Below are 57,671 nucleotides of genomic sequence, written 5' to 3' on the forward strand. Positions count from 1 at the left end.
ACTCGCCACCAAAGGCCACCGGATAATCGCCCCAGGGCTGCGGCGGCATATCGCGATTTGATGTGCCCTCCAGCGTGCCCAGGCGCCACTCGCGCAAATCATCGACCGGCTCTATGGGAAGATCCTCGCCAACGATCAGCTCGGCCGTGTGGCGCGCCCGACCCAACGGAGACGTATACGCGTGGTCAAAGGAGATGCCGCGCGCCTCAAACGCCGCGCGCGTCGCCAGTGCCTGCTCGCGCCCGCGCTCCGTGAGCGGCGAGTCTTGCCAGCCCTGCAAAATGTTCTGCACGTTAAGCTCGGTCTGCCCATGCCGAACCAAATACAGATCGGACACACGCCCTCCCCTCGCACCACCACAAAGGGGACAGGCACCTTTGTGGTAGTTTGCCGCCGGATCGCGCCGCAACGACGCAACTACACCAGCACGTCGGCAAGCGGACGCTTGGGCACGTGATGCACCTGCGCCTCGTCGCGCCAGTAATTAATAGAACCGTCGGGGTTGGAATCGATCGCGTCGATAACCTGGGTCTCGGCCGGCACGCCAAAAGCCATGATCAGCTTGAGCTCGTACTTGTCGCCGTCGAGCCCCATCGCATCGATCGCGCGGGGCGTAAAGGCCTTGAACATGCAAGCCGCCACCTCGGGCGTTGCGCTGCGCGCGGCGAGCATCATCGTCTGAGCCGCGATGCCCGTGTCGACCTCGGTGATAGGCGCGGCGGGCTTGCCGGGAACGGTGCGCTCGGCAAGAATTGCAATGTAGCCGGTCGGACGCTCGCCCTCGACAGGACCCGGCCAGTCCTTGAGCGCCCCGGCCCATGCAAGCTCGTCAAACACGCGAGCGCAGTCCTCGGCACCGCTCACCACATGAAAACGCAAGCGCTGAGCATTGGCGCCACAGGGGACCAGGTGCGCCAGCTCTGCCAGCTCGAGCAAAAACTCGCGCGGCACGCGCATGGACTCGTCAAAACGGCGGCATGTGCGGGCGCGGCGGACCAGCGCATCAAACGCATCCAGGCCAAGCTTTTCGCAACCCTGCTTTGCCATCGACTCGGCGCTCGACGGCACCGCGGGAACTGCTTCGTTCATAGGGACCCCCAAAAAGCCAATTGTTCTTAGGAAAATCTAACCTAAAACGCAGGCAATAACGAACAGAGCTGCAATGTTCTACACCTGTTGAATAGAAAATCGCAACGTGGGGAACAACGGAAACAAATCGGGGCCTTTGAGTTGCGTTTCGCCCTCCCCGGCCCATACGCCAGCGCCTTTAGGCGATACTGGTTGTAACGATCGCGGCTTACGCCGCACGGAAAGGAGGCCTCATGGGCATCTTTAAGAATGACGACCGGCAATCGAGTCTGTTTGGATTTGACGAGAAAAGCATGGCAGGCAAGGCGATTAAAGCCGTGCGCTGGATCTACGGCGCCACGGGCGTCATCGCGCTCATCGCCGGCATCGCGCTGCTGTTTGCACCCGCTAAGACCCTCGTCTTTTTGACGACCGTACTGGGCTTCTACTTTGTGATCACGGCTGGCGTCAGACTGTTCACCGCCATTTTTGAGCCGCTGCTGCCCGCCGGCTGGCGCGTCACGAGCATCCTCGCCAACCTGCTCATCATCTTGGGCGGCGTGGTGATCCTGCGCAACCAGGCGCTTTCGACCGCGACGCTCAGCACGCTTGTGGTGGTCGTGGCCGGCTTTGGCTGGATTGTCGAGGGCATCATGTCGATTCTGGAGTCCGAGCTTTCTTCCAACCGCGCCCTCGCCATCCTGAGCGGCGCGCTCTCCATCATCGCCGGCGTGTTCGTGTTCATCTATCCGCTGTGGTCGGCAAAGATGCTCGTCATCTTTACCGGCGCTGCGCTCCTGGTGTTTGGCGTGACGCTGGTTATTCGCGCTATCCGCTTTGGCAAGCTGGTGCACTAGATGCCGCGAACGCTGTTTATTGATGCCGACGCCTGCCCGGTCACGCGTGAGTCGATCGACTGCGCGCGACGGGCGGGTGTTGCCGTGGTTGTCGCCGGCAACAGCACGCAAAACCTGGAGCGGCACATTCGCCGTGACGACCCGCGCGATGCCGAGCACGCGCGACGTGGCTTTTGGGTCACAACGCTCGACGTGAGCGTGGGCGCCGATAGCGCCGACTTTGCCATTATCGAGCGTCTGCAGGCAGGCGATGTGGTCGTGACACAGGACATTGGCCTGGCCAGCATGGTGCTCGGTCGCGATGCCGCCGCCATCGGCGTGCGCGGGCGCGTGTACGACAAAGCCACCATCGATATGCAGCTGTTTATTCGTCACGAAGAAAAGAAGGTGCGCCGCGCCGGCGGTCGCACCCGTGGACCGGCAGCCTTCACCAGCGAGGACCGCGCCCGCTTTAAGCGCAACCTCACCGACCTGCTGCGCTAACCAAGGTAGATTTTTGGGACATGCCTAAAAATCTACCTTTTTGTTTTGGCGATTGGTGCGCATCCAACGCCGGTCATGGCGGTAGATGTTTGAGGCATGCCCCAGTTTTTAGGGGATACCTCAAACATCTACTTAGAGGCCAAAGGCGGAAAGGATAAGACCCCAGCCCGCGCCGATGACGTACATCATGACCAGGAACACGGCGTTTTCGCGGGCGCTGCGGTTGGTGCGGAACAGCACCAGGTAACCCACGCCGGCAGAAATGAGCGTGCCGGCGAGCATCGGTGCCAGCTGCAGCGCGCCTTCCAGATACAGCTGCGTAATGACCACGCTCGCCGAGCAGTTGGGAATGAGGCCGACAAGCGCCGAACCCAGGACAGCAAGCGTCTCGTTGCCGCGCAGGAACTGCTCGATCGCGGACTCGCCAAAGGTCTCGAGCACGGCGACTAGGACCAGCGTCACCAGGAAAATGAATACCGAAACCTGCACGGTGTGCGAAATCGCGCTGCGGATAATCGACAGGACAGGCGCGCCTTTGTGTGAGTGGGAGTGACCGTGGTGGTGTTCGTGCTCGCCCTCGTGTCCGTGGTCGTGGCCATGTCCGTGGTCACGCTCGTCCTCGTCTTCATCACAACCGCAATGGTCGCGCTCGCACAGCTCATGGATGTGGTCGGCGCTCACGCCCGCCTCGGCCACCTCGTCGATGATGTCACCGCCGCTGTGATCGTCATGCGCGCAGTTAACGTGCGCCGGATTGGCAGCGGTTCCCAACACGGTACGGCGGATCGCCGCATGAGCACGGGCGTTGCGACGCAGGCCGCGAATGGCGGCATCCACGATAAAGCCCGTGACCAGCGCGATCAGCGCCTTCGAAGCCAAAAGCATCGCCATAGTCTGCACGGGAACCTGCTCGGCAAGCAGCAGTGGCAGCATCTCGTCGGAGGTCGAGAGAAACACCGCCACCAGGGTGCCCAACGTCACGACGCGACCGGCGTACAGCGTTGCCGCCATCGCCGAAAAGCCACACTGCGGCACCATGCCCAGCAACGAGCCAACCACGGGGCCAGCGGCGCCGGCACGCTTGATGGCGCCGTTGACGCGATCGCCCGCCACATGCTCCAGCGTCTCGAGGGCCAGATATGTCACCAACAAGAACGGCACCAGCGAGAGCGTGTCCTTGCCGGCGTCGAGCAAAATATCAATCAGCAAATCCATGACGGATGGAACCTTTCGTGTCTTTCGGCAGCATTGTAAAAGTCCTAGCGGTCAACTAGGGTATTGTAGTTGTCCTAGGCGTGATGCCAATAGTTGCCTGTGGTAAACTATCATCTCGCCACATCTCAATGACCCCGAGCCGCACGACGCGGCCCGTCCAAGGAGCAGTATATGAACGTTTCGCAAGCACTCGAATACGAGCGCCAGCCGTTTATCCCCATGTTCATCTATGGCGATCACGGTGCCATGGAGTCCGAGCGTCAAAAAGGCGAAGAGGCCCTCAAGGTGCTCGAGACCGAGTACTTTACCGCCGAGGGCGACCCTGGCTTCGACTTTGCCACCGTGCGCGACCTGGCCGACCGCAACCGCGACCTATGCGACCAGATTGGCGAGGCGCGCCTGCGCAACGTGACGCCCGCGACGCTTTCGCGCGGCCTGTCCGACGCCGATACCTGCGCCGGCATCGGCAAGATGCAAAAGCGCACCGCCGCGTCCGTCATGCGCGAGATCCGCGGCGACCGCGATGCGCTCGGCGTGGCGTACGCCCGCAAGCCCATCCAGGGCACGGTGCTCGGCATCGACATCGAGACCACCGGCCGTGCACCCGAGCGCGGCTACATCATCAACGTGGGCTGGGAGATCATGGAGCTCACCAGCGACGCCGTCCCGCACGACGCCGAGGCACACTATTGCGGCCTGCCCGATATCTACCGCGGCGAAGATGTGCCGCTGTCGAATATCCATCACATCACCTGGGACGACATCGACGGCAAAACGCCCTTCCGCGAGAACAAGGAGCTGCAAAAGCAGCTGCTCAAGCTCATGAAGAAATACCCGTACATGGCGCACAACGCCGCCTTTGAGGACAGCTGGTTCAAGATCCATCTGGACGGCTATGCCGAGGCGCGCCGAGCCGGCAAGATTATCGTCATCGACTCGCGCCAGATCTGCCGCAGCCTGGACGCCGACGTTCGCTCGCTCCCCCGCGAGTCCGCACCCGCCGCACTCGAGAACTGGGCACGCCGTCGCGGCACCCTCGCGCCCGACGCCAACGAGCAGCACCTGGGCCTCGACGACACCGACCTCATGCTCCGCACGGTGCAGGCCGAGTTCAACCTCAAGAACCTGTTTGCCAAGTAGATTGCCAAGCAGAGGCGCCATTCGCGAGCAATACTTGCCGGACCATAGCGCCCCGCGCAAAAGCGACACGCCGAGGCGCTCCTCTCAAGCGGCGCAAAAACAGGCCGATGTCCAAGCGGATATCGGCCCGTTTTTCGCGCCGTACAACGCGGCCCTCCAGCCCCCGATGTCTAGCCTCCGCATAACCAAGAACTTCATTTGCGCATGTTCAAGCCAAATTGCACATTTTTGTTGACGCCGTCTTTGCATCAAAACGATGCTGACCAGCATCAGTTGTGGAGGTCTGCGTAGCCAGCGAGCTGCGACAATGCTCCAAATAGCATCTTTCTCCATCATTGACGTCAAGCGCTTGGACAGCTTTTGTTATGCCGCGATATTTTGCCTTGGCGTTCATTGCGAACCCCGCTGCCTGGTCTGCCATGCTATCTGTATGAGTATCGTACTTTCACATAACACGGCAAAAGCGGTCTACCAAGCCGCATACTCGGTATCCGCAATTGGCACCGAGCCATGCAGCCCTGCCAAGATCTACGGGGCGCGCCCCAGCAAGGAGCTGCTCGACTCTGCCGCCGACTGGCTCGCCAGGCACAACGTCGCTCTGGATAACGATGCCCCGCTCGATACAACGGTGTTCGAGCGCGCAAACGTGCGCAGCATGACGGGCTGCAAGTGCCACGTATCATCCAAGCGATTCGCGAGCTCGCGCTTTATCAAGCTTGCCGACGACATCTATATTGTCGGCGTCGAACTCTGTGCGCTTCAGGCCGCAACCTATCTTCCCTTTCGAGAACTTGTGGAGTACTACTTCGAACTGTGTGGCGCCTATTCCCTTGGGCACGATGCCTCGACATCCTATACCGAGCGCTTCGCGCTCACCTCGACTTCGAGCCTCAAACACTTCTTTAACTCCCTCATCGACTGCAAGGGCCTCGAACTTGCCCGAAAAGCCATCCAATGCGTGCGGGACGGATGCCGATCGCCGATGGAAACGGCGTTTGTCATGATGCTCACGCTACCCAGGCGCGAGGGCGGTCTTGGCATTAGCGAGATCGAGACCGACTACGAAGTAAAGGTCACAGCTGCTGCAAAAAATCTCACGCGGCGCGAAAAGTTCTATATGGATGCATATCTCAAGCGGTCCCGAACCGACATCGAATACAACGGATTTCAGCACGATGCCGAAGAAGACCGCGCCATTGACGAAGAGCGCAAGAACGCGCTGGCGTCCATGGGCTACGGAATCATTACCGTCAGTCGCTATTCCTTTATGCACGCCAGCGCCTTCGCCAGGGTTATGGAGGCAATCCAGCGAAAGGAGGGCATTCGCCCATCGCGCCTGCCCAAAGATTTCGCAATCAAGCAAGAAGAGCTGCGACAATTTGTGCTCAGGAGATTTATCGAGGAAAAGAAGCGTATTGAGGAGCTCCTCCGTCAAGACGCAGCGCAGGGTAATGCACTTGAGCTCGAGCGCGCAGTGCTCGAGGGCATCTCGCTGGACGACCCGACGATCAACAATGTCCCGGCCATCGACGACATGCAAGTCATCGAGCTGGATTGCCCGGAGTTCGCCCAAACAAGCACCTCCACACCCGAAGGCAGGGTGTACGGGGCCAGAACAGAGGCGGACTGACAGGGTGGGTACCCCGGCGACGTGCAAAAACGGGAGTTTTCAGCAGAGCCGAGTATCCGAGGGCGGCCGAATTGCCCCATTTTGCACCGAAGCCGCTGTTTTCGATGTAAGTTAGGCAACAGCTGGGGAATATCTATTGCCATTTGCACTCCAGTAAAGCCCTGTGCCGGCAAACGACGCCGTATCATGCAATAAATAACCCCTCGTCGATGCTGAAAACTCCCGTTTTTGCACGTCGCCGGGATACCCACGTTGGCATCGGCGGCCTTATCAGCACCAACCAATGCCCTTAGCCGCCTCTGGGGCCAATCGACAGCAATAAATTTCGCAAATTATATTGACATATGAACATGCGCTCATATACTCGGAAGTAAGTTATATGAGCACATGTTCATATGAAAGGATATTGCAATGAGCGAACACGCCGATGAAATAAGGACCGACATCGACACCATCATCGTGCCCGACATCCCCACCACTTGCTCGCCCGAGGACCTTCCCGACGAGGAGCTGCTGTACGACCTTGCCGACTTGTTCAAGGTTTTCAGCGACACCACGCGTATCAAGATCCTCTACGCTCTCATGGGCCGCGAACTCTGCGTGGCCGACATTGCCGAAGCGACTGCGACCTCGCAGTCCGCGGTGTCGCACCAGCTGCGCACGCTCAAACAGTCGCACCTGGTTAAATTCCGGCGCGACGGGCGCAATATCCTCTACTCGCTCGCCGACGATCATGTCTACACCATGCTCAACCAAGGCATGAGCCACATCTGCGAATAGCGACCAACCACGGTACCAGCGCGGTCTGCACCCAAGCCGCAAATACAGGGAAAGGAACCCATCATGAAAAAGCAGTTCAAGCTCGACGAGATCGACTGCGCCAACTGCGCGCGTGAGCTTCAGGACGAGTTGGCTAAGCTCGAGGGCGTCAAGTCCGTTTCGGTCAACTTTATGACTCAGAAGCTGACGCTCGAGGCCGACGACGCTGAGTTCGACGAGGTCCTCGATCGCGTCGTGGAGTTCACCGCCGACGCTGAGCCGGACTGCGAGATCATTCTCTAGCCTGCGCATACGCCGATACGCAAGGCCGCGCTTGTCGCGGCCTTTGTCGCGATGTTATATGAGCGAGTGTTCATACATTCAAATGGGAGGATACGAGTCATGGCAACCGCCGACCCCAAGAAGAAAAAGAAGAAGCGCAAGAAAAAAGAGTCACTCGAGCATAAACGCAACCGCATCCTGGTAGCACTGGGTATTTTTGTCGTGGTGTACGCCCTCGATGAGCTCGGCGCCCTCACTATCGCATTTGGAGAGCCCGGCAACATCTACGCCAGCTTTGTGCTGTTCCTCGTGCCGTTTTTGATTGCCGGATACGACGTGCTCCAAAAGGCATTCAGCAACATCCGCCGCGGCAAGGCGTTCGACGAGAGCTTTCTCATGGCCGTCGCGACCATCGGCGCGTTTGCCACGGTGCTCTTCCCCGACGCCGACCCGCACATGGCCGAAGGCGCCGCCGTTATGTTGTTCTACCAGGTCGGCGAGCTGTTCCAGGCCTACGCCGTGGGCAAGAGCCGCAAATCGATCAGCGCCATGATGGACATCGCGCCCGATTACGCCAACGTTGAGCAAGCTGACGGCACGCTCGAGCAGGTCTTTCCCGATGACATCGCCGTCGGCACCGTCATTGTCATCAAGCCCGGCGAGCGTGTGCCCATCGACGGCGTTATCGTCGATGGCGAGACCCAGCTCGACACCGCCGCCCTCACCGGCGAGTCGGTCCCCCGTACCGCCAAGACCGGCGACGATATCATCAGCGGCTGCATCAACATGACGGGTCTTATCCGCGTACGCACCACCAAACCCTTTGGCGAGTCCACCGTCGCGCGCGTCCTGGAGCTTGTGGAAAACGCCAGCGAAAAGAAGGCACGCACCGAAAACTTCATCACACGGTTCGCCCGCGTCTACACGCCCGCCGTCACCGGCGCGGCAGCGGTGCTCGCGCTCGGCGGCGGCCTGGTGACCGGTGCTTGGTCCGATTGGATCCTGCGCGGCCTGACCTTCCTCGTCGTCAGCTGCCCGTGCGCACTCGTAATTAGCGTGCCGCTGAGCTTCTTTGGCGGCATCGGCGGCGCGTCCAAGCTGGGAGTTCTCATCAAGGGCTCCAACTACCTCGAGGCGCTCGCCGATGTGGATACCGTCGTCTTCGACAAAACCGGCACGCTCACCAACGGCACGTTCTCGGTCGTCGCGGTGCACCCCGAGGGCGGCTATACCGAGCAATCGCTGCTTGAAGTCGCAGCCCTCGCCGAGTCATTCTCCGACCATCCCATCGCGCAGTCGGTGCGCGCCGCCTTCCAGGGCCAACTCGACCCCAAGCGTGTATGCGACTCCGCCAACGACGCGGGCCATGGCGTGACGGCGACCATCGACGGCAAACACGTCGTCGTCGGCAATGCCAAGATGCTCGCCGCGATCGGCATCAAAGCACCCGATTGCGAGGTCGTCGGCACTATCCTCCATGTGTTGGTCGATGACGTCTATGCCGGTCACATCGTAATTGCCGACACCGTCAAAGCCGATGCCGAGCAAACGATTCGCGAGCTGCACGCTGCCGGCGTCAAGCGCACCGTCATGCTCACGGGAGACCGCGAGGAAGTGGCCGCCGCCGTGGCAAAGCAGCTGGGACTCGATGAGTTCCACGCGCAGCTTCTGCCAGGAGACAAGGTCGAGCGCGTCGAGGCATTGCTGGCGACCGAATCGGGCAAGGGCAAACTCGCCTTTGTGGGCGACGGTATCAACGATGCGCCCGTGCTCACCCGTGCAGACGTTGGCGTCGCCATGGGCGCCATGGGCTCCGACGCCGCAATCGAGGCAGCGGACGTTGTACTGATGGACGACAAGCCGTCCAACATTTCCCGCGCGATCCGCGTGGCTCGCAAGACCATGACGATTGTTTGGCAGAACATCATCTTTGCGCTGGGCATTAAGTTGCTGATTCTGGTACTCGCGGCGCTCGGCATCGCCAACATGTGGCTCGCCGTGTTCGGCGACGTGGGCGTGGCGATCATCGCCATCCTGAACGCCATGCGCGCGATGAATGTCAAGAACCTGTAGCATACGTGGCTGTCCGGCCGGGCGACGCGGCACACAACGCGCAAGGGGCGTCCCCAACTGCCGGCAGAAAAGGAACGTCCCCAAGTGCCGAGCCGCAGCTATAGCAGCCCAAAGTGCTTTGCGGCGTTGTAAATTCCGTCGTCGTCCACGGCGGTCGTCACGTAGGTCGCCGCGGCCTTCACGGTATCCTGCGCGTTGCCCATGGCCACGCTCGTACCCACGGAGGCAAACATCGACAGGTCGTTCTCGCCATCGCCAAAGGCGATCGCCTCGCTCGCGTCGATGCCCAGGCGCTCCAGCGTCGCCGCCACACCCAGGTCCTTGCCGCCGTTGGCCGGAATAATGTCGCAGAACAGGTCACACCAGCGCGTGGTGAGCGAATGCGACACGGCATCGGTCACGACATGCTCGTCGGCCGGATCCACAAAGGCGCAGAACTGGTAAACCGGCGCATCGAAGGCGTGCTCAAACGGCTCCTCGTGGTAGACGATTCCCGCGTTGTTACCGGCCGTCACCACGCGCTCGGACAGGCGGTTCACAAACGAGTTCTCGCCCTGCATGCACAGTGAGTCATAGCGCCCCTCGGCCACCTGGTCCACAATCACCGCAACGTCGTCCGGATCAATCGGGCAGCTGCGGTAGACGCCCTCGGCATCAAAACAGTGCTGGCCCGAAAGCGTAATATACGCATCCCAGCCAAGATCGAACAGCCAATCGGGCATCTGGTAGGTCGGACGGCCCGTGGCGATCACGCACGCAATCCCCTGCTCGTGAAAGCTGTCGAGCACTTGCTGCGCCGACGCCGGAATCCGGTGCGTCTTAAAGCTCAGTAGCGTACCGTCGATATCGAAAAACGCGGCTTTGATCATCCTCGTCTACTCCTCGCCCTCGAGCTTCTCGCTCGCCTCGAGCCACGCCATCTCCAGCTCGTCCATAGCGGCGTGAGCCTCGTCGATCTTTGCCTGTTGCTCGCCCAGCGCCGTGTAGTTGGTGGGGTCGACCTGAGCCATCGCGGCCTCGGCCTCCTCCACGCGAGCGCGCTGCGTCTCCATCTTGCGCTCGAGCGAGCTCACCTCGCGGCGGAGCTTCTGGCGCTCGGCGTTGGAAAGGCCATTGGGCTGACCGCTCGCCTTGGGCTTTTCGGCCGCAGCTGCCGCGGCACCGGTGTCGAACGTGCCGGTCTTGGCGCTCGGCGCACCCACGGGCTCGCCCTCGGCGGTGGCATTGCACAGGCGCAGGTACTGGTCGACGCCGCCGGGCATGTGCGTCAGGTGGCCGTCGAGCAGCGCCCACTGCTGGTCGGTCACGCGCTCCATCAAAAAGCGGTCATGCGTTACCAGAATCAACGTGCCGGGCCAACCATCGAGCAGGTCCTCGACAATCGCCAGCATGTCGGTATCCAGGTCGTTGCCGGGCTCGTCCAGGATGAGCACATTGGGCTCGTCCAGGATCGTCAGCAGCAGCGATAGGCGACGGCGCTGTCCGCCCGAAAGATCGCCGATACGGCTCCAGAGCTGCTGCGTCGTAAAGCCCAGACGCTCGCAGAGCTTCTCGGGCGAGGTCTCCTTGCCATCGATGACGTAATACTTCTTGTAGTTGCTGAGCACCTCGCGGATCGTGTCGCCCATGTAGGGCTCGAGCTCCTCGAGCTGCTGCGACAGCACGCCAAAGCGCACCGTCTGGCCAATCTTCACGCGGCCGCGCAGGGGCGCGAGCTTGCCCTGAATCACATCGAGCAGTGTGGACTTGCCGGCGCCGTTCTCGCCCAAAAGACCATAGCGGTCGCCCGCGCCAATGAGCCAGGTCACATCGGTGAGCACCTGCTTGGGCGCGCCGTCGGTATCGGCATAGCCGGCGTCCACGTCGACCACGTCGATAACCTGCTTGCCCAGGCGACTCACCGCCAGGCGCTTGAGCTCCAGCTCGTCGCGCACGGGCGGCACGTCGGCGATGAGCTCGCGAGCGGCCTCCACACGAAACTTGGGCTTGGTGGAGCGCGCCTGTGCGCCGCGGCTCAGCCACGCGAGCTCCTTGCGCGCCATGTTGCGACGGCGCTCCTCGGTAACGGCGGCCATGCGGTCGCGCTCTACGCGCTGCAGGATATATGCGGAGTAGCCGCCCTCGAAGGGGTCGACCTGGCCGTCGTGGACCTCCCACATGCTGGTGCAGACCTCGTCCAAGAACCAACGGTCGTGCGTGACCACGAGCATGGCGCCCTGGCCGCGCTGCCAGCGGGCCTTTAAGTGGCGTGCGAGCCAGTTGATGGTGCGCATGTCCAGGTGGTTGGTGGGCTCGTCGAGCATGAGTACATCGTAGTCGCCGATCAGCAGGCGCGCGAGGTCCACGCGACGGCGCTGACCGCCCGAAAGCTCGCCCACCGTGCCCTCCCAGGGCACATCGCTAATAAGGCCGGCCAGGATCTGGCGCGTACGCGGGCTCGAAGCCCATTCGTACTCGGGCGTGTCGCCGACGACGGCATGATGCACGGTGTCGGTATCGACCAGATTGTCCTTTTGGCCGAGCAAACCAATCGTCGTGTCGCGGCGATGCGTCACGCGGCCGTCGTCGGGCTCCAGCGTACCGGCGAGCACGCTCAGCAGCGTCGACTTGCCGTCGCCGTTTTTACCGACGATGCCAATGCGGTCGCCCTCGTCCACGCCGAGCGTCACGCTATCGAAAATATGCTTGGTGGGAAACTCTAGGCTGACGGAATCGCATCCCAAAAGAATCGCCATATGCCCTGCTCCTTCGTAGAAATTCAACGTTGTCCATGATAGCAGCGAGCCCCACCCCAAACCACCACGAAGGTGCCTGTCCCCTTTGTGGTGGTCGTTTCGGTCGCAGAGCAAAAAGGCGGGCCATCTCCCGCAAGAGATGACCCGCCTCTCCAATCAGTCCCGCGGCAACCATGGCCGCCGCGGGCCTCAAGCATGTCCCGGACTAGGAGAACATGCCGGTGAGGTAATCATTCAGCCGCTTATCCTTGGGCCGTTGGAAAATCTCGTCGGTCTCGTCGTACTCGACCATATCGCCCATGTAGAAAAACGCCGTGCGGTTGGACACGCGCGACGCCTGCTCCATGTTGTGCGTCACGATGACGATGGCGCGGTCGGCAACAATCGATGACATCAGGTCCTCGATTGCCAGCGTCGAGATGGGGTCGAGCGCCGAGCAGGGCTCGTCAAACAGAATCACATCGGGATTGAGCGCCAGCGTGCGCGCAATACACAGGCGTTGCTGCTGGCCGCCCGAAAGCGCGTAGGCGCTCTTGTCGAGCTTGTCCTTGACCTCGTCCCACAGCGCCGCGCCGCGCAGGCTTTCCTCGACCATGCGATCGAGCTCGTCGCGGTCAGTAATGCCGTGGCGTTTGGGCGCAAACGTGATGTTGTCGCGAATGGACTTGCGGAAAGGGTTGGGCTGCTGGAACACCATGCCAATGGAGCGACGCAGCTCGTAGGTGTTCTCGGTCTTGGTGTTCACGTTGCGCCCGCGATAGTTGATCTCGCCCTCCACGCGGCAGCCGCGAATCTCGCGATTCATAAGGTTGAGGCTGCGCAAAAAGGTCGACTTACCGCAGCCCGAAGGCCCGATGAGCGCCGTGATCTCGCCCTTGTGAAAGTCGAGCGACGTATCGTGCAGCGCATGGTGGTCGCCATAGTAAACGTTGACGTCCTTGGTGGAAAGCACGACCTCGTCGCTCACGGCTTTGCCGCTTACGCGCACGCGCTTCTCGCTCTCCCCCACGCTCGACAAAAAGTCCTGGGTCTCGGACGCGGCCGCCTCGGTTGCGGGCGTTTCATTTATCTCGCTCATTCGGCCGTCATCCTCCTTGCCAGTTGCTTACCCACGATACGGGCGACTACGTTAAACAGCAGCACGCAGATCATCAGCAGTGCCGCGGTGCCCCAAACAATCTGCTGTGCCTCGGGGCTGCCCTCGCCATAGATCTTATAGATGTGCACGGCGAGCGACTCACCGGGGCGGAACACGTTCCAGGCGCAAGTGGGACTCGACAGGTTAAAGCTCAAGAAGTTCAGACGCACCGGCGAGCTCATGCCCGAGGTAAAGAGCAGCGCCGCGGCCTCGCCAAACACGCGGCCGGCCGAAAGCACGATGCCGGTCACGATGGCGGGCATGGCCTCGGGGATCAGGATGTGCAGCGTGGCTTCCCAGCGGGTGAGGCCCATAGCCAGGCACGCATCGCGCTGGGCCTGCGGCACGTCCTCGAGCGCCTGCTGAATCACGCGCACCAGGATGGGGATGTTGAACATGGTGAGCGCGACGGCGCCGGAGATGATGGAGTACTTCCAGCCCAGCTGCACCGAGAACACCAGAAAGCCGAACATGCCGACGACGATGGAAGGCAGCGAGGACAGCGTCTCGATGGCGGTGGAGGCAATGTCGCGGATGGGGCCGTCCGGCGCGTACTCAACCAGGAAGACCGCGCCGCCCAGACTGATGGGCACCGAGATACTTAAGGTGATCAGCAGCAGATAGAACGAGTCGAACAGCTGGTAGAGCACGCCGCCCTGGGTTCCGTTGGCGCGCGCGGGCTGCGTGAGAAATCCCGGCTGGAACAGCGTCGAGATGCCCTCGAACAGAATATAGGCCACCATGGAGACGACGATGAGCATGACGATGGCGACGATTGCCGCCAGCACGCCCGTGGCGATGCGGTCCTGTTTTTTGACACGCCTGAGTCTCGCCTCGTCGATATGAATGCGCGTGCTAGCCACGAGCCTTCGCCCCCTTGCGGCCGATAAGGTGGATGATCAGGATAAAGATGAGGCTCATGCCCATCAGTAGCAGACCGAGCGCCCACAGGACGTCGTCCTGGGCCGAGCCCTCGGCATAGACCGCCATAGACGTGGTGAGCGTGGTGGTGATGGTGGAGGCCGGCGACAGCAGCGACGTCGGCATGGCCTCGATGCCGCCGATAACCATGCGCACGGCGAGCGTCTCGCCAAAGGCACGGGTCATGCCGAGGATGACCGCGGTCATGAGCGACGGCATGGCGGATTTGAGTACCACGTGCCAGATGGTCTGCCAGCGGGTGTAGCCCAGCGCGAGCGAACCCAGACGGTAGCTATCGGGCACGGCACGCAGGCCATCGACCGAAAGGGTGGTCATCGTCGGCAAGATCATGACGGCCAGCACGATGGCGCCGGGCAAGATGCCCAGGCCCGTGCTCACATGGAAAACGCTCTTCATAAGGCCGACGACCACGTGAAAGCCGACCAGGCCAAAGACGACCGAGGGAATGCCGGTCAAAAGCTCAATAAGCGGCTGAAACACCTTGGAGCCAAACTTAGGGCTAATCTCGACCGCAAAGATAGCAGAGCCGATGGCGATGGGCAGCGCGATAAGCGTGGAGAGCACCATGACCGCAAACGAGGTGACGATCAGGGGCAGGGCGCCGGTATAGGGCAGGCCGTTTTCGGCCGTGTTGGCCAGGTCCCACTTGGTGCCGGTAAAGAACTCGACGACCGAAACGCCGTCCTTGAGAAAAGCCGAGAGGCCCTTTTGGGCGACCATAAAGATGAGCGCGGCAACGACAAGCGTCACGAGCGCTACGCACGCGCCCGTGACGCCCAGGCCCACGTTCTCAAGGTCGCGCTTTGGCAGCTGTTTTGCCATTGCAAACCTTTCCGGGGCGATTACTTATTTAGCGGAGACCTTGCCGCTGGCGTCCTTGACGACCTTCATGGCAGAGACAGGGATAAAGCCCTGCTCCTCGACAAGTTTGCCCTGGACGTCGTCGGAAAGCATGAACTCCAGGAAGGCCTTGGTGGCATCGTCGGCGTCCTTTGCGCAGTACATGTGCTCGGTCGCCCAGATCTTAAAGGAGTCGTCGGTGACGTTTGCGCTCTTGGGCTCCACGCCCTCAACCTTGATGGCGTTGAACTTAGAGTCGTCGAAGTGCGAGAAGTCGAGGTAGGAGATGGCGTTGTCGGTGCTGGCCATCTGAGTCTGAACGTCGCCGGACTTGTCGAGCTCGGCGTCGCCCTTAAAGTCGACGGCCTCGTCACCAAAGACGGCGGCCTCGAAGGTGGCGCGGGTGCCGGAGCCGGCCTTGCGGTTGAGAACGACGATGGTGGCGTCGTCGCCGCCGACCTCCTTCCAGTTGGTGATCTGGCCGGAGAAGATGCCCTTGAGCTGCTCGAGGGACAAGTCGTCGACCTTCACGTTCTTGGAGACGACGGGGCCCATGCCCACGACGGCGACCTCGTGGTCGACGAGGTTCTTGACCTGGTCGGCCTCGAGCTTGGTCTCGGCGAAGACGTCGGAGTTACCGATGGTAACGGTACCGGCGGCAACGGCGGTCAGGCCCTTGCCCGAACCGTTGCCCGAGCCAGAGACGGAGACGTCCGGGTTGGCGTCCATGAACTTCTCGGCAGCGGCCTCGACGAGAGCCTGGAACGAGGAGGCGCCGTCGTAGGTCACCTCGCCGGAGACGGACTCGGCAGCGGCGCTGCCCTTGTCGGCGGCGTTGGAAGCGCCTGCGCCGCCGCAACCAACGAGGCCGAGGCCCACGAAGCTGGCAAGACCACCAGCGAGGCCGAGGAACTGACGACGAGAATAAGCCTGATCGAGCATGATCTTCCTTTCATACATGCGACTCGCGGGCACCCTGCCCGCTTTGCTGTTTGGAAAGATACGGCCTCGATCGGGCGGTGCCCGCGCCAACTGCGGTTTCTTACGGGCATTTGATAGACCCTTACCGCAAGCGCGACTCGGCTTTACAAACGAATAACAAACCCGCCCCCAGGCATGGCCCGCCTTTTACACCAATAAAAACAAAGTTGCGGTGAAATAGTTCCTGCTTGGCCATCAAATGGCCCATTCTAGGAACTATTCCATCGCAACTTAGATTAGGAAACCGTGTAACCTTAAAGCTCCAGCTCATTCAAGCGCAAAATCGCCACGATGTAGATCTTGAGCGCCTGCTTGAGCTGTTCCTCGTTGGCGCACTCGTTGGGGCCGTGCATCTGGCCGCCCCATGCGGGCAGCTCCAGGCCGGTTTCCTCGGGGCCAAACGACACGGCGCGGGCAAAGTTGCGCGCGTACGTGCCACCGCCCATGGCAAAGGGCTCGGCGTGCTTGCCCGTAAACTCGTTATAGGTATCAATAAGCGCCTTCACGGCCGGATCGTCGGCGGACACCGAGAACGGCGCCTTTGCACGACCCACACGGCACGTCACGCCAAAGCGGCCCACGAGCGGCTCGAGCTGCTCGCAGATGGTATCGGCGCTCGTGCTGTCGGGGAAACGTACGTCGATGACCTGCTCAATATGGCCATCCATCACACGGATAACACCGGGGTTGCACGTGAGCGGGCCAAACGCCGGGCTCGTCGCGTCGATACCCAGGCCGTGGCCATAGGCATCCGCATGTACAAAGGTCAGGAACTTGACAAACTCGTGCTCGGCGGGCGTCAGCAGGCGCTCGTCGCGTGCACCAAACGCGTCCTCGGCCTCGCGCAGATACGCCACGATGAGGCCGACGGCATTGATCGTTCCCTCGGGCATCGAAGCGTGACCGCCAATACCGTGGGCGAAAATCTGCGCATGCCCGTTATCGAGCGCCGTGATCTCCAGGCGGTCGGCGTTCTCAACGGGCGCCGGCAGCTCATCGGCGGCAATCGCGAGCTCGCAGATAGACTGCGACGGAATGGCGTTGCTCGCCTCGGCACCGCTCCACGATACGATGCGCCCGCCGTCGATCTTGGAGCTCACAAACGTCGCCCCAAACTGGCCCTTCTCGGCATTGCAGACCGGGAACTCGGCATCGGGCGTAAACAAAAAGTCGGGGTCTGCGTGGTTCTCCAGATAATGGTGAACGTCGGACATGCCCACTTCCTCATCGCAGCCCAGCAGCGCGCGGAAGGTATAGCGCGGCACAATGCCGTGCTTGATCAGGTAGGCACCGGCGTAGAGCGACAACACGGCCGGGCCCTTGTCGTCGATCACGCCACGACCGAGCAGCCAGCCCTCGCGGCGCTCCATCGCAAACGGGTCGGTGTTCCAACCGGGACCGGCGGGCACCACATCCACATGGCAGATGGTCGCAAGCTGCTTATCGCCGCGGCCGGGAATGTCGGCGATGCCCACATAGCCCTCGTCGTCGCTCGTCTGGTAGCCGAGCTTTTGCGCAATGCCGAGCGCACAATCGAGCGCATCACGGACCGGGCGGCCAAACGGCGCACCGGGCTCCGCATGGGCAGCAACGGCCACGGACGGATAGCTCACCAGCTGCTCGATATCGGCAACGACATCTTCCCAGATCTCGTCGACATACTCGGTAACGCTCTGCTCCACCTGATTCATGGACGACCTCCTTACCAATGAGCGACGGCCACACCCGCCCCTCACATAACGTCATTAGATGGCGAAAAGTTTAGCAAGCTCGGCCACCGAGTGTACCACTGCATCGGCACCCGCCGCCTCGTGCTCGCCCGGCACCGCCGCGCCCGAATAGATGCCAATGCACGGCACGCCCCTGGCGTGCGCGCCCTCCACATCGTTAAAGCGATCGCCGATCATCACGGCATCGTCCGCCGTCGCGCCGAGCGCCGCCAGGGCATCGCGAACCGAATCGGCCTTGGTCTCGCGCCCCTGCGGCGGATTCATACCGACCACCGCCTCAAACTGCGAAAGCCCCAGCTCGCCCACCATGTCGATACACTTTGCCTCCATGCGCGACGTCGCCACGGCCAAGTGATGCCCCTGGGCGGCCAGGCCATCGAGCAGTTCGGGAATTCCATCGAACACGGGGTACTCTTCCGGTCCCAGCTCATCAAAAAAGGCACGGTACTCGTCGGCCACCACAAGCGACTCCTCGCGCGAGAAGCCGTAAAAGTCGTGGAAGCTCTTCCACAACGGAGGCCCGATCATACGGCGCAGGTCACCCATCTGCGCCTCAGAAAACCCGCGCGCAGCCAGCGTTTTACGCGTCGAGGTCATCACCGCACGGCCCGTGTCGGCCACCGTGCCGTCAAAATCAAACAGCACGACCGACCGCTTGCATATCTCCAGAGCCTCCATCGACATCCCTCTTCCCCAGTTGAAGATTTCCACACTGACACTTCAAACTGTTGACTATTCAACAATTGAACCTAGTAATGTGGAACGACTCTACTATACTTTCGCACTTTGCTCTCAGAAGGCGGCGCGCAAGCGCCCCAACGAAAGGTGCAATTATGTCTTTTGCCATCATAACCGACTCCACGTCGGGCATCTCCCCCGCCCGCGCCCAAGAGCTCGGCATTTACGTGATTCCACTTCATGTGATTATCGAAGGCGAAGAGCCGCTCGACCAGGTGCAGGCCAGCTCACGCAGATGCTCAATATTCGCCTGACCGTTTCGCCGGAGTGGAAATCGAGCAAGATCAAGGCGATCAAAAAGGGTCGTGGCGCCAAGCGCATCGTCACCAATCAATCCCTATTCCACCGCAACTTGGAAGCAGTTCATTTGGGACGGGGCTAAAAAGACTGGTATCAAACGTTTCAGACCAGTCTTTTTAGCCCCGTCCCATTTTACCTACCCTACATCAGCCCGCTCAGGACAATATCGACGGCCTCGTTGAGGTCATCGGTGATGTGGACGAGGTCTGGATCGAGTGGGCTAATCATGCCGGCATCCATCACCGGGCCGTTGAGCCAGTCGAACAGGCCCTGCCAGTATTCGCTGCCCACCAAAACAAGCGGCATGCGCTTGACCTTGTGCGTCTGCACCAGCGTGAGCACCTCAAACATCTCGTCGAGCGTACCAAAACCACCGGGAAACACGATGGCGCCCGAGCTGTATTTGACAAACATGGTCTTGCGCACAAAGAAGTAGCGGAAGTCCATGCCGAGGTTCACGTATTTGTTGAGCCCATGCTCGTGCGGAAGCTCAATACCCAAGCCGACCGACTTGCCGTTGGCGCTCGCCGCTCCCCTGTTGGCCGCCTCCATAATGCCAGGACCACCGCCGGTGATAACCGCCACGCCGCGCTGCGCGATCTTGCGGCCGACCGTGCGCGCCGCCTTGTAGAGTGGATCGGTCTTGGGCGTGCGGGCACTGCCGAAGATGGTCACCGCGGGCCCGAGCTCGGCAAGCGCGCCGAAGCCATCGACAAACTCGGCCTGAATGCGCAGCACACGCCACGGGTCGGCGTGCAACCAGTCAGTCGAGTCCTCGGGCGCCAGCAGGTTGGCGTAGGTGTTGTCCTTAGGAATCATAGGGCCGCGCATAACCACGGGGCCGCGTCGGTACGTCTCGTCGTAGGCCGGCTCGCCCTCGACGTTCTCATTCTTAATCATGGGATACTCCTATCGAAAATAGAAACGGGCGGGGTCGACGCCATGCGTCAAACACCCGCCCGAACATCAACCATTCGGTATGGTACCCACGATGCATCAAACGCTTGCAAGGCATCGGTCAGAGGTCGTGCAACCGATGCCGACGCATGCGATGCCCGGCGCCGGCTACGCACGGTCGATTGGCACGTAGCCTCGACACCGCGCGAGCGCCCCCGTAAGCGCACCCGCAGCTCTTAGTAATCCACTGCCGCGGGGCTGTTCATCCAGTCGCTCACGAACGCACCGTAGTGGCCCTCGATAATGGCCTGGCGGGCACGCTGCATAAGGTTGAGCAGGTAGTAGATGTTGTGCATCGAAAGCAAAATGCCGCCGAGCATCTCCTTCTGCGTGACCATGTGGCGAATGAGCGCACGGCTGTAGCCGCCTGTGCACACCGGGCAGGTACAGGTGGGATCGATGGGGCCGTCGTCGTGCGCAAAGCGGGCGTTGCGGAAGTTAAGGCGACCCTCGCTCGAGAACGCCGTCCCCATGCGGCCGGTGCGCGTCGGCAGCACGCAGTCGAACATGTCGATGCCCACGCCTACACCACGCACGAGCGTCGTCGGGTTGCCGACGCCCATCAGGTAGCGCGGCTTATGTTTGGGCATGTACTCACTCGCGAGCGGCGCCAGCGTCTCAAACATGGTCTCGTGGTCCTCGCCCACCGAGTAGCCGCCAATGCCGTAACCGGGGAAGTCACCGCACTCCTCCAGATGGCGCAGCGAACGCAAGCGCAGGTCCAGATGCATGCCACCCTGAACGATGCCAAAGAGCGCCTGGTCGTCACGGGTATGAGCCTTATAGCAACGCTCGGCCCACATGCTCGACAGCTCAACGGCGCGCTCAACGTAGGCGCGCGTGGCGGGATAGCCCGGGCACTGATCGAGCTGCATGCAGATGTCGGAGCCGAGCTTCATGGCGATTTCCATGTTGTCCTCGGGCGTCCAGAACACGTGGCGGCCGTCGTAGTCGTTGACGATAAAGCGCACGCCCTCGTCGGTGAGCTTGACGGCGTCGTTGTGGCTGAACACCTGGAAACCGCCGGAATCAGTGAGGATGGGGCCATGCCAGTTCATAAACTTGTGCAGGCCACCCAACTCGGCGATGGTGTCCTCGCCGGGACGCATGGACAGGTGATAGGTATTGGCGAGCACGATCTGGGCGCCGAGCTGCTTGACAGTCTCGGCAGGAATGCCCTTGACGTTTGCCTTGGTGCCCACGGGCATAAAGATCGGCGTCTCGATGTCGCCGTGCGGAGTGTGCAGCACGCCGGCACGCGCATGCGTCGTCGGATCCTCGGCGATCAGGTCGAATTTAAATAGGCTCTGGTCCATAAACTGGAACTCCTTGGTTGCGGTTCATACGCAAACCATTATAAAGACCGCGGCAGGTGAACGGCATAACGTCTTTCGGAGAAGGGAATGTCAAGCGCAAACTGAATATAGCGGCCAAATTTTTGCTATCCAAGCGAGCCATCGAACACGTTTTGAAACTTTGCTGCGGCGCGCGGGATGCCGGCGCGAGACTTTATCATAGGGTGACAATCAACGATGAGGAGCACATGCCTATGACAGACGAGCTGGACCCCCAGACTCAGCAGCATATTGATGATTCCGCAGACGCCGTCGACGACTGCAGCACTCCTACCTGCGTCGCCGCTTCCGTCGATGCATCCGCCAAAGATGCGCACGCCGGTGCGGATAAGGCAACAGACACAGGCGATACTGTCGAGCATGACGAAGGCGAGCAACCGGAGTCGAACGACGCCGAGCCCGACACGGACCCCGCGTCACAGGCGGCAGGACCCATCGAGGTATCTTCGGAAGAAGAGCTCGATGCCGTCATGGACTCCATGATGGATGCCGTCAAAGCGATGAAAGACGCCGTGGCCGACGCCGATGTGGACGCCGAAGAAGAGAAGGCCGCCGAGGCCGCATCGACCTTCGTGCCTGGCGAGACCCCCGTTGCCGACCAAGGCAGCACCGTACCTTCGTTCTTACAGCTCGAGCACCCTACAATTGGCGCAGATGCAGTCGACCCGCACACTGCCGGCTTTTCCGTGATCGAGGGCGGCACCGGCAATATCGCCACGTCGCAGGCGCCCGATGCGGGTACGGCCGACGCCGGTCACCCGACCGCCCCACACACCCCTGCAGCCAGCCGCGATCTGGGAACCGCCGTCTCAAATACAGCAAACGCCGTAGGCACTTTTATCGCCCAGGGCGCCTCTGCTATGCGCGAGATGAACGCCGCAAAGAAGGCGCTCGCGGATGCTCGTGCCCACCTGGCCGAACTTGATCAGCGCATCGCCGATCAAGGAGAGGAGCTCGAGACGCGCCAGGATATCGCAGGGCGTTACGACCAGATTGTCGCCGAGCAGCGCCACGCTATCGACACGGCACAAAAGGCCGCCGCGGCGGCAGAAATCGACCGCGATACCCATGCCGCCAAGACAACAGAGCTCAAAGCGCAGCTCGAACAAATAAAAGAAGAGGACGACGCCACCGAGCGGCGTCTCAAAGCCGCACTCGATGCCGTCGAAGCGCGCGAAGCCAGCTCGCGCGAGACCGGTAACCGCCTCGTACGACGTCTCGAGGATTCCAAGCGCATCCGCGACAAGGTGAAGGCCGAGCGCGACGCCGGCGTTGCCGCAGCGCAGCAAACCGTCGACGCCACGCGTGCTCAACTCGAAACGTTGCGCCGTGAGTATGCCGAGCTGCAGCGCAATCCCTCGGCAAATCCCGCCAACTATACGGTGCGCACCAGCGAGCTTTCGATGCAGATCTCCGACACGGCTGATGCCCTGCGTAAAGCCGAGGAAGATGTCCCGCGCATCACCGCCGATCTTGAGCACTCGCTCGCAGCCGCCGAGCACGCCGTCGAGCAGGCGCAAGCCCCCATCGCCGACGCCAAGCGCGCCCATCAGGCCGTGACGGCCGAGGCCGATGCCGCGCGCGACGAGCTGCAGACCGCAAAGGCGGCCGCTGCAACGCGCCAGCGCGAATTACGCGAGAAGATCGTCACCGAGGACAAAGCGCGTCAAGAGCAAGAGCAAGCTATCGCCAATGCCCAGGCGGACGTCGCGCATGCGCAGTCGATCATCGAGCAGGCGACCGAAGTGCACAACCATCCCGAGATCACCGAATCGCTCGCGGGCTCCCTGGCTCGCGATAAGGACGAGCGCGCCGAAACCGAGCGCGAAGTGGCTCAGCTCGAAGCCGCCGAGAACGACGTGCGCGAGCGCACCCGCGACTCACGCGTCAAATTCACCGGCGCAATCGTCTGCATTGTCGCCGTAATCCTCGTGATCGTCCTAATCTGGCTGTTCGCGAGCAAGTAAACCGGCTGCCAAAAAACACTCACCGCAACTTTTTGATTGGTGCAAAGGGGCCAGGCTACTTTGCACCAACTTGGTGCATATAAAGCAGTCCCCATTGCGCCAACAACGTTTGCCCAGATAAAACCTGCCAAAATAAACCTGTCCCTTTTTGGCAGGTTGAACCACGGCAACGCCATTGTTTTGGCGAAGTCAGCGAAAACCCGCCAGAACGGCAATCTCTTGACAACCAAAGAAATGCCGATGTTTTGCCAGCGACAGCGAGCGGGTCGCATTTGAGGCAAGGTGACGTGAAACGAAAGGGCGCTGACCTTCTGGTCGCGCCCTTGAAGTTGAACGTCAGATTGTCCAAATGCGGCCCGCGCAGCGTCGAGCAGTTACGCGGTTCGTAGAACCGCGTAACTAACAAATGAGCATGGCGTCGCCAAAGCTGAAGAAGCGGTAGCGCTGCTCGATAGCGGCGGCGTAGGCATCCATGATCTGGTCGCGGCTAGCAAGTGCGCTCACGAGCATCATGAGTGTGGAGCGCGGAACATGGAAGTTAGTGATCAGTGCGTCGACCACGTGATAGGTCGAGCCGGGCATGAGGTAGAGCTGCGTCGTCGCGTTCTCGCGCGCCACGATGTCACCACGGCCGAGCGTGTCGGCCCCGTCCTTACGGCCCTCAAAATAGCGCGCCGTCACAGCCGGATCGGACACCGGCGCGTCCGCGTCAAACGCACTCTCGAGCGAGCGGACTGCGGTGGTACCGACAGCAATCACGCGATGCCCCTCGGCCTTAGCCTTATGCACGGCGTCGACAACCTCCTGCGACACGTGATAGCGCTCGGTGTGCATCACGTGCTGCGTGGGGTCGTCCTCCTCCACCAGACGGAAGGTATCGATGCCCACCTCGAGCTCGACGGCGGCAAACTTCGCACCCTTGGCCTCGATAGCCGCCATGAGCTCGGGAGTAAAGTGCAGGCCCGCCGTGGGAGCGGCAGCTGAGTGCTCCTCCTTCATGGCGTAAACGGTCTGGTACTTCTCGGGATCGCCCTCGTAATCGGTAATGTAGGGAGGCAGCGGCACGTGGCCGGCAGCATGGATGGCCTCATCGAGCGTGCGCGGCTCGCCGGCGGCATTGCAACCGGCCGGCTCAAAACGCACCAGGCGGCCGCCGCGGCTATCGGTGACAAAGTCGACGACCTCGGCCGTCAGCACCACGGGCGCGCCCTCGGGCGCATGGGCACCACCGGCGCGATACTCAATCTGAGCGCCGGGCTTTAGGCGCTTGCCCGGCTTGACCAAGCACTCCCAAACGTGACCCAGCGGATCCACGTCCTCGCGGCGCTTGAGCAGCAGCGTTTCGACCACGCCGCCCGAGCCGGCCTTGCGACCGATAAGGCGGGCCGGCATCACGCGCGTCTGGTTGATGACGAGCACGTCACCCGGCTCGATATAGTCGATGATGTCGCGAAAGATGCGGTGCTCGACGGTGCCGCCATGCTCCAGCGGCGTTCCCGCCTGGGAGCCCTTGCGATCCACCACCAGTAGGCGGCAGGAGTCGCGCGGCTCAGCAGGAGCCTGGGCAATCAGTTCCTCAGGAAGGTTGTAGTCAAAATCATCGGTACGCATAGACACGTCGAATACTCCTTATATAGCTAAAGTCCGCTCTACATCCTAGCAGGCTGCCAGCCCAAAAGGACTACTTTTTGGCAGCCTTGCGCTCGTCGCGGATGCGGGCGCGGTCCATGGCCGCCTCGACGGCCGAGAAGCGGCAACCACAGTAGTTCTGCCGATACATGCCCAGCTCGCGCGAACGACGCGTGGCCTCGGGATAATACGGGCGAAAATCGCGAATCACCGGGGTGAGCCCATGTGCCGCCGCCAAGCGCTCAAGCACGTCATTGCAGGTGTCGAACAACTGATACGGCGAGACGGCGAGCGTCGTACCCACAAACTCAAACCCGCGCTCCTGGGCCACACGGCATGCCTCGGCCAGGCGCAGGGCATAGCACGCGCGACAGCGACGGGGCCGATCGGCGCCCAGCGGGGCCACGCCGGCCTCCCAGCGCTCGCGGTCCTCCCCCGCCTCGATGAGCTCGATGTCGCCATCGGCACACCACTGGCGCAGCTCGTCCAAGCGGCGCTGCCATTCATCGCGCGGCTGAATATTGGGGTTGGTCCAGCAAATCGTGGGCTCAAACCCCTCCTCACGCAGCAGACGAACCGGCTCAAGCGAGCACGGCGCACAGCAGGCGTGCAACAGCAACGGCTTCATGGACATCTCCTCCCAATCTTTGCCCAGGGTAGTCTTTTTGGGACGGGGCTATTTTGACTACTTTTGACGTAAAGCAGTCAAAAATACCCATCTCCAAAAAGTAGTCAAAATAGCCCCGTCCCAAAAAGACTACTGACCAAAAAAGCGAACGCCAAAGGACGTATCTTCGCAGGCGACAATGCGGCGGTCGCGCAAAATGGTCCGCACGTAATACCAGTCGCCCACACAGCCCGACAAGTGCAGACCGGCCGCCAAGTAGCACAGCAGCGGATAGCCCGAAAACGCAAACCCCAGGGCAAATGCTGTCGTCACGACAACCGTCGGCGCCAGACAAACTGCCATGTACCGCCGGCGCGAATACACCACGCCCTCGGCGCAGGCGTAAATCATGCAAGTCTCGAGGTTCGCCCCAAAGGTCACGTGCGCACCGGCGGGCGCAAACAGCTTAAAGAACACGCCGTGCACCAACTCGTGCACGGCAAATGACGCCGCCGAAACCGTAGCTAAGCCAACTATCCAGCCCAAGACAGCTGTCCAGCCACCCGCGTCAGCCGCATCCAAGTCCGCGGGCCCGCCCAGCAGCATAAACACCGGCACCAGGCACACGGCAAATGCGCCAAGCACGGCCATCCCCCACACAAAGCAAGCGTGCAGGAAATCCTCGTCTTCAAACGCATGTATGTTGGAAATCTCATTCATAGCATCTTAGGATAGCGCCCCTGCCACGTACCCGCCCGCATGTGCGATAATGTCGAACGATATGCACGAATTGACCACCGCGTCGCCAGGCCTTGCGCCCGGCCACGCTCTCACCATATGCGAAGGAGTCCCATGGCATCCAAATACTCCATGAACGACCGTCCCAGCTGGCCCCGCCGCGCCATCGTTACCGCCGGCGAGCCCTATGGCAACAAGGGTCTTCACTTTGGCCACGTTGGCGGCGTCTTTGTCCCGGCCGACTTCTTCGCCCGCTTCCTGCGCGACCGCCTGGGCCGCGAGAACGTCATCTTCACCTCGGGCACCGACTGCTACGGCTCGCCCATCATGGAGAGCTACCGCAAGCTCAAGGAGAACGAGGGCTACGATAAGTCCATTAGCGAGTATGTCGAGTCCAATCACTCTCGTCAGGCCGCGACCCTCAACAACTACAACATCAGCTGCGACATCTACGGCGGCTCGGGCCTTGAGCCGGCTGCGCAGATTCACAACAAGGTGACCGCCGAGATTATCGAGCGCCTGCACGAGCAGGGCACCATCTCCAAGCGCTCTACCCTGCAGTTCTACGACGCCAAGGCCGGCACGTTCCTCAACGGTCGCCAGGTCATCGGCCGCTGCCCCATCCAAGGCTGCAAGTCCGAGAAGGCTTATGCCGACGAGTGCGACCTGGGCCACCAGTTTGAGCCCGAGGAGCTCATCGCGCCCAAGAGCCAGCTCACCGGCGAGGTGCCCGAGCTGCGCCCGGTCGACAACCTCTACTTCGACCTGCCGGCCTACCTCGACTTTATGAAGACCTACACCGCCAAGCTCGCCCAGAACCCGCAGGTTCGCTCCGTGGTCTCCAAGACCATGGAAGAGTGGCTGCTGCCGGCACAGCTCTACATCCAGAACAAATTCCGCGAGGCCTTCGACGCCGTCGAGGACCAGCTCCCCGAGCACACCGTGCTGGAGCCCGAGGGCAACAAGAGCAGTTTTACCGTCACCTTCCCCAGCTGGAAGGAGCGCGACGACGCCCACGCGGTGCTCGCCAACGGCGGCGTGCGCTTCCGTAGCGGCAAGGCGCTCGTGCCCTTCCGCATCACCGGCAACATCGACTGGGGCGTTCCGGTGCCCGAGGTCGATGGCGTCTCTGACGTCACCTGCTGGTGCTGGCCCGAGAGCCTGTGGGCGCCCATCAGCTACACCCGCACCGTGCTCGCCCGCGATGCCCGCGCCGCCGGCGTGACCGAGGGCGTCGCCGCCCAGGATGCCGCCCTCATGGGCGAGCCCGCCGCCGATTCCACGCAGGTCCCCACGCCCACCTACCAGCACAGCTCGCTCGACTGGCGCGACTGGTGGTGCTCTGACGACGCACAGATCTACCAGTTTATCGGTCAGGACAACATCTACTTCTACTGCATCGCGCAGACCGCCATGTGGGAGGCCCTGGGTTGGAACCTCACGCAGAGCACCGTCAGCGCCTGCTATCACCTGCTCTACATGGGCAAAAAGGCAAGCTCGTCCTCACAGACGCCTCCCCCGCCGGCAGACGACCTGCTCAACCACTACACCTGCGAGCAGATGCGCGCGCATTGGCTGTCGCTCGGCCTGTCCGAGAAGCCGGTGAGCTTTAGCCCCAAGGCATATGACACACGCGTGACCGGCAAGGACAAGGACGGCAACGAGGTGCGCGCCTGCGACGACAAGCGCGTTATCGACCCCGCCCTTAAGGAGAGCGCGCTTTTGACCGGCGTGTTCAACCGCCTGGCCCGCAGCTGCTTCTACGGCGTCGCCGTCAAGGAGGGCGACGAGAGCCCCTACCGCAACGGCTGCATCCCCGCCGGTGCCGCCTCCGCCACCGTGGTCGAAGCCGCCGAGCAGGCAGCTCTCGCCTTTGAGCAGGCCATGTACAAGTTCGAGACGCACCGCGCGCTCGCCGTATGCGACGACTACCTGCGTGCCGCCAACAAGCGCTGGAGCGACGCCTCCAAGGCTGCCAACAAGCTCGAGGGTAGCGAGGCAAACGCCGCAATGACGCAGGCACTGGTCGACGCCTTTACCGAGCTGCGCGTGGCGACCGTGCTCATGCACGGCATCGTCCCGGCCGGCTGCGAGCTCATCTGCGAGTACTTCGACGTCGATCCGGTCGCCTTCTTTAGCTGGGACAACATCTTTGCCTCCACGGATGAGTTTGTGGAGAGCCTGGGCGAGAAGCCCGGCGAGCACCGCGTGAAGCCGCTGCCCCCGCGCTTCGACTTCTTCAGCAAGCACGAGAGCCAGTACTAGACAAACGCCAAGGCAGACTAGTCAATTTGGGACGGGGCTATTTTAGCTACCCCGTCCCAAATTTAACTGCAACGCCTGCCGAAACGGACGGGCGGCTAAAATAGCCCCGTCCCAAATTGACTACTTTTAATGGAATGGGAAGGAAAGACGGATGTCCAAGCCGCGTCGTCGTAAGCAGAAAAAGCAGGTTAAGCCCGAGCTCAAGCTTAGGCAGTTTGCCGCTACCGAGCTTTCCGACCAGCTTGCCGCCCAACACTCCGCCGCCGACCTGCCGCGCTTTCTGGTCGACACGGTCGCCGGCGCCTATGCGCCTGCCGATGCCGAGCTCATAATCGAAGGCTTTGGCGCCGCAGCCACGCGACCGGTCACGCTGCGCGCCAACACGCTCAAGGCGACCGCCGAGGACATCGCCGCCGCGCTCGACGCAGCCGGCATCGCCCACCAAACCGTTGCCTGGTACCCGGACGCTTTCATCCTGCCCGAGGCCCAGGTATCCGATCTGTGGGATCTCGACATCTACCGCAACGGCAAAATCTATCTGCAGAGCCTGTCGTCCATGATGCCTCCTTTAGTGCTGGGCGCTCAGGCCGGCGAGGATATCCTGGACATGTGCGCGGCCCCCGGCGGCAAGACGACGCAGATCGCCGCTCTCACCCAGGGACAGGCGCACCTCACCGCCTGCGAGATGAGCATTCCCCGCGCCGAAAAGCTCGAGGCCAACTTGGGCCGCCAGGGCGCCAAAAACGTGCCCGTCATGCGTATCGACGCACGCGAGCTTGACGAGTTCTTCCGCTTTGACCGCATCCTGCTCGACGCCCCCTGTACCGGCACGGGCACCGTCATCAGCGGCAACGAGAAAAGCCTGCGCGGCCTGACCGAGCAGCTGCTCTGCAAGTGCGCCCGCTCGCAGCGCGCGCTTCTGGACCGCGCCATGGGCGCCCTCAAGCCGGGCGGCACGCTCGTCTATTCGACTTGTTCGATCTTGCCGCAGGAAAACGAGGACGCCCTGCAAGAGGCCCTCGACAAACACATGGACTGCGAGCTCATCCCCCTCGACGGCACGCCGAGCGAAAGCGAAACGCGCCGTGCTCAGGAAGCTGGCGAAGAGCCACGCGTCGAGAGCAACGCCCTCACCGAGGCCATCGCCACCGGCCACGTCTCGACCGTCGCCAACGGCATGCCAGGCACGCTGACCATCCCACCTAGCCGCGACTTTGAGGGCTTCTATATCGCTCTGATCCGAAAACGCAGCTAGCGCACGGATTCAAACTCAACAGACTATCGCCGTGCGCGCCTGTCTTGCTGGTCACGGTGCTGCTTAAGTGCCTCGCGTTCCTTGCGCTCGGCTCTTTTGCCCTTAATGGCCGTAACCACAAAGTAGATGACCGCAGCGGCTACGATTGCGCCCACGCATAGGCCAATCGAGCCCAATAATGTCGAGATTTCCATACCGCGTCACCTCTCTTTTGTATACGGGACATCCAAGATAGCACCTCGATTCCCGCCACCACAGCTCCTTCACGTTCGCGCCCCTTCAGTCTAACGGATGGCGCGGCGGGGAAAAATCAACTCGTCAAACGTTTTAGCAACGTAGCGCCGGTCGCACGCTGCCGACCGCACATTATAGAAACGGACCGCAATGGATTCTCTCAACGATTTGAACGAGCGTGTTGACGCTTTTGTCGCCACCAGCTCCTTCGACACGCCCGCCGCGACGAACGACCAAGCCCCCATCGATGTTCCCGCCGAGGTTCACGAGCACATCGTCGCCTCGGTCGATTTCTCAGAGGTTGAGCTTGCGGACGAATTTACCGAGCCCCAGGTGGCCGTAACCCCCAGCGGCCTTTTGCCCATGGAGCCGCTGCCCATCGACGGGCGCCTGCGCAAGGCGGCCCTCCGCATGCCCGATGAGATCGAGGAGGCCAGCGGCTTTACGCTCTTTGGACGCCGCATAAAATCGCTCATCTACACCACCGACGTGGCGGTCATCCGCAACTCCAATGCCGACGCCGTGTTTGCCGTCTACCCCTTCACGCCGCAGCCCGCCATTACGCAGGCGCTGCTGACTGTTGCCGAGTGCCCGGTCTTTGTGGGCGTTGGCGGCGGTACCACCACCGGTAAGCGCTCCGTGCAGATGGCGGCCGTCTCCGAGATGCAAGGCGCGGCGGGCTGCGTGGTCAACTCCCCCGCTACCGCCGAGATGGTCGAGCACATCACCAACATCGCCGACATCCCCGTCATCGCCACGGTCGTTCGCTGCGATGACGATGCCCACGCCAAGGTGCGCGCCGGGGCCAAGATCCTCAACATCGCCGCTGGCAAAAACACACCCCAGGTCCTACGCGAACTGCGAGAGCACTATCCCAGCCTGCCGCTCATCGCACCGGGTGGCAAGACGCCCGAGAGCATCCGCGAAACCATCGCCGCCGGCGCCAACGCTATCATCTGGACGCCGCCTTCGGCCCAGCAGCTGCAAACCGACATGATGGAGCGCTACCGCAAGATGAAGGAAGACGCCACGCCTGTCATCTCGCGCGACGATGTGCCCATTATCGACCAGGTCGCCGCCGCCGAGGTCAGCCAGGTCGAGAACATGAATCCCGACGTGCCGATTCCCGACGAGGTCATCGAACGTGTCGCCTCGATCCACGATCATATCGAGGAGCGTCGTGCCAACCGCGGACTCAAGCCCTCGCTACACGGTTTCTTCTTCCGTGGAAAGAAACGCTAGCAAAACATCTTGGCCCGCCCCGCAAACAACGGGACGGGCCTTTTTCTGTTATCAAATGTCAGGAGGACAGGCGTAGCCGTTAAAACCGTCAGCCAGCCCACAAACGTTAGTCCACGCGCTTGTCGCCCATAAAGAAGATGGCCACCGTGCCAGGGCCGGTATGCGAGCCAATCAGAGCACCGATGCTATTGATCTCAATCTTACCTTTGAGCTGCGGAACCTGTTCCTCGATCAGCGCCGCAACAGCCTCGGCGTCCTCACGGCACGCCGAGTGCGACATGATGCACTTACCCGAATAATCCGCACCGCCCTGCACGTGTGCCATCATGGTCTTAGCCATCTCGGAAATCGCACGCTTCTTGGTGCGAATCTTCTCACGCGGCGCCAGCTCACCTTCGCAATCGACCGTCATAAGCGGACAAATCTTGAGCGCCGTGCCGATGATCGCGCTCGCAGCCGAAATGCGACCGCCGCGCAGGTAGCTCGACAGATCGGTCGAGAAGAACCAGTGGTGCAGGTTGAGTTTATGCTCCTCAATCCAAGCGGCCGTCTCGTCGAGCGAAGCGCCGCCATCGCGAACGTCGGCGGCACATTCCGCCAGCAGGCCAAGGCCCGAAGACGCCGCCAGCGAATCGATGACGCGCACCTTGCCGCCCTGGGGATAGCGATCCGCGAGCATCTGCGCCGCAACGCAGGCCGATCCATACGTGCCCGAAATACCCGACGACAACGTCAGGTGCAGCACGTCCTTACCCTCGGCAACAAACGGCTCCCAAAACTCCTCGTACTCACCCACGCTCACCTGAGACGTCTTGGGCATGGCGCCCGCGGCAATCTGAGCAAAAAACTCGTCCGGCGTAATCGACTGATACAGATCGTCCGTATAGACAACATCGTCGATCTCGTAATGAAAGCACACGACAGGAATATTGCGCGACGCAAAGAACTCACGGGTTCGATCGGCGGCGGATTCACAGGTCAGGACAAAATCACTCATATGAGGCTCCTTACTCATTGCTGCGCAAATTATCGCACAGCATGCGTGAATACGGTACAAATGTCCGTTATTTACCAAATTGAACCAAAGGCAGTGAACATCTTTACCGTTATCATCTCTAGCGATCCCGGAGGTATGCGCCTGCAAAAACGACCCTACGTCTCCACTCAACCGCCATATCTACCTCGACTAAATCGATTTAGCAAACCGTTCGGCCAACAATTCAATCTCCTAACCCCAATCGAAACAAAAGCGGCGCATACTGATAAACGTTTGACGCTGTTTATCAGTTTTACCAACCACATCGGAAGGTGTTTCATGGTCGCATTCGATCGCAATCCGCAAGACTTCAAGTATCTGCGCCTGCTGTCGAGACAGTTCCCCACCGAGCAATCCGCATTCACCGAGATCATCAACCTCTCGGCCATCCTCAACCTGCCCAAGGGCACCGAGCATTTTATGAGCGATGTGCATGGCGAGTACGAAGCCTTTATGCACATCCTCAACAACTGCTCGGGCGTCGTGCGCGAGCATGTCGACGAAATCTTTGGCGACACGCTCTCCTTTAACGAAAAGGGCGAGCTGTGCACGCTCATCTACTACCCGCGCGAGAAGATCGATCTGGTCCGCAGCCGGCACGAGGACTCGCCCACCTGGTACAAGACCATGCTCAACCAGCTCATTGTGGTTGCCCGCTCGCTTTCGAGCCGCTACACCCGCTCCAAGGTACGTAAGGCCATCCCGCGCGATTACGCCTACATCATCGACGAGCTGCTGCACACGCATCCGGACGAGAACAACTACCGCGTGCGTTATCACGAGCGCATTATCGAATCCATCTTGGAGACCGCCAGCGCCGACGACTTTATCGAGTCGCTCGCCTCACTCATCAAGCGCCTCGCCGTGGACCACCTGCACTTGGTGGGCGACATCTTCGACCGCGGCGGCGGCGCGGCCAAGATTATGGACCGCCTGCTCACCTATCATTCGCTCGATATTCAGTGGGGCAATCACGACCTGTTGTGGATGGGCGCCGCTGCCGGCGAGCCTGCCTGCATCGCCACGGTGCTACGCAACAACCTGCGCTACGACAACTACGAGATTCTCGAGAACGACTACGGCATCTCGCTGCGCGAGCTTGTCGCCTTTGCCAACGCTACCTATACCGCCGGCGAGCCCATCAGCCCGCTCATCAAAGCCATCAACGTTCTGCTCTTTAAGCTCGAGGGCCAGATTATCCAGCGCCACCCCGAGTTCGACATGGCCGACCGTTTACTGCTCGACAAGGTCGATCACGACACCGGCACGGTCACCCTCGCCGACGGCAGCGTGTGGCCGCTCACGACTAACGACTTCCCCACCGTCGATCCAGCGGACCCCTACACGCTCACGCCCGAGGAGCAGCACATCATCGACAAGCTCGTGTCCGAATTTGTCACCGCCGATCATCTGCATCGCCACATCGATTTCCTCTATACCCACGGCTCCTTGTATAAGGTCGCCAACGGCAATCTGCTGTTCCACGGCTGCGTACCGCTCAACGAAGACGGCACCTTTAGCAGCATGAACTGCCTGGGTACCTGGCACGCCGGCCGCGATTATTTTGATTTTTGCGACTATATCGCCCGCCGCGCCTGGCGCGTCGGCGACCGCGATGCCCTCGACTGGATGTGGTACCTGTGGATTGGCTTTAACTCACCCGCCAGCGGACGCGTGGTGCGCACCTTCGAGCGCGCCTACATTGCCGACAAGAGCACGTGGGTCGAGCCGATGGACCCGTACTACACGCTCACCACGTCCTCGTCCGTTTGCGACGACATCATGCGGGAGTTTGGCGTCGCCCCCATGGCTTGCTCGCCGACGGGCCATATCATCAACGGCCATACGCCCGTCAAGACCACCAAGGGCGAGCAGCCCATCCGCGCCAACGGAAAGCTGCTGGTCATCGACGGCGGTTTCTGTCGCGCCTACCACCCCAAAACGGGCATCGCCGGTTACACGCTCATCTCGAGCTCGCGCGGATGCCGCCTCAAGTCGCACCAGGCCTTTACCAGCGTTGCCGAGGCGCTCACCCGCAACATCGATATCGAAAGCGAGACCAACCGCTTTGACGAGGCCGACCGGCGCCGCATGGTGAGCGACACCGATACCGGCGTCAAGATTCGCAGTCAGATCCAAGACCTGCGCCAGCTCCTCGATGCATATAGAAACGGTGCTATCGAGGAGCGCGCCTAGCCCCGCCTGCGGGGATTGGTTAAACTTGCTAGGTTTGTCATCCCCGCGGCGCCCCGGCGCCACCCTAAGGCAGGTACCATGCAAAAGCTCCTTGCGCAGATCATAAAGTTTGGCGTCGTCGGCGTCGTTGCCACCGTCATCGACTTTGGCATCATGAATCTGCTCCACTACGGCCTGGGCCTCAACATCTTGATTGCCAACACCAGCGGTTTTATCGTCTCGCTCATCTTTAACTACGTAGCGAGCATGAAGTACGTGTTTGCACACAAGGAAGGCATGAGCCGCCGCCGCGAGTTCATCATCTTTGTCGTGCTATCCGTTATTGGCCTGGCGCTCAACGACGGCATCGTGCTGACCCTCAACGCCGGCCTGGGACTCGAGGCCAATATCGCCAAGATTTGCGCTACCGCACTCGTCATGGTCTACAACTTTGTAACGCGAAAGATCTTCCTAGAGGGCGAGCAGACCAAATAGCTCGGCCTCCTCGTTGCACTACGGGGACCTGCGGATGACGCGCGTCAAGCGCAGCGTTGCCTGGGCCTTGCTCGTTTACGGGAAGATTTGCAGCGTTTGCGGATTACCTCTTGAATATTTGGCGAGTTCGTATAGTTCTTGCCAAAGACCTTACGTTTGCCATGCAAAAGCTCTAAAGTATCTCGTTGCTCGATTCATCAACGCATTGGATGTGATTACGTGCGCAACGCGCTGGCACAACCTCATACCAAGCAGTTCCTCAAGTTCGCTGTCGTAGGTCTTATCTCCTTTGGCGTCGACTGGGGCATGCTTATTGCGCTCGTCGAGCTGTTCCACCTCGACTTTTTGATGAGCACGACGGTCTCGTTTACCACGTCCGTCGTGGTTAACTACTGGCTCAGCATGAAGTACGTGTTCGACCATCGCGAGGGCATGAGCCGTAAGCGCGAGTTCACGATCTTTACCATCCTGTCGGTGATCGGTCTAGGCCTCAACGACCTGTACATGTTTGTGGGCGTCACGTTTTTGAGCATCGGCTACCAGGCCATGAAGGCCATCGCCACGTTCCTGGTCACCTGGTACAACTACTTTAGCCGTCGCTTTTTCCTCGAAGGCGCACGGTCGTAGACGGCCCAACATAATCTCGCTTCGCAGCCGGTTGGAATTCACGTTCCAACCGGCTTTTTGTTTGCAGAGAGACCCGGCGGCCCAGCCCCATTCGCATAAAAACGGGCGGCTCGGATGTTGGTCCGAACCGCCCGCTCCGTGCGCTATGTCAAGGCATTTAGCCCGTTACGTAATACCAGACGACGCTGTCACCGTTGGAGAGAACGTAGTTGCTGCAAGCCGTGTTGGGCGTTACGCCGTTGACAGAGTACATCCAGCCGCTTGTACCACCGTGCTCCTTCTCGGCCAAACCACCGATAGCGGCGACATACGTGCCGTACGATGAGCCGTGCGCATTTACGGAAAGGCCCAGTGCGCACAGGGCATCGTAGGGGGTAGCGCCCTCGTTGAAGGTGAACGTACCGCCAGAAGACACCGGGTTACCCACGGCACTCGACGTCACAGAGACCGTCACGGTAATGTAGCCAGGCTGCTGCGAGCCGCCCTGATTGCCAGCAGAGGCGCTGTCGCCGTTGGATACAGACCCACCGCCAGACACCGAGCCACCGCCCGAAGAGGAGCCGTTTGAAGAACTCGATCCACCAGCGGATTCGGAGCCCTGTCCGGCAGACGCGTTGTTGGACTTCTTGCCGCCCTTGCCTTCGGACTTCTTCTCTATCGATTCCTTGTCTGACTTCTTGTCCGAAGACTCGGAAGCGTCCTTGGAATCCGATTCATTCGAATCCTTGGCCTCGGAGTCCACAGCGTCAGAAGACGAGGAGCCCGCTGTCTCCGTCTCGTGAGAGGCGATAGAGCCAGAGTCGGCAACGCTCCTCCCTGCCACGGCCCGAGCGATCCAATCGATGGACCAGGCACCGCTGGCGGAAGGGTGAACAAAGCCCAGCGAGACGACAATCAGCGCGATGCAGACGGCCGTCAGAGAGCCAAGCAGCGCCTTGCGCCGAGAGGCGGACGCCGCCGAGGCGGCGCCCTTTTGCTTAGCATCGTCGAGCTGAATAAACGACGAGTCGGGTTGCTTGGAGTCGGCATCCTGAGGTTTATTGGACACAGCTCTCACCTACCGGCGCTTGGTAAACACGAACACGCCAATGACCGCAAGCCCGATCACGCCGGCCGCTACGCCGACAATGGCGAGCGGGTTGAAGCCAGACTCCTGTGCCGGAGCCTCAGCGGACTTCTTAGCGGTAGTCACGGCAGCCGAGCCCGTATCGGACTTGGAGCTGGACTTGCCGGACTTCTTGTCAGACTTCTTGCTGTCCTTCTTGTCGGACTTGCCGGAATCCTTCTTGGAATCCTTGCCGTCCTTGGTCTCGGTCTTGGTCGTGGTGGACACCGGCTTCTGACCCGGAGCAACAGCACCGCCAGCCTGCTGGCCGTTTGTGCCGTTACCGGAGCCAGAACCAGCACCGGCATTACCCGAACCGCCATTGGATCCGTTGGAGCCAGAGCCGCCGTTACCGCCAGGGGCAACGGCATTCTTGGTCCACTTAGCGTAGAGCGTCATATCGGCCGTCACCGCAACGCTAAAGTCATACGCCTCTGTACAAGCCTCGTCGGTATACCAACCAGCGAAGGTGTAGCCCTCGCGTGTCGGATCGGCAGGCTTGGCGATAGAGCCGTTGGCGGCCGTAGTCTGAAAATCGACCTTGGACCCCTCGCCAGCGCTAAACGAAACCTTAACGCCAGCAGTCAGCTTGAACAGCGTGCCAGAGTCGTTGATGTAGTACAAGTTGCCCTGGGCATCACAAGCGATTGGCGAGTCACAGCAGTTGTAGTGGCCCGCTGCGCTAAACACACCAGAAGCCTCAGCGTCACCCAACTTGTAACGATATACGCCACCGCCCGAAGTGTAGTTAACGAAATCAGGGCTCTCGCCGTAGTTAACCGTAAAGTACACATACGTGCCATCTGCCTGGGCACTCACCAGCGGAGCGCCCTTAATGCCACCAAGAATGCCAGCCGTCAGCTGGGAGCCGTCCGCCGTCGTGACCAGCGTCGTGTCAAAGTCGTTATTCAGATCAATGATAGCGAGCGCCGCGCTGCCATTGGCTTCGCCGCCGACAATCAGCTTGCCGTCATGCATCGTAGGCGCGCACGCGCAGCCGGTAAGGCCAAGGTCAACTACGCGTTCCTCGGTAATACGCGAAGCGGCATCCGCATCGCGCGAGTCGCCATCAGAAATCGCCAACACGTGAAGCTTGCCGTCGCGCGAAATCAGATAGGCATGGCTGCCATCATCCGAAAGCACGCAGGTGGAGTTGACAACAGCACCAACCGAAACCTTTCCGAGCACATCGCCCGAAAACTTGCTGAGCATCTCGACGGTACCGGCACTGGTGGGAACCAAGACAAAGTCATCACCCACCGTAGCGCCTGTCCAGTAATAGCCCTCATCAGCATTGACATGCTGCCAAGAAACAGCGCCGGTCAGGATATTAATACGCGTCAGATGACCGTTATTGTACGTACTCGTTCCATAGTCAACATCAACGGTGCCGACATAGAGGTAATTGCCATCAACCGTCAGCTGAGAATTCGACTGGGCAATCCCGCTCACGGAGTCAGTGACCCAAACCGTTGTGAGCGCGTCAGCCGTCAGGGCCTGGACCGCACCGCCGTCAAGCGGAACAATAACCAAACCGTTCGCATAAATCGGGCGCGAGGTGTAACCGACCGCAGTCTTAAGATTCGACTCGGCAAGGACCTTGCCCGATTCGGCGTCAATCTTTAGCAAACGCTTGTTGACGGCAAGATACACGTTGCCGTTCACGACAATAGGTTCACTCGCGTTGGGATACGCCGAACCAGAATACGCTTTCCAATCAAACGTCCATGAGCTCGCCAGCGCACCCGTAGGCGTCGAAATGTTCTCGACCGCCGCATTGGACTTGCCATCCCAATCGGACTTCCAATCGGTCGGACGCGGGGCGCTCGGATTGACTACGACCTCATCGGGATTAGGCACCGTATCGCCGGCAGCATAAGCCCAGACGATCGTGTCGCCCGATTTGACAACGTAGTCGCTATCGAGTTGGGGTCCGGGAACACCGTTAACAAAGAACGACCAAGCGCCGGCCAACTTAGTGCCGTCAAGCGGGGAGACAAGGCTGTGAACGCCCCAGAAGCCCAGCTGGTCGTACATCTCGGACTCGATGCCCAAAGCATCAAAGTAGGCGGCAGTGGCGTTCTTGATCGTCGTGCCCTCAACAAACACCTGCATCGAAGGATCGGTCCAGCGCTGTGCCTTATCGTCCTTCTTGCCGATGATCTCCATCGAGACAGAAACCTGACCGGGCATGGTGCCATCGGAACCATAGACCCAGGTAATCTCATCGCCGGCCTTGAGCGTGTAGTTGCCTGCGCCGACATTGGCCTTCTTGCCGTTGACAAAGAACTGCCAGGACTTCCAGATGCTTTCGTTTACCTGTACGGTCGAAAGCTTCACGCTCTTATTGAACGGAGAAGTCAGCGAATTGAGGAACCAACCATACGAACCGGTTTGGACGTCGGCGCCAATACCGGCCTGCTTAAAGACCTGCTCGGAAAGATCGGCGGCAGTTGCGCCCTCTTCCACCAGTGCAGTCGTAGGTTGCGCCCACGTCTGCTGAGCACCCGAAGCATCCTGGCCGACAACGGTGCAGCTTACCGAAAGCTGGTCGGTGGGTGCAGCGTCACCGTACTTCGAGTAGCACCAGACGACAGAGTCGCCCGCTTCGAGAGTGTAGTTGCCAGCGTCCACCGATGCAGCGACGCCGTTGATGAACAGCTGCCAATAGGCGCCCGTAGCATGGTCGTATGCAAGGGTGCGATCGGCATCGAAAGGCGACGTAATGGAATTGAGCACCCAACCCCAAGAGCCGTTGGGATCATAGTCGGCCTTGAGGCCGGCCTGCTTAAAGAGCTCCTCGGAAAGATCGGCGGCAGTCGAGCCGTTCGTGAGCGTGTACTGCGAAGCGGCAGCCCACGTCTGCTGCTTGCCCTTAGCGTCGACGCCAATAACCGAGCACGTCGCTGTGACCTCGGGGCTATTTTGGCCGCTCGTGCCCAGAACCGTGATTTTTGCCGATACGTCCTGGTTGGCAAGCTTAGCGTACGTGGTGTTGCCGGGATAGCGCTCGGCATAGCGAGCGTACTTCTCGCTCGTCAGGCGCGAGGAAACGACAACCTTCGTGTTGTACTGCGGCTGCGTGACCTTGAGATTCTCTGCGGAGACAATAGAGCTGTTGCTCGACTTAAACAGACGCCAATCCTGCCCGGACATCGCGTCATAGCCAGGAAGATCCACCGGAACAATACCAAGGGACGTCGAATCGGTCGTCGCCTTGTCGTAGCTCCAAGCAAGATTGCCGTCGGCATCAAGATAGGCCTTCTGGAACGCGTGCATGTCCGCCGAAACGGCATTGGCTTCCTGGCCATTCAGAATGGCGTCAGCATAGCCGGACTTCGCCTTTTCCATAAGAGAAAGCTCGGCATCGAGCTCGTCCTGATCCTGCGGAGCAATCGCAAAGTCAAGGGTCTTGCTTGCCGTGACCTCCGCGTTCGACTTGTCGGTCACCGTGAGGGTGATCTTGGTCTTCGCCGCCTCGTCGCCCGGCAGCGGCTGATAGACCGTGCCCTTGTAGCCGTTGAACGTAATGTCATCGGTGCTGGCGGAATACTCGATCTTGTAGTATTTGCCGTCGATATTGAGCGTGCTCGTGCGCGGCATCTGCAGATCGGCGGTCAGGCCATCCTTGTTGGCAGGCGTTTCGGTGCCGGAGTACTTGATATTGTCGTAGGTAAAGGCCGCATCGACCTTCTCCTGCAGCGCCTTCTGGTCGGCGGCGACCTTCTCGGGATCGCCCTTGACGGTCACCATGAAGTCGTGCGCACCCTTAACGTCAGACGGGCCACCGCTCACAAACGAAACGGTCGCGGTCAGCGTTACGGTGCGATCGCTCGAAACGCGCGTCACCTTGCCGGTGTAGTCGTCCCAGCCATAACCGGAAGGCCAAATGACATCGCCGTCGGTGCTCTTCCATTCAACCTCGAACTTGCTCTTGGAGCCTGCGCGGTACGGAAGCGTGAGATTCGACGTGACGAACTCAGCCGAATCGCCCGCAGCGTAACCGATGGCAACCTGCTCGGCGGCATCGTCGAGCATCTGCTGCACACGAGCCTCGTCCCAAGCAACCTGCACCGACTTACTGGGCTGGTAATACTCGGTCTTGCCATCGCGTGACAGCTCAAACACGACGTCGGCGCTGCGCAGGCCGTCGATGTTGTAGCCGGTGTAATCGTTGGGATCGATGTAGAAGAACGTCACATCGCCGTTGGTCTTATCCTGGGCGTCGGAGATACCGACCGTGGCCTTGTCATCCTCTGCATTAAAGGCAACGCCGCCCTCGGAGACCTTGACGTCAATATCGGTAAATCCCAGATCGGCAAGCTGCGCCTTCAGCGCGTCATTGACGTTGCCGCCCTTAGCGCTGTAATCAACGGCAATCTGTTTATTGGCATCGTTGAGCTTTTGGACTGCGGCCTCAAGAGAGCCTGCGGCAATCACGGGATTGGCAGAGACAAGCTCGACCGTCGAGCTGCCGCTCGTGGCGACAGCCTTCAGATACTTGCCCGCGGCAGAAGCTGAAACCGTTGCCGTGGCGCCCGACATATCGGACAGAAGCGTCCAGTCGGCCGCAGAGGCCTTCGCGTCGTCAGCCGCGTACCAGACAACAGTCGCCTGGTCGGTGACGTCGATACCGTTGGTGGGCGAGCCGTCAGCGCGCTTAGCCTGCGCCGTCGCCTTCACGCTATCGCCCGAGACGAGATGAATCGAATCGCTATTGATCTGCGGATTAGCAATCACACGCAGCAGGTTGTACTCCCCCGCAGCGGTAACGCTGTCGGAAGAAACCCACTCAACCGTATTGTCGAGAGCGCTCGCCGTAACTTTAATGCGCTTGCCAACAAGCGCGTCCGAAATGGTCAGGCTGCCATCGGTCGTATCGATGCCGTCGGTAAGCTCGGTCCAATCGGCATCGCCCTCGCCCTTGGCATACCACGCCATGGTGAGCTCGGCATCGTCGGGCACATCCTTCGTCGAGCCCGACCAGCTGCCCGGAACCTGCACGCTCGGCGTAATCTTTGAACCCACGCTCAGCGTAACGTTCTTATCGGCAAGCTCAATGCCCGCCAGCTTGTACTGACCCTTGAGCGTCACGGGGCCGAGCGGGGCAACAGTCTGGCCGTATGAGCTCTTCTTCTGCGTGCTGGAAACGGTATTTTCGCTCGTCACCTTCACGCGCAGATACTTGCCGGCATAGGCAGCGTCAACGGTATAGGTGGCCTCGGTGGCACCGGGGATATCGGTGTAAGCGGAGTCGGAGCTCGAACTGCTATTTGCATACTGCCACTGGTAGGTCACATTATCGGTGCGGTCGATATAGCTGTAGCTCGAACCGTCCTTTTTGCGCACCTTAGTCTTGAGCGTATCGCCTACGTGCACGCCATTGGTGGCAGGAGAGCCCTCAAACTGCACGTCGTAAAGCTCAACTTGGCCAGCGATGGAGACAGGACCCGCCGCATAATAGCCGTTAGGCCTCTGCTCACCGTAACCGCCGTTGGCCTTGGCCACGACGTAGTAGCCCTTGAGGGCGGCGGTCACCGTCAGGGTGTTACCGGTCTCACCCTCGATAGGCGTGTTGCACGAGCTTGCGGTGTTCGACGTGCCCTTGTACCACTGCCACGTGACATGCGAGTCAGTGGTAACGTCGGTGGAACCCGCCTTTGCGGTCGCCGTAATCGTAGAGCCGACCTCGACTTTGCCCGAGGAGGGGCTCATGGACACTTTGGTGATATTAATTGAACCGGCGGGCGCAACGAGAGCGCCCGTCGAGTTGGTCAAGCTCGAAGAGCCAATCTTCGAGGACACCTTGCACTTGAGGTACTTGCCACCCAAAGCGTCGGTAAGCTCGAGGGTCTCACCCGTGGCACCCGCAATGTCGGTATACGTGCCACTCTTGGTGTCAGAGCACTGCCACTGATAGTTGAGCTTGTTCGCGTCGATAAACGTCGAGGCGCCCTTCTCCTTGGCGCGAGCCTGGGCGGTATCGCCAACCGCGAACACGGAGTTGTTGGTCTTGGGATTGATGAGCGAAACCGCGAAGACGTCCACCGCACCGGCCTGTTTGACCTTGTTGGAGGTGGTCTTGCTCACCGTATTTACGCCAGCAGTAGCCTCGACTCTGATGTACTTGCCCTCGAGGTCATCGGTCACCGTGAGGGAAGCGCCCGTCTCGCCCTCGATCTTGGTAAAGCCCGAGTACTGCGAGGTAGATGCGGACCAGGTGTAGGTGACCTTGGCGTCGGAGCCCGCGGGGCTCGACCAATCCTTGTACGGCGTCGCCATCAGAGTATCGCCTATACTCGGCGCGTCGCTACTTAACTTGACGCTGTAAAGCTCCATTTGGCCGGCGCCCAGCACGGGGCCGGGGATGCTGTTAGGATTAATGCCCGAACCGTACGAAACAGAGGGGCCGTAGTAGTCCTTGCCATCTGCCGTCACCTTGCAGATGAAGTATTTGCCCTCCATCGCGTCAGTGATGGTGAGCGACTGCTCGTGGCCTACGACCTCGGTGTAATCGGCGACGTCGCTGCTGGCCTTGACCGTGCCGGCGAGCCAGGTATAGGTCCAGGCGCCGGGGTTAGCGACCGATTTGGTCTCGGTCGTAGGGTCGCCCCAGTAGTCCTCGGTCTCGACCTCATCGTACATATTGGCCCAGAGCGTATCACCCACATTGAGCGCGCCGGACTTCGTCGAATACGAGTTGTCCTTATCCTTGGCGTCCTGGATATAGACCTTAGCCTCGCTCGAAAGCGTGGTGGCGGACGCGGCGGCAACGGCGTTCTTCTGCTCCGAAGCAGCAGGCGCCGCCGCAGAGTTCTCGGACTCAGTCGCGTTGCCCGTGGCGGCGTCATCACCATTCGCGGCACTCGCAGTTGCGCCCTGACCAGCGTCGGCGCCATCGGCAGCAGCGCTCGCCGCCGCACCGTTCGCACCGGTATCTCCGGCAGCAGCGCCATCGTCGGCCGCCGCGCCCTCGCCGCCCGTCGCAGCCTGAGCCACAGACTCGGCAATGCCCTCGGCGCCCTCGGCCCAAAGTTGCGCCGGCGTGGTGCCAAAAGCCATGGCAAAAGCCAGGAACGCCACCAGACCGCGTTTGGCTACGCCACAGGCAATCGCTCCATGACGACGCCACGAGGCGCGCTGGCACTCGTCCTCAAACATATCCATTTGTCTCCTATTGTCTAAACTTGGAACATTGCCCAGCGGCTGCCCCACGTCATCGCGCACATTGCGCTCGAGTACCCCCATCGGGGTCCCCCTTCCCTCCAGAGCCCAACGCGTACCGGCGGCATGCGCCGCGGCCGCGTGCAAGATGGGAGGCGATCCGACTTAACCTTACCGACCCGGGCGCGCCGTCCGATCTGCGACGCGACCATCCCGGGCCAAGAGGAATTACGGTTACTGGTACAGCCGGGGACTTGCACCCCGATTCTCCCAAACACGCAGGAAAACCGCGCATTCGTGCGTCTCCGCACCACCATCTAGGCCATCGATTATTACTGTCAATATGGTAGCACGCAAAAGGGCCCCGCACGCAGGCGAAGCCCAAGGTAAAAGCTATGGTTTGCGATAGGAAGGACTGTCGTCTGACCTTGCAAGAACAGCCCGTTTCAAAACTATGCCGGTTTACGGGGCTGATTCAGCACTTCGCAACCATATCTGCCATTTTCGAAAACCAACGACTCATCTACCTGCGGTTTTAAAAGCGCGAATTTCGGTATGCTCGAGGTTCGGCGCTCCAGCCCCGTAAACCGGCATAGTTTTGTTCGGACCAGCCCACGCCGGCGCGACGCAAGGCAAAATGATCCGTTTTCCTCCGTCCCCCCAGGGGCCATTAACGCTTGCCGCCGTGACTGTTGCGCCAGATCTCGCGGCCCAGCATCAGCGCCAGCACCAGCGCACTCACGTAGCCCATAAAGCCAATGACCGGGATACCGAACACAACCGGCTCGATGCGCGCGTAGTACACCACCGACGAGCCGATAAACAGGCCGGCGATCACAATTGCCATCGACATGCGGTCGATAATTCCACCCAGCTGTCGCAGCGCCTTATCGCTGCTCATGATCTGCGTGTTCACCTTAAGCTGGCCGCGCGTGAGCATGCGCGACGCCAAGCCCAGATACTCGGCCGCCTCGAGCGAGCCTTTTGCCGCGCGATAGCTGCTCGCGGCAAGATCGTGCCCCATTTCGCGGACGCGCGCATAGGTGCTCTTCTCGTTTTTGATGTGCGTCTGGATGATCTGGATCATGTTGACGTTGGGCATGTACTCGGTCAGCAGACCCTCGAGTGTCACCATGCCACGGGCGAACATCGTCACCACGCTCGGCAGCTCAACGTCATTTTTTCGCGCCAGATTTAACAGCGAGGTCAAAAACTCGCCAATATCCAGGTCCTTTAGATCGAGCCCCGCAAAGTCGGCGACGATAAAGTCCAAGTCTGACAAAAAGGCCGAATGGTCGAGCTCGGCAGAATCGCCGCGCGTCACGGCAAAGCGCATAAGCGAATCCTTGAGCTTGGGAACGTCACCTTCGGCCACGGCGAAAATCATGTCCTTAACGATACCGCGGTCGTGACTCGACATGCGCCCGACCATGCCCAGGTCAATAAAGTAGACGATGCCGTCTTTAAGGATGATGTTTCCCGCATGCGGGTCGGCATGAAAAAAGCCATCATCGAGCACCTGCGTCGAATAGTCCTCGACGATCGCGGCGCCAATCTTTTCCAAGTCATAACCCTCGGCTACCAGGAGCTTGGGGTCGGCAATGGAGATGCCGTCAATGTAGTCCATGACCACGACGTGTTCGGTGCAAAGGTCCAAGTAGGATTTGGGACACGAGACGCCATGCACGCTTTTGTGGAAGTCATAGAAATCGTTGAGGTTTTTGGCCTCGGCCAAAAAGTTGGTCTCCTCGCGAAACGAGGTCCACAGCTCTTCGACCACGCCATGCAGGTCCACAAACTGGTCGGTGTTGACGAACTTGGAAACGATGCGTACCACCGAGCGAATGATGTCGATATCCTGAGCCATCACCTGCTGCGCGCCGGGGCGCTGCACCTTAACGGCCACGTCCTCGCCAGTCACCAGACGGGCGCGGTGCACCTGCGCGAGCGACGCGCTACCGAGCGGGTTGGGGTCAATCGCGTCGAATATCTGCCCCAGGCGCTGGCCGTATTCCTCTTCCAAACAGCGGAGCACTACCTCATACGGCACCGGCTCTACGTCGGAGCGCAGACGGCGCAGCTCGTCGCAAAACCGCTGCGGCAAGATCTCGGAGCGGTTAGCCAGAATCTGCCCCATCTTAACGAACATGGGACCGAGCTCTTCGAGCAGACGACGCAGGCGCACCGGCGTGAGGTTATCCCACACGCGGTACTTTTTTATCAGGCGAACGATCTGACCGATGCGCTCACGACGACCTGCCGGCGTGAGCTGGTATTCCTCGTCCGGCGCCATCGCGTCGGGCTCCTCAGGGACCATATCGACAGCGCGCGGCTTCTTGCGAGCGCCCGAGACGGCGGCCTCGACCTCATCGACAACCGCCGTCTCGTCACCCAAGGGATCTTGATTGTTGTAATCGGTGGTGGAATCTGCCATCTGCGCTGCTACTCGGCCTCTTCGGCGTCCTCTGCGTCGTCGGGCTCAACGGACTCGACGGGCACCGAGGTCACGTTGTCCTCGACCGAATCGACGATGTCGCGCACATGGGCCAAAAAGGCCGTGCGCTCGGGGGCGGTCATGACGCGCACGCGGGCGAGGATGAGCTCGTCGAGCACGCGCTGAGCCGCAGTCTCGCCCTGCATGCCCAGGCGCTCGGTCAGGTCGGAGATGGTACCGCCGGCCTGCTCGAACATGTCGGACACGCTGCGGGCGATATCGGGGGTGCCGGCGTCCTTGCGCACCTGCTCGCCCTTGGCATTGAGGTCGTCGAGGACCTTCTTGCCGCCCTCGACGGCAACGGCGGCGGCGCCGAAGCCCACGTTGATGGCACCGTTAACAAGCTGATCGAATTTCATAACCATGGTTGGCTCCAATCGTGAACAACTTCATTGGCCTACTTGTACCCAAGATTGGGCAAACGACACAAAATCGTTTGTCACCGGGATAGAAATCGAGCGAGGCAAAGCCTTTGACGGCGTTTGCCCCGCTCGCTCGTTGCAAGGTTATCTTTACCTAATGTTATCGTTCATCGCGAAGGAATTCTTCATGGCACAGCTCGTGGTGTAGAGCACCTTGCCCAACAGGGCATCGGTCTCCACGCGCACGAGCTCGGCAAAGGCCTCGTTGGCGCGGGCGAGCTCGGCAGACACCTCGGCATCGGGCAGCGCGGCCACGACAGCGTCAACGTCGTGAATCTGCTTGTGGCCCATGCCGCCGACCTTCTCCTGATAATCCTCGACCGCGCGACCGCACTCATGGAAGCGGACATCGGCCAAGGCGCCAATCAGGCGATTCGCCCAATAGAAATTCTCGGACGTCACGCGAGCCTGCGTGTCGGCATAGTACTCGGGCATGGTCTCGACATTGGCGTACAGCGGCACAAGCGCGTTAAACGAGTTGGAGCCAAACGCCATCCACTGCACGGCGCGATACGCCGGCTGCGCATAGGGGCGCAGCTGCAGCACGGCGAGCTGGCTGTTGCGGTTGATGCCGATGGGACGATAGGCGCCGCGCGTGGCGGGCGTACCCTTGCTGCCGTAGCAGTCGTACTCCGTGCCCTGGTAGTGGCTCGAAAGCACGTACTTGATGTCCTCGAGGGTCACCTTGCGCTCGGGCACGCGACTCCAGGGGATGTCGTCGCTCTCGGGCGTGTAGTCGGCGTCGGGACCGTCCCACACATCGCTGGGGTTGAGACAGCGCTGCATGTACCAGGCGCGCGGCGTGTTGTAGACGTGGTCGCTGTCGCTATGCGAGCCAAAGGCCTCGCGCGGGTTAAAGACCGCGGCGGGACCGTCGCCCTTAACGCCCAGCGTAAGGTCCAGATGCCACTCGGCCATCCAGCTGCGCAGGTCGGCAGAGCACATGTGGTCGACCTGCGCGCCCTCGGCGTCGTCCAAGTCAAAGCTGTCGATACCCAGCTGGTTGGGCATGGTCACATAGGCGTCGTCGGGCACGCGCTTGGCGATCCAGTGGTGACCGCCGATGGTCTCGAGCCACCAGATCTCGTCAACGTCACTAAAGGCGATGCCGTTGTTCTCGTAGGTGCCGTAGCGCTCGAGCAGGTCGCCCAGAATGCGCACGCCGTCGCGGGCGGATTTGGCGTATGGTAGCACCAGGGTCACCATATCCTCCTCGCCCAGACCGCCGGGCTGCGCCGGAACATAGCCGTCCTCGCCCTCGTTGCCTTTGGCGGGAACGTAGTCCACGAGCGGATCGGCGCCGCGGACGCGCTCGTTGGTGGTGAGCGTCTCGGTTGCGGACATACCAACATTGAGCTCGTTGAAGCCGGCCTCGGCCCAAATGCCATGACCCGGGACAACGTCGGGGACGCTTGTGTAACGCATGGGATTGTCGGGCAGCTCAACAGTCAGGTGGCTCAGGACACTCGTGTAGACACGCGGCTGCTCGTCGGGATGCACTACGCGCATGCGCTTGGGCTCAAACACCCCATTGGGCGAGTCCTCGTTGCGGGCAACCAGCGTCGACCCGTCATAGCTCGCGTTCTTACCGACCAAAATCGTTGTGCACGGCATGCGCATCCTCCTTGAGCGAAAAAATCAAACGGCAACAGTGTATCGCTTCGGTGCAAAAAGGGCGAAACCACGGCCTCGGCAGCCCCCGTGGTAAAAAGCCTATTTCGATGTGCGCTCGGCCGCTTCGATCACGTGTTTGGCGAGAATCGCGGTGGTCACAGCCCCCACGCCGCCCGGCACGGGTGTGATGGCGTTAACGATCGGCTCCGCAGCATCAAAATCGACGTCCCCGACCAGCTTGCCAGCGGCCTCGTCCCAGTTAATGCCCACATCGATGATCGTCTGGCCCTCGCGAACCGCATCCGCGCCAATCGTGCGCGCGCGTCCAACGGCCGCAACCACTACATCAGCCGCACGACACTCGGCAGCAAGGTCGCGCGTGTGCGTATGGCACGTCGTCACCGTGGCATTGCGAGCCGTAAGCATGGCGGCAACGGGACGGCCAATCACCAGAGACCGACCGACGACCGCGACCTTGGCCCCATCCAGCTCAACACCGTAATGGTCCAGCAACGCCAACACGGCTTCTGCCGTGCAGGGAGCAAAGCCCTCGCCTCGCCCCGAAAGCGTGGTAAGTAGCGAGTCCGGCGTCATGGAGTCGACATCCTTGGCGGGATCGAGTGCCGCGGCAACCGCATCCTCGTCAAGCCCAGCGGGCAGCGGGCGAAACACTAGGCAGCCATGAACGGCGGGGTCGGCATTGATGTCCTTAATAGCCGCCAGCAGCTCATCCTGCGAAGCATCGGCAGGAAGCAAAACGCGGCGAGCCTCAATGCCAGCCTTTTCACAGCGCTTGAGGGCGCCGCGCTCGTACGATAGATCGTCCTCGCGCTCGCCCACACGAACGATGGCCAGCGTCGGCACAACGCCGCCTTCGCGCAAAGCAACGCAGCGAGCGGCAAGTTCCTCGGTCAAAGTACGGGCAACGGGAGCGCCTTTGAGCAGCTCGGCCATGGCTATCCCCTCTTCCTGGCTGCGTCGGCGGCACGGCGCGCCAGCGCATCGGCACGCGGCAGCCACGTATCCAACAGATCATCGCACGCCGCCTCAAGCTCCTCGGCGCGCGCCCGGTCTTTCATAGACGTAGTGTTGGCAAAGAGCGTCAGACTCGCGCCCTGCATGGCGGCGCGGCAGAACACGGCGCCACAAGCCACGTCGGACAGCAGCTGGCGCGAGCCTTTGTCTGCCATGTCCTCGAGCAGCGCCAGCGCGCGCCCGCAGGCATCCATAATGCGATACGGTGGCATAGCCGCCACGTGCAGCGCATCCTGAATCGCAGCCGGTCGAGCCGGATCCTCGCGCGAAATACCGTACGCCGCGGACACCTGGCCGTACGCGCGAACATCCTCGGCGACCAGGTCCACAAGTTCCTGCGCCAACTCATCCGCCCGGGCAAACGCGTGCGCCAAATCGTCCGCTCGATCGGCAAGCGCAGGGTTCGTCGCCCCGTAGCGCGCGACCATCCCGCACAGCGAGGCGCCCAGCGCGCCCACAAAGGCGCTCGCGCTACCGCCGCCGGGAACCGGCTCGCGCGCGGCAAGTGCCTCGGCAAATTCGCGACAGGTTTTATCCATCATCTCTTGGCTCATGTGCACGCACCTTCAAGTCATATAGATCGGTCGGGCGGCAACCGCCGGCCAACTGTACCGATCAAGTAATGGTGCTAAGTCTAGCCCATAAGCACATGAGCGTCAGCGCATCTGGCCATCGCGGATTTCTATGACACACGATAGGCGTCGGCACCGCAAGCATGGGACATATGACCCGCCTTTCGAGACTTCCGGACGTCAAAAACTGAGGCATATCTATAAACAAGGGATCTGTTGGGGCAACGACCGCGTACACGCGCCCCATTAAAACAACGGGCACCTCACCCTGGGGAGGGCCGACGGCATCGGCCCTCCCCTCTCCCGGACATATTGCCACTTAACGGCGCAAATCCAGCCATCAGAATGGGACACATGGCCCACCCTAGCGAGCCGTCCACGCGTACAGTAAAGGCAGGTAATCCATGGGCGGTTACAGATGAGGAGACACGACCATGAAAAAGAAGGCCTTTGCGATTCTCACCCTCTGCATCAGTCTCTTTGCTGCAGTTGCCCTGGTGGGTTGCGGCGGAAGCGGTGGCGCTACCGGCAGTGGCGGTGGCGGCGGAGCAGAAAAACCAGCCGTGGATATGAGGACCGACTTCATCTGGTTTAAGGTCGAGGTCCCCGAGGGCGTCGAGATCACCGACGTCGCTGGCGACACCGCCGATAGGGCCCAGTTTAAGTTCACCGAGAGCGAGCACGCCAGCGATCGCTTCATCCCTGTCTTCGACTCTGACAAGAACGCCGACGAGCTGTTCGACTACGAGGCAAAGTGGAAGGCCAACTCCGGATGGACCGAGAGCGACCCCGTTAAGTACAACGGCAAGACCTGGCGCAGCGCCTACTTCACGCACTCGGGCGGCGTGACGACCGAGTACTTCACCGACGTTGACGGTGGCAGCGTGTATGTGCGCATCGACAACGTAGAAGAGCACCAGGACGCTGTCGAGACCATGATGAAGTCCCTGGAGTTTGCCGATGACATCGCCAAGGCCAAGACCGAGGCCATGGACGTCAAGCTCGACGATATCGAGATCAAGCGCTAAGCGACTGGCGAGCGCAACGGGTAACACGAGCGCAGTGCTAACAAGCGGCGGTGCCCCAGCGCTTCGTACCCAGGGAGGGCCGGTAAACCGATCCTCCCTTTCTTATGCCGGTAGCCGACGAACGCGAGGATGCCGGAACCACCCTAAATGTGGCAACAGTACGAAAACGGCAGGCACCCCAACACGTCCGCCCGCCGATTTATTGCGCCGCGCAGACAATTAAACCGGCTTCTTTAAACGTCTGGGCAGTATAGTGGCCACAACGAGCGCGCAGCCGCACCCTGCGAATGGAGGAGTTATGACCGAACATCACGCCATCAGTCGCCGAGCGTTTACGCTGGGCCTTGGACTTGCAGCGTTGTCGCCTCTGGCAAGCCTGCCCGAAACCGCCATGCTGGGCATTAGTCCGCGGACAGCCTTTGCGGACGGCACGGCCGATCCAGCGGCCAGCCTCGACAAGTTCGTCATTCGCCTTCGCCCCGCGGGCTATTTTCGCACCGCGAGCGTCAACGAAGACGGCAACGTCATCGGCAACGTCTGCCACCTATTTAATGACGGAACGTCCAGCAAGCTCATCCTTGAGCACGTAGCGACCGATACAGATAATACAAAATGGTATGCCATCCGCACCCTGCTCAATTTCGAAGAGCACAAGAAGACGGGCTACAGCATTTGGTCGGTCGATGGCGACTCGGACGAAGATGGAAAGGTCATCCACGTATGGAGTGGCGAGCATGACGACAAGCCCAGCCGCTCTTTTGCGTTCGACCGCCAGCAAGACGGAACCTACATCATCCGAGACCGCACAAACGAGGACAAAGACTTTAATTACCTGGCCATAGAAAAGGACGGCAAAGACCAAGACGACAACAAGATCTGCCACAAGAGGACGAGCATTCCGTGGGAACTCGAACTTGTCGGTTACGACATGGGCGAGACCAATGCCACAGTTAGCAGCATCGACTGGATCAAGTATAGCAGCTACATCGACGGACCATGTTGGATGAGCCACGTCGACGACAACAAGTACCTCGACGAGCTGAGCATCCCGGGAACTCACGATTCGAGTACCTGCAGCGTCGACAACGACACCGAGCCCCAAACCTCGCTTGTAAAGTGCCAGCAGGATTACATACCCACGCAGTTGCTCGAAGGCATTCGCTATTTTGATATCCGACTTGGAGGGAACAACGAGCACGACGACCCCGGAATCGTCCATGGAAGAGGCTACCTGTTCAAAAAAGACGGGCACTATATGCAGCTCTCCGATGTCATCGGTTACTTCAAAACATTTTTGAACGAACACTCGTCAGAAGCGCTCATCATGCTTGTGTCACGAGGCAACAACGAAGCCACCGACGAAAGTGCTACGACGGCTTTCGCCAAGGTTATGGACGATAATCCCAATCTGTTCTACACGTCGAGCCACGTTCCCACACTGGGCGAGGCGCGCGGAAAGATCGTCCTGCTGCGTCGATTTGGACTCGCCGGCAGCAGCGCAAACGGCCGCACGTGGGGTCTCGACCTCACCGAATGGGACGACAAAATCGCAGCACACTCAGACAGCTCCTCTATGTGTCTCGTCAAAGACGCGCAAGGCTTTGAGACTACGGGCAATGCGGGCGACATAGAGCCCTATTGCACAAAGGTATATGCCCAAGACCATTACAGCTGCACGGGATCCAGTAAGATAGCATGGGTCGATAGCGCCCTGAAGGCAGCGTCCGAACTCAAGCGCAACACCGTAGATATCACTGCCGCGGATGGAACAACGATGCAGGCAACGGAGCGCTGCTGGTCTATCAACTACACCAGCTGCACGCAAAACAACCCTTTTACCGCAGCGCGAGTGGTCAACGAGCATCTGTACAAGAGCCCGTACATCAATCCCGACGGCACCGAGGATACAGAGCCAGATTACCTCAAGCACATTGGCATCATCGCATCCGACTTTGTTGATGCGGCGCTGGCCCGGAGCATCTATCAGCGCAATTACAATACGGAGCACAAGCAGACGGCTTCGTACCACCTCCCGACCCGCATGCGCATGACGTACGGCGACTCGCCGAGCGATGCCTCGCTCCAGGATGGCAAGACCGTTGGCAAGGGCTATTTCCGCCTCGTCGACAGCAGCAACGTACTCAACGTGGCGGCTTCGGGCCATGTGTTTGAAATCGTATATGTGGATGTCGACGCCTTGGGCAACGAGACCGTTACGGCGCTGCGGGGCTCCGTGCCCATCGATATCGATCCGCGCGCGTTGACACCCCATTTTAAGGGGCTCGAGGGCCTTAAGGCCGGCGAGGACGTGCGCGCCAAGATTACGGCGTCACTCGAGGGCAAGCTCGAAAACGATGCCTGCACCGCCCAACTCGAGTTTATGCACGATGCAAACGGCGCTCCGGGAACGGCGATGGCCGAAGGTGAGGCATTTGCCGCGGGAACGTACTGGGTGCGTGCGAAAAAAGACCTGTTGGGCGACGCGGCGCAGAACTACACGCTCGCCAGCGACGGAGCCGCAAGCTTTACCGTAGCGGCCTCGGATAGTGCGGGCGGCGCCGGCGCCAACGCGGGCAGCACGAACAAGAACGGTAAGGGCAACAAGGGCAAGGGCTCGGGCGGAAAGCTCGCCGACACGGGCGACGGCTCTGGCATTGCCGCCGGGCTCGCTGCCGCCGCCATAGCTACAACGGTCGCCGGCGCAGCAATGCTTGTCAACGACCGCGAAGACAGCGAAGGCGCTAGCGAATAGGCAAGCCGACCGTTTGGATACATCGACTCAATCGGGGGCGCAGGATACCGTTCTGCGCCCCTAGCTTTTGCAGATGAGTGAGCAGCGTGTCCAGCGCACTCGCAGGTCGAGCGCTCAGCCGCTGCGTCGTCCAATGCACAGCCGCAATTTTAGCCCGAACGTCGCTATCGGCTACATCAACGAGTTCGGCACGTTCACGAGTTCCTGAGCCTGGGAATGACTGCTCAGCCTGTGGGAACAGGCGGTCAGCAACCTATTACGGAGGAGCACGCGCTTACCCTTGACCCTGTTGACACCCGTAATGTCCTTGAGGTAGACGATCTTGGTATGGGTACCGAGGAAGTTGTTCTTCACGACCGCCTCGATACGATTGGGGTAGATGCTTATTCCCTTGAAAACGCCGGCACCCTTATCGTGAAACAGCACGTGTTGTTATCCACGCGCGCCACCCCTATGGAGTTCGATAAAAACATCTCTATGGCCACATTTTAGTCACCGCAAACCCTCTTCGCGGTCGTGCGCAGAGCACCAAAATCGTGTCCGCACGAGGCTTTAGACTAGAGCCAATAAAGATGTTTGATGCACTTGGTGAGCTCTTAGGATGTTCCTCAAATCGCCGGCATCGGAGGAGGTCTTACATGGTTGGATTCTTGGAAGGACGGCACCAAGCGCATGGTGTCCAAAGCTTCCATCGAGGCACGACTCGCCGACGCCCCAAAGGCAGGACGCCCGAAAGAAATGCCTGTTGCCGTGTAAAGAGACGTCTATGCATACCATTTTGACATATTGACCATTGAGTTCTCTCGATTCGCTACGTACTGCGTCGCGAATCGAGCTGGACATATTGCCGCTAATTGCCACGCATCTCCAATCCGAAGTGTAAGAGGAGTTTTCCATGACAGACAGACCGAAAACAACACTGCGCGACTGCATCTACGGACTTGCCGTTGGCGACGCGCTGGGCGTTCCCTACGAGTTCAGGCCCCGCGGCACGTTCGAATGCATGGACATGATCGGCTACGGCACGCATGGGCAACCCGCCGGCACCTGGAGCGACGACACATCTATGACGCTTGCTACCTGTGACTCGATTAGGGAGCTCGGGCATATCGACACCGCAGACATGCGCGACAAGTTCGTAGGCTGGATTGCCCGTGGCGAGTATACGATCGACGGCGTTTTCGATTACGGCGGCACGACCGCCCGCGCCTTGCGTACCGGCAAAGGAGGCTCCGGCGAGCGCGACAACGGCAACGGTTCGCTCATGCGCATCGCGCCCCTGGCGTTTGTCGACGCGACGGACGAAGAGATCTGCGAGGTCTCCGCGATAACGCACGCTCACAGAACGTCAACTGAGTCATGCATCATATTTGTTGAGCTGATGAGAGACGTGCTGAGCGGCGCACTCCCCTCGTGGGCGCTGCAGCTGAAAAGCGCTCCCGAGCACGAAATCAGATCCGGCGGCTTCGTGCGCGACACGCTTAAGGCAGCCACCTGGTGCTTCGTCAACACCAGCAGCTACGAAGACTGCGTGCTTGCCGCCGTCAACCTGGGCGACGACACCGACACCACCGCAGCCGTCGCAGGCGCCCTCGCCGGCACGGCCTACGGTATCGAGGCCATCCCGCAGGAATGGGTCGACACCCTGCGCGGTAAAGAGCTGATTGAGAACTGCCTGTTTTAGGGCGCGTCGGCAACAGAAACAGGCCAGGAGGCATGGTGGAGAGGTCGATGTTGCGTGCGGGTGCGGGGGTCTTTGCGCGACTCCTTCAGCGCGTTCTCGTAGAGCGCCTTGTAGTCGGGCTCTTGACCGGTCTCTCCGCCCTGTGCAGGTTCGGTCGGCTTGGTCTCGGTGGGCGTGGTCTCCTGGGCCACACTCCCTCCATTTCCGCCCCGTGCGGGGCATCGTCTTGCCCCGTGCGGGGCGCTTTTAGGCATGAAAAAGGCCACCCGTGCGGATGGCCTGGTTCAACGTTTTGGTCGGGGCGGCGGAACTCGAACCCGCACGGGCGATCCCCACGTGCTCCTGAGGCACGCGCGTCTACCGTTCCGCCACGCCCCGATGGCACCTGGCCGAGGAATCGAACCCCGGTAAGCGGTTTTGGAGACCGCCGCACTGCCATTGTGCTAGCCAGGTGTGTATAATCTGATTTGAAAAGCCCCGGGCGTGCTGGATAGCTAACCTGGGGCTTATTTCTTTATGTCGTCTATGGCCCCGCCCCTGGTCAACAAGATAACGCGGTCGATGTCATGCCTCGACATCTCGAGCCGCACGCGCTTCAGCGCATCCTCCCTTGTCACAGGGACTTCCTCGCAGTTAAGCACGACGATAGAGGGCCTCACCGGCCCACCTTCCACCTTTTCGAACTGCCACACTGCCTTTCTTATATTGCGCTCGATGAACCTAAGCCCGTTGATGCCAGACACATCGCTTGTCGGGCTCTTCAGCTCGCATAGCCTGCCGTCGAGCAGCAGGTCGATATTGGAAAAGCCCTCCGGCGCGTCCTCCTTGCGGACGACGACCTCGTGACCGGCTGCCCGAAGCGCCTCGTGCGCCGCGAGGTCGTAGGAGCCGCCGCGCTCGTGCGCGAAGGTCTCTTTCGGCTTCTTGTACACGACTGGAGGCCCAGGCGAACCGAGCACGGCACGCTTCGCCGCGTCCTTCTCGACTCTCGTCAGGCTTTCGTCCTCGTCGATATCCTTGAACTGAGCCCACAGGTCGAGCAGCTCCTCCGGCCTCACTCCCTCCACGAGCTCCGCGTCTTGGTCGTCCTCGAAGCCGGGGGCCCCGGCTTGTAGGTCGCCATGGTGACGCGCAGCAGGGCCGGATTACCAGCTGGATCGACACTACTCCAAAACAGAGAGCGCGGCATCCCACCTGGCTCGTTCCGCAAGATGAGCGCCGGCGACCAGCAGAATGTGCTTGACGAGGCGATGGCGACGGAGAGGGGCATCACCTCGAAGCGGCATTCGGCCCGTGGCTCGAAGGTCGACATGGACATCGTGAAGTCGGACGGCTATGCCGCGAAGTTCTCGAAGCTGGATATGCCGAGGGATGCCGTCAAGTCGCTACATGAGTCCGCTGTCGCCATGCTGACCCATCGCTCGGGCAGCGAGCTCGAAGACCTCGTGCTGGTCTCCAGGTCGAGCGGGAAGGTTGTCGCGAGGAGCACCTCCGGCACAGTGCCGTTCGAGACGGCGAGAAACGCCGAAGTCGAGAGGGCGATTTCCAGCCACCCCCGCGGTGATCTCATATCTGTACACAACCATCCGACGAACATACCGCCAACCGGGAGCGATTTCGCGTCAGCGGGATACAACGGATACGGCTGCGGGCTGGTCGCCCTGCACAACGGAGAGGTCTACTACTACAAGGTGGGAGAAGTGCCCTTTCTCGGCAAGTCATTCGACAAGAAGGTTTCCGAGAAGGTTAAAATGGGGCTGGATGAATACGACGCGATCATCGAAGTGATGAGGGCCTACGAAAGGAGCCATGGCATCAAATGGGAAAAGCTATAGACTACAGCTCCTTCGGCGTCGACGACCGGCCCGTGTCCGTTAAGTTGGCGGGTATTTCTGATGAAGCTCTCGAGGCCCTTCTCGATGACGAGCGAGAAAACCCGCCGAAAACGTGGGAAGAGGCATGGAAACGCGACATCGACTGGGAACTCGAGCACGGCGTCAGGAGCGTCAATGGCTAAGAACGACTACCACGTGATCGTCTACCGCATCCTCCTGTACCTCTATACGTGCTTGAAGGGCGGGGAGGACGTCGACCCCAAGAGGCTCGACGAGATTGCCCTCGCCGCAGGTGCGAACGAGCGGTACTGGCACTACATCCTGTGCAGCCTGCTCGACTACGGATTCATCTCGGGAGCGGTTAGGGTCGAGGTCGACAACACGTTCGACCGCGTCTATGGCCTCGACGGCGCCTGCATCACGCCCCGCGGCATCGAGTACCTGACCGACAACTCCTTCATGGCCAAGGTGAG

49 protein-coding genes and 2 tRNA genes (2 of these 51 cut by a window edge) are annotated in these 57,671 nt (G+C 60.7%); 21 read left to right on the forward strand and 30 right to left on the reverse strand.

Going from position 1 to position 57,671, the window contains the following annotated elements; genetic code table 11:
* Both FYJ40_RS02860 and FYJ40_RS02865 read right to left on the reverse strand, forming a co-directional pair.
* A protein-coding gene (locus FYJ40_RS02860) for a histidine phosphatase family protein (RefSeq protein WP_370450578.1) crosses the window boundary here: on the reverse strand, positions 1-337 show its 5' portion. Its footprint begins 206 nt before the window's first position; only the first 337 of its 543 coding nucleotides appear in the window; the start codon lies at positions 335-337; its stop codon lies beyond the left edge, outside the window.
* Between the two features lie 80 nt (positions 338-417).
* Positions 418-1,089 (reverse strand): nitroreductase family protein, encoded by a 672-nt coding sequence (locus FYJ40_RS02865; protein ID WP_154515736.1) that lies wholly within the window; start codon positions 1,087-1,089, stop codon positions 418-420.
* Between the two features lie 233 nt (positions 1,090-1,322).
* Here FYJ40_RS02865 and FYJ40_RS02870 point away from each other — a divergent pair, with 233 nt between their 5' ends.
* Together FYJ40_RS02870 and FYJ40_RS02875 are read left to right on the forward strand one after the other, a co-directional pair.
* Positions 1,323-1,925 carry an HdeD family acid-resistance protein gene (locus FYJ40_RS02870; RefSeq protein ID WP_154515739.1) on the forward strand — a complete coding sequence of 201 codons (603 nt, stop codon included), beginning with the start codon at positions 1,323-1,325 and terminating at the stop codon, positions 1,923-1,925.
* Complete coding sequence (locus FYJ40_RS02875) at positions 1,926-2,408, forward strand: DUF188 domain-containing protein (protein ID WP_154515742.1); 483 nt, start codon at positions 1,926-1,928, stop codon at positions 2,406-2,408.
* Between the two features lie 132 nt (positions 2,409-2,540).
* On the opposite strand, the gene FYJ40_RS02880 is transcribed toward FYJ40_RS02875, so the two are convergent.
* Positions 2,541-3,623, reverse strand: a complete 1,083-nt coding sequence (locus FYJ40_RS02880; protein WP_154515745.1) for a putative manganese transporter — start codon at positions 3,621-3,623, stop codon at positions 2,541-2,543.
* Between the two features lie 171 nt (positions 3,624-3,794).
* On the opposite strand from FYJ40_RS02880, the gene FYJ40_RS02885 reads away from it, so the two are divergent.
* The 5 genes from FYJ40_RS02885 to FYJ40_RS02905 all read left to right on the forward strand — a co-directional run bounded on the left by FYJ40_RS02885 (position 3,795) and on the right by FYJ40_RS02905 (position 9,507).
* Positions 3,795-4,763, forward strand: a complete 969-nt coding sequence (locus FYJ40_RS02885) for a 3'-5' exonuclease (protein WP_154515748.1) — start codon at positions 3,795-3,797, stop codon at positions 4,761-4,763.
* A 430-nt stretch (positions 4,764-5,193) separates the two neighbouring features.
* On the forward strand, positions 5,194-6,393 hold the full coding sequence (locus FYJ40_RS02890) for a hypothetical protein (protein WP_154515751.1): 1,200 nt from the start codon (positions 5,194-5,196) through the stop codon (positions 6,391-6,393).
* A gap of 411 nt (positions 6,394-6,804) precedes the next feature.
* Positions 6,805-7,173, forward strand: a complete 369-nt coding sequence (locus tag FYJ40_RS02895) for a helix-turn-helix transcriptional regulator (protein ID WP_154515754.1) — start codon at positions 6,805-6,807, stop codon at positions 7,171-7,173.
* Between the two features lie 63 nt (positions 7,174-7,236).
* Positions 7,237-7,455: a cation transporter gene (locus FYJ40_RS02900; protein WP_117583778.1), complete on the forward strand. Its 219-nt coding sequence runs from the start codon at positions 7,237-7,239 to the stop codon at positions 7,453-7,455.
* 99 nt (positions 7,456-7,554) lie between these two features.
* Entirely contained in the window at positions 7,555-9,507 is a 1,953-nt protein-coding gene (locus tag FYJ40_RS02905; RefSeq protein ID WP_195838537.1) for a heavy metal translocating P-type ATPase, read from the forward strand.
* A 98-nt stretch (positions 9,508-9,605) separates the two neighbouring features.
* On the opposite strand, the gene FYJ40_RS02910 is transcribed toward FYJ40_RS02905, so the two are convergent.
* The 8 genes from FYJ40_RS02910 to FYJ40_RS02945 all read right to left on the reverse strand — a co-directional run bounded on the left by FYJ40_RS02910 (position 9,606) and on the right by FYJ40_RS02945 (position 18,551).
* Positions 9,606-10,376 (reverse strand): Cof-type HAD-IIB family hydrolase, encoded by a 771-nt coding sequence (locus tag FYJ40_RS02910; RefSeq protein WP_154515757.1) that lies wholly within the window; start codon positions 10,374-10,376, stop codon positions 9,606-9,608.
* Between the two features lie 6 nt (positions 10,377-10,382).
* Positions 10,383-12,242, reverse strand: coding sequence for an ABC-F family ATP-binding cassette domain-containing protein (locus FYJ40_RS02915; RefSeq protein ID WP_154515761.1), 1,860 nt, complete (start codon positions 12,240-12,242; stop codon positions 10,383-10,385).
* A gap of 205 nt (positions 12,243-12,447) precedes the next feature.
* Positions 12,448-13,320: a phosphate ABC transporter ATP-binding protein PstB gene (pstB, locus tag FYJ40_RS02920; protein WP_154515764.1), complete on the reverse strand. Its 873-nt coding sequence runs from the start codon at positions 13,318-13,320 to the stop codon at positions 12,448-12,450.
* Positions 13,317-14,243, reverse strand: a complete 927-nt coding sequence (gene pstA, locus FYJ40_RS02925) for a phosphate ABC transporter permease PstA (protein WP_370450579.1) — start codon at positions 14,241-14,243, stop codon at positions 13,317-13,319. The genes pstB and pstA overlap by 4 nt, the downstream gene beginning before the upstream one ends.
* Positions 14,236-15,144, reverse strand: coding sequence for a phosphate ABC transporter permease subunit PstC (gene pstC, locus FYJ40_RS02930; protein ID WP_154515767.1), 909 nt, complete (start codon positions 15,142-15,144; stop codon positions 14,236-14,238). Before pstC ends, pstA begins: the two co-directional genes overlap by 8 nt.
* Before the next feature lie 24 nt (positions 15,145-15,168).
* Positions 15,169-16,122, reverse strand: a complete 954-nt coding sequence (locus tag FYJ40_RS02935) for a phosphate ABC transporter substrate-binding protein (RefSeq protein WP_229770638.1) — start codon at positions 16,120-16,122, stop codon at positions 15,169-15,171.
* A 275-nt stretch (positions 16,123-16,397) separates the two neighbouring features.
* Positions 16,398-17,834 carry a M20 family metallopeptidase gene (locus FYJ40_RS02940; RefSeq protein ID WP_154515773.1) on the reverse strand — a complete coding sequence of 479 codons (1,437 nt, stop codon included), beginning with the start codon at positions 17,832-17,834 and terminating at the stop codon, positions 16,398-16,400.
* Between the two features lie 54 nt (positions 17,835-17,888).
* The gene (locus FYJ40_RS02945) at positions 17,889-18,551 is read right to left on the reverse strand and encodes an HAD hydrolase-like protein (protein ID WP_229770639.1); all 663 of its coding nucleotides are present in this window, start codon (positions 18,549-18,551) and stop codon (positions 17,889-17,891) included.
* Positions 18,552-18,706: 155 nt separating this feature from the next.
* Here FYJ40_RS02945 and FYJ40_RS02950 point away from each other — a divergent pair, with 155 nt between their 5' ends.
* The gene (locus tag FYJ40_RS02950) at positions 18,707-18,865 is read left to right on the forward strand and encodes a DegV family protein (RefSeq protein ID WP_154515779.1); all 159 of its coding nucleotides are present in this window, start codon (positions 18,707-18,709) and stop codon (positions 18,863-18,865) included.
* Positions 18,866-19,052: 187 nt separating this feature from the next.
* On the opposite strand, the gene FYJ40_RS02955 is transcribed toward FYJ40_RS02950, so the two are convergent.
* Together FYJ40_RS02955 and tgt are read right to left on the reverse strand one after the other, a co-directional pair.
* A complete protein-coding gene (locus tag FYJ40_RS02955; RefSeq protein ID WP_154515782.1) occupies positions 19,053-19,811 on the reverse strand; it encodes a TIGR00730 family Rossman fold protein in 759 nt (252 codons plus the stop codon).
* Between the two features lie 233 nt (positions 19,812-20,044).
* Entirely contained in the window at positions 20,045-21,184 is a 1,140-nt protein-coding gene (gene tgt, locus FYJ40_RS02960) for a tRNA guanosine(34) transglycosylase Tgt (RefSeq protein WP_154515785.1), read from the reverse strand.
* Between the two features lie 233 nt (positions 21,185-21,417).
* On the opposite strand from tgt, the gene FYJ40_RS02965 reads away from it, so the two are divergent.
* Positions 21,418-23,190, forward strand: a complete 1,773-nt coding sequence (locus FYJ40_RS02965; protein WP_154515788.1) for a hypothetical protein — start codon at positions 21,418-21,420, stop codon at positions 23,188-23,190.
* A gap of 399 nt (positions 23,191-23,589) precedes the next feature.
* Here FYJ40_RS02965 and queA read toward each other — a convergent pair whose 3' ends face one another.
* The 3 genes from queA to FYJ40_RS02980 all read right to left on the reverse strand — a co-directional run bounded on the left by queA (position 23,590) and on the right by FYJ40_RS02980 (position 26,146).
* Positions 23,590-24,801, reverse strand: coding sequence for a tRNA preQ1(34) S-adenosylmethionine ribosyltransferase-isomerase QueA (gene queA, locus FYJ40_RS02970; protein ID WP_154516097.1), 1,212 nt, complete (start codon positions 24,799-24,801; stop codon positions 23,590-23,592).
* Positions 24,802-24,871: 70 nt separating this feature from the next.
* On the reverse strand, positions 24,872-25,447 hold the full coding sequence (locus FYJ40_RS02975; RefSeq protein WP_154515791.1) for an epoxyqueuosine reductase QueH: 576 nt from the start codon (positions 25,445-25,447) through the stop codon (positions 24,872-24,874).
* Positions 25,448-25,576: 129 nt separating this feature from the next.
* Positions 25,577-26,146, reverse strand: a complete 570-nt coding sequence (locus FYJ40_RS02980; protein WP_154515794.1) for a DUF3267 domain-containing protein — start codon at positions 26,144-26,146, stop codon at positions 25,577-25,579.
* Positions 26,147-26,278: 132 nt separating this feature from the next.
* Between FYJ40_RS02980 and FYJ40_RS02985 the strand changes: the two genes are divergently transcribed.
* Together FYJ40_RS02985 and FYJ40_RS02990 are read left to right on the forward strand one after the other, a co-directional pair.
* Positions 26,279-28,429 carry a methionine--tRNA ligase gene (locus FYJ40_RS02985; RefSeq protein WP_154515797.1) on the forward strand — a complete coding sequence of 717 codons (2,151 nt, stop codon included), beginning with the start codon at positions 26,279-26,281 and terminating at the stop codon, positions 28,427-28,429.
* A gap of 151 nt (positions 28,430-28,580) precedes the next feature.
* Entirely contained in the window at positions 28,581-29,684 is a 1,104-nt protein-coding gene (locus FYJ40_RS02990; RefSeq protein ID WP_154515800.1) for an RsmB/NOP family class I SAM-dependent RNA methyltransferase, read from the forward strand.
* A gap of 23 nt (positions 29,685-29,707) precedes the next feature.
* On the opposite strand, the gene FYJ40_RS02995 is transcribed toward FYJ40_RS02990, so the two are convergent.
* Complete coding sequence (locus tag FYJ40_RS02995; protein WP_154515803.1) at positions 29,708-29,878, reverse strand: hypothetical protein; 171 nt, start codon at positions 29,876-29,878, stop codon at positions 29,708-29,710.
* A 190-nt stretch (positions 29,879-30,068) separates the two neighbouring features.
* On the opposite strand from FYJ40_RS02995, the gene FYJ40_RS03000 reads away from it, so the two are divergent.
* Complete coding sequence (locus tag FYJ40_RS03000; protein ID WP_154515806.1) at positions 30,069-31,160, forward strand: hypothetical protein; 1,092 nt, start codon at positions 30,069-30,071, stop codon at positions 31,158-31,160.
* 106 nt (positions 31,161-31,266) lie between these two features.
* Here the strand turns inward: FYJ40_RS03000 and FYJ40_RS03005 are convergent, their stop codons facing one another.
* Positions 31,267-32,157, reverse strand: a complete 891-nt coding sequence (locus tag FYJ40_RS03005; protein ID WP_154515809.1) for a DegV family protein — start codon at positions 32,155-32,157, stop codon at positions 31,267-31,269.
* Positions 32,158-32,475: 318 nt separating this feature from the next.
* Between FYJ40_RS03005 and FYJ40_RS03010 the strand changes: the two genes are divergently transcribed.
* From FYJ40_RS03010 to FYJ40_RS03020, 3 genes are all read left to right on the forward strand, one after another.
* Complete coding sequence (locus tag FYJ40_RS03010) at positions 32,476-34,392, forward strand: fructose-1,6-bisphosphatase (protein ID WP_154515812.1); 1,917 nt, start codon at positions 32,476-32,478, stop codon at positions 34,390-34,392.
* Between the two features lie 78 nt (positions 34,393-34,470).
* Entirely contained in the window at positions 34,471-34,866 is a 396-nt protein-coding gene (locus FYJ40_RS03015; protein WP_154515815.1) for a GtrA family protein, read from the forward strand.
* Between the two features lie 219 nt (positions 34,867-35,085).
* Positions 35,086-35,493 carry a GtrA family protein gene (locus tag FYJ40_RS03020; RefSeq protein WP_370450581.1) on the forward strand — a complete coding sequence of 136 codons (408 nt, stop codon included), beginning with the start codon at positions 35,086-35,088 and terminating at the stop codon, positions 35,491-35,493.
* Positions 35,494-35,650: 157 nt separating this feature from the next.
* Here the strand turns inward: FYJ40_RS03020 and FYJ40_RS09200 are convergent, their stop codons facing one another.
* The 7 genes from FYJ40_RS09200 to FYJ40_RS03055 all read right to left on the reverse strand — a co-directional run bounded on the left by FYJ40_RS09200 (position 35,651) and on the right by FYJ40_RS03055 (position 49,881).
* Complete coding sequence (locus tag FYJ40_RS09200) at positions 35,651-36,541, reverse strand: DUF4430 domain-containing protein (protein ID WP_154515821.1); 891 nt, start codon at positions 36,539-36,541, stop codon at positions 35,651-35,653.
* A gap of 9 nt (positions 36,542-36,550) precedes the next feature.
* Positions 36,551-43,846, reverse strand: a complete 7,296-nt coding sequence (locus tag FYJ40_RS03030; protein ID WP_154515823.1) for a DUF4430 domain-containing protein — start codon at positions 43,844-43,846, stop codon at positions 36,551-36,553.
* 586 nt (positions 43,847-44,432) lie between these two features.
* Positions 44,433-46,196, reverse strand: a complete 1,764-nt coding sequence (locus tag FYJ40_RS03035; RefSeq protein WP_154515827.1) for an AarF/ABC1/UbiB kinase family protein — start codon at positions 46,194-46,196, stop codon at positions 44,433-44,435.
* An 8-nt stretch (positions 46,197-46,204) separates the two neighbouring features.
* On the reverse strand, positions 46,205-46,615 hold the full coding sequence (locus tag FYJ40_RS03040) for a hypothetical protein (protein WP_229770640.1): 411 nt from the start codon (positions 46,613-46,615) through the stop codon (positions 46,205-46,207).
* Between the two features lie 153 nt (positions 46,616-46,768).
* On the reverse strand, positions 46,769-48,292 hold the full coding sequence (locus tag FYJ40_RS03045) for a C69 family dipeptidase (protein WP_154515833.1): 1,524 nt from the start codon (positions 48,290-48,292) through the stop codon (positions 46,769-46,771).
* A 99-nt stretch (positions 48,293-48,391) separates the two neighbouring features.
* Positions 48,392-49,246, reverse strand: a complete 855-nt coding sequence (locus FYJ40_RS03050; protein WP_154515836.1) for a bifunctional 5,10-methylenetetrahydrofolate dehydrogenase/5,10-methenyltetrahydrofolate cyclohydrolase — start codon at positions 49,244-49,246, stop codon at positions 48,392-48,394.
* A 2-nt stretch (positions 49,247-49,248) separates the two neighbouring features.
* Complete coding sequence (locus tag FYJ40_RS03055) at positions 49,249-49,881, reverse strand: cyclodeaminase/cyclohydrolase family protein (protein WP_154515839.1); 633 nt, start codon at positions 49,879-49,881, stop codon at positions 49,249-49,251.
* Positions 49,882-50,333: 452 nt separating this feature from the next.
* Between FYJ40_RS03055 and FYJ40_RS03060 the strand changes: the two genes are divergently transcribed.
* Both FYJ40_RS03060 and FYJ40_RS03065 read left to right on the forward strand, forming a co-directional pair.
* Positions 50,334-50,927, forward strand: coding sequence for a hypothetical protein (locus tag FYJ40_RS03060; protein ID WP_154515842.1), 594 nt, complete (start codon positions 50,334-50,336; stop codon positions 50,925-50,927).
* Between the two features lie 298 nt (positions 50,928-51,225).
* The gene (locus FYJ40_RS03065; protein ID WP_154515845.1) at positions 51,226-53,679 is read left to right on the forward strand and encodes a phosphatidylinositol-specific phospholipase C; all 2,454 of its coding nucleotides are present in this window, start codon (positions 51,226-51,228) and stop codon (positions 53,677-53,679) included.
* 171 nt (positions 53,680-53,850) lie between these two features.
* Here the strand turns inward: FYJ40_RS03065 and FYJ40_RS03070 are convergent, their stop codons facing one another.
* Positions 53,851-54,105 carry a hypothetical protein gene (locus tag FYJ40_RS03070; RefSeq protein WP_154515848.1) on the reverse strand — a complete coding sequence of 85 codons (255 nt, stop codon included), beginning with the start codon at positions 54,103-54,105 and terminating at the stop codon, positions 53,851-53,853.
* A 469-nt stretch (positions 54,106-54,574) separates the two neighbouring features.
* Between FYJ40_RS03070 and FYJ40_RS03075 the strand changes: the two genes are divergently transcribed.
* The gene (locus FYJ40_RS03075) at positions 54,575-55,363 is read left to right on the forward strand and encodes an ADP-ribosylglycohydrolase family protein (protein ID WP_154515851.1); all 789 of its coding nucleotides are present in this window, start codon (positions 54,575-54,577) and stop codon (positions 55,361-55,363) included.
* Here the strand turns inward: FYJ40_RS03075 and FYJ40_RS03080 are convergent.
* The 4 genes from FYJ40_RS03080 to FYJ40_RS03095 all read right to left on the reverse strand — a co-directional run bounded on the left by FYJ40_RS03080 (position 55,360) and on the right by FYJ40_RS03095 (position 56,430).
* The gene (locus FYJ40_RS03080; RefSeq protein WP_154515854.1) at positions 55,360-55,554 is read right to left on the reverse strand and encodes a hypothetical protein; all 195 of its coding nucleotides are present in this window, start codon (positions 55,552-55,554) and stop codon (positions 55,360-55,362) included. The genes FYJ40_RS03075 and FYJ40_RS03080 overlap by 4 nt on opposite strands.
* Positions 55,555-55,656: 102 nt before the next feature.
* Positions 55,657-55,741 (reverse strand) — tRNA-Leu (locus tag FYJ40_RS03085).
* Position 55,742: 1 nt separating this feature from the next.
* Positions 55,743-55,816: transfer RNA gene (locus tag FYJ40_RS03090), tRNA-Trp, on the reverse strand.
* Positions 55,817-55,869: 53 nt separating this feature from the next.
* Positions 55,870-56,430: a hypothetical protein gene (locus tag FYJ40_RS03095; RefSeq protein ID WP_154515857.1), complete on the reverse strand. Its 561-nt coding sequence runs from the start codon at positions 56,428-56,430 to the stop codon at positions 55,870-55,872.
* Positions 56,431-56,484: 54 nt separating this feature from the next.
* On the opposite strand from FYJ40_RS03095, the gene FYJ40_RS03100 reads away from it, so the two are divergent.
* The 3 genes in view from FYJ40_RS03100 to FYJ40_RS03105 are tightly spaced (each overlapping or abutting the next) and all read left to right on the forward strand, a layout consistent with a single transcriptional unit that may run on beyond the window.
* A complete protein-coding gene (locus FYJ40_RS03100; RefSeq protein WP_154515860.1) occupies positions 56,485-57,198 on the forward strand; it encodes a hypothetical protein in 714 nt (237 codons plus the stop codon).
* On the forward strand, positions 57,183-57,380 hold the full coding sequence (locus FYJ40_RS08925) for a hypothetical protein (RefSeq protein ID WP_195838540.1): 198 nt from the start codon (positions 57,183-57,185) through the stop codon (positions 57,378-57,380). The genes FYJ40_RS03100 and FYJ40_RS08925 overlap by 16 nt, the downstream gene beginning before the upstream one ends.
* Positions 57,373-57,671: the 5' portion of a YjcQ family protein gene (locus tag FYJ40_RS03105; protein ID WP_195838541.1), read on the forward strand. It continues 43 nt past the right edge of the window; only the first 299 of its 342 coding nucleotides appear in the window; it begins with the start codon at positions 57,373-57,375; its stop codon lies off the right edge, out of view. Before FYJ40_RS08925 ends, FYJ40_RS03105 begins: the two co-directional genes overlap by 8 nt.

The organism is Collinsella sp. WCA1-178-WT-3 (M1), assembly GCF_009696325.1.
Lineage (GTDB): Bacteria > Actinomycetota > Coriobacteriia > Coriobacteriales > Coriobacteriaceae > Collinsella.

Excerpts from the sequence above, each read along its gene's own strand:
- FYJ40_RS02865 (WP_154515736.1), bottom strand. The coding sequence starts at position 1,089 with ATGAACGAAGCAGTTCCCGCGGTGCCGTCGAGCGCCGAGTCGATGGCA.
- FYJ40_RS02870 (WP_154515739.1), top strand. The coding sequence starts at position 1,323 with ATGGGCATCTTTAAGAATGACGACCGGCAATCGAGTCTGTTTGGATTT.
- FYJ40_RS02875 (WP_154515742.1), top strand. The coding sequence starts at position 1,926 with ATGCCGCGAACGCTGTTTATTGATGCCGACGCCTGCCCGGTCACGCGT.
- FYJ40_RS02880 (WP_154515745.1), bottom strand. The coding sequence starts at position 3,623 with ATGGATTTGCTGATTGATATTTTGCTCGACGCCGGCAAGGACACGCTC.
- FYJ40_RS02885 (WP_154515748.1), top strand. The coding sequence starts at position 3,795 with ATGAACGTTTCGCAAGCACTCGAATACGAGCGCCAGCCGTTTATCCCC.
- FYJ40_RS02890 (WP_154515751.1), top strand. The coding sequence starts at position 5,194 with ATGAGTATCGTACTTTCACATAACACGGCAAAAGCGGTCTACCAAGCC.
- FYJ40_RS02895 (WP_154515754.1), top strand. The coding sequence starts at position 6,805 with ATGAGCGAACACGCCGATGAAATAAGGACCGACATCGACACCATCATC.
- FYJ40_RS02900 (WP_117583778.1), top strand. The coding sequence starts at position 7,237 with ATGAAAAAGCAGTTCAAGCTCGACGAGATCGACTGCGCCAACTGCGCG.
- FYJ40_RS02905 (WP_195838537.1), top strand. The coding sequence starts at position 7,555 with ATGGCAACCGCCGACCCCAAGAAGAAAAAGAAGAAGCGCAAGAAAAAA.
- FYJ40_RS02910 (WP_154515757.1), bottom strand. The coding sequence starts at position 10,376 with ATGATCAAAGCCGCGTTTTTCGATATCGACGGTACGCTACTGAGCTTT.
- FYJ40_RS02915 (WP_154515761.1), bottom strand. The coding sequence starts at position 12,242 with ATGGCGATTCTTTTGGGATGCGATTCCGTCAGCCTAGAGTTTCCCACC.
- pstB (WP_154515764.1), bottom strand. The coding sequence starts at position 13,320 with ATGAGCGAGATAAATGAAACGCCCGCAACCGAGGCGGCCGCGTCCGAG.
- pstC (WP_154515767.1), bottom strand. The coding sequence starts at position 15,144 with ATGGCAAAACAGCTGCCAAAGCGCGACCTTGAGAACGTGGGCCTGGGC.
- FYJ40_RS02935 (WP_229770638.1), bottom strand. The coding sequence starts at position 16,122 with ATGTATGAAAGGAAGATCATGCTCGATCAGGCTTATTCTCGTCGTCAG.
- FYJ40_RS02940 (WP_154515773.1), bottom strand. The coding sequence starts at position 17,834 with ATGAATCAGGTGGAGCAGAGCGTTACCGAGTATGTCGACGAGATCTGG.
- FYJ40_RS02945 (WP_229770639.1), bottom strand. The coding sequence starts at position 18,551 with ATGGAGGCTCTGGAGATATGCAAGCGGTCGGTCGTGCTGTTTGATTTT.
- FYJ40_RS02950 (WP_154515779.1), top strand. The coding sequence starts at position 18,707 with ATGTCTTTTGCCATCATAACCGACTCCACGTCGGGCATCTCCCCCGCC.
- FYJ40_RS02955 (WP_154515782.1), bottom strand. The coding sequence starts at position 19,811 with ATGATTAAGAATGAGAACGTCGAGGGCGAGCCGGCCTACGACGAGACG.
- tgt (WP_154515785.1), bottom strand. The coding sequence starts at position 21,184 with ATGGACCAGAGCCTATTTAAATTCGACCTGATCGCCGAGGATCCGACG.
- FYJ40_RS02965 (WP_154515788.1), top strand. The coding sequence starts at position 21,418 with ATGACAGACGAGCTGGACCCCCAGACTCAGCAGCATATTGATGATTCC.
- queA (WP_154516097.1), bottom strand. The coding sequence starts at position 24,801 with ATGCGTACCGATGATTTTGACTACAACCTTCCTGAGGAACTGATTGCC.
- FYJ40_RS02975 (WP_154515791.1), bottom strand. The coding sequence starts at position 25,447 with ATGAAGCCGTTGCTGTTGCACGCCTGCTGTGCGCCGTGCTCGCTTGAG.
- FYJ40_RS02980 (WP_154515794.1), bottom strand. The coding sequence starts at position 26,146 with ATGAATGAGATTTCCAACATACATGCGTTTGAAGACGAGGATTTCCTG.
- FYJ40_RS02985 (WP_154515797.1), top strand. The coding sequence starts at position 26,279 with ATGGCATCCAAATACTCCATGAACGACCGTCCCAGCTGGCCCCGCCGC.
- FYJ40_RS02990 (WP_154515800.1), top strand. The coding sequence starts at position 28,581 with ATGTCCAAGCCGCGTCGTCGTAAGCAGAAAAAGCAGGTTAAGCCCGAG.
- FYJ40_RS02995 (WP_154515803.1), bottom strand. The coding sequence starts at position 29,878 with ATGGAAATCTCGACATTATTGGGCTCGATTGGCCTATGCGTGGGCGCA.
- FYJ40_RS03000 (WP_154515806.1), top strand. The coding sequence starts at position 30,069 with ATGGATTCTCTCAACGATTTGAACGAGCGTGTTGACGCTTTTGTCGCC.
- FYJ40_RS03005 (WP_154515809.1), bottom strand. The coding sequence starts at position 32,157 with ATGAGTGATTTTGTCCTGACCTGTGAATCCGCCGCCGATCGAACCCGT.
- FYJ40_RS03010 (WP_154515812.1), top strand. The coding sequence starts at position 32,476 with ATGGTCGCATTCGATCGCAATCCGCAAGACTTCAAGTATCTGCGCCTG.
- FYJ40_RS03015 (WP_154515815.1), top strand. The coding sequence starts at position 34,471 with ATGCAAAAGCTCCTTGCGCAGATCATAAAGTTTGGCGTCGTCGGCGTC.
- FYJ40_RS03030 (WP_154515823.1), bottom strand. The coding sequence starts at position 43,846 with ATGGGGGTACTCGAGCGCAATGTGCGCGATGACGTGGGGCAGCCGCTG.
- FYJ40_RS03035 (WP_154515827.1), bottom strand. The coding sequence starts at position 46,196 with ATGGCAGATTCCACCACCGATTACAACAATCAAGATCCCTTGGGTGAC.
- FYJ40_RS03040 (WP_229770640.1), bottom strand. The coding sequence starts at position 46,615 with ATGAAATTCGATCAGCTTGTTAACGGTGCCATCAACGTGGGCTTCGGC.
- FYJ40_RS03045 (WP_154515833.1), bottom strand. The coding sequence starts at position 48,292 with ATGCCGTGCACAACGATTTTGGTCGGTAAGAACGCGAGCTATGACGGG.
- FYJ40_RS03050 (WP_154515836.1), bottom strand. The coding sequence starts at position 49,246 with ATGGCCGAGCTGCTCAAAGGCGCTCCCGTTGCCCGTACTTTGACCGAG.
- FYJ40_RS03055 (WP_154515839.1), bottom strand. The coding sequence starts at position 49,881 with ATGAGCCAAGAGATGATGGATAAAACCTGTCGCGAATTTGCCGAGGCA.
- FYJ40_RS03060 (WP_154515842.1), top strand. The coding sequence starts at position 50,334 with ATGAAAAAGAAGGCCTTTGCGATTCTCACCCTCTGCATCAGTCTCTTT.
- FYJ40_RS03065 (WP_154515845.1), top strand. The coding sequence starts at position 51,226 with ATGACCGAACATCACGCCATCAGTCGCCGAGCGTTTACGCTGGGCCTT.
- FYJ40_RS03075 (WP_154515851.1), top strand. The coding sequence starts at position 54,575 with ATGACAGACAGACCGAAAACAACACTGCGCGACTGCATCTACGGACTT.
- FYJ40_RS03100 (WP_154515860.1), top strand. The coding sequence starts at position 56,485 with ATGGTGACGCGCAGCAGGGCCGGATTACCAGCTGGATCGACACTACTC.
- FYJ40_RS08925 (WP_195838540.1), top strand. The coding sequence starts at position 57,183 with ATGGGAAAAGCTATAGACTACAGCTCCTTCGGCGTCGACGACCGGCCC.